This window comes from Stenotrophomonas sp. GL_101 (assembly GCF_057835675.1).
In genome coordinates, this window is record NZ_CM174432.1 from 4,551,437 (window position 1) to 4,608,263 (window position 56,827).

General features: G+C 67.8%; 49 protein-coding genes (2 of these 49 cut by a window edge). 14 read left to right on the forward strand and 35 right to left on the reverse strand.

The genetic code is table 11. The features are described from left to right. The 5 genes from AC3IR9_RS20030 to AC3IR9_RS20050 all read right to left on the reverse strand — a co-directional run. A protein-coding gene (locus tag AC3IR9_RS20030; protein ID WP_489292958.1) for a DUF4123 domain-containing protein crosses the window boundary here: on the reverse strand, positions 1 to 263 show its beginning. The gene continues 586 nt to the left of window position 1, outside the view; 263 of the gene's 849 nt are visible here — the first part of the coding sequence; the start codon lies at positions 261 to 263; its stop codon lies beyond the left edge, outside the window. Positions 264 to 501: 238 nt separating this feature from the next. Further along, positions 502 to 1,686, reverse strand: a complete 1,185-nt coding sequence (locus AC3IR9_RS20035) for an ABC transporter permease (RefSeq protein ID WP_489292960.1) — start codon at positions 1,684 to 1,686, stop codon at positions 502 to 504. Continuing rightward, the gene (locus AC3IR9_RS20040; RefSeq protein ID WP_489292961.1) at positions 1,683 to 2,429 is read right to left on the reverse strand and encodes an ABC transporter ATP-binding protein; all 747 of its coding nucleotides are present in this window, start codon (positions 2,427 to 2,429) and stop codon (positions 1,683 to 1,685) included. The genes AC3IR9_RS20035 and AC3IR9_RS20040 overlap by 4 nt, the downstream gene beginning before the upstream one ends. Beyond that, positions 2,426 to 3,937, reverse strand: coding sequence for an alpha/beta hydrolase (locus AC3IR9_RS20045; RefSeq protein ID WP_489292963.1), 1,512 nt, complete (start codon positions 3,935 to 3,937; stop codon positions 2,426 to 2,428). The genes AC3IR9_RS20040 and AC3IR9_RS20045 overlap by 4 nt, the downstream gene beginning before the upstream one ends. 132 nt (positions 3,938 to 4,069) lie before the next feature. Next, on the reverse strand, positions 4,070 to 5,239 hold the full coding sequence (locus tag AC3IR9_RS20050; RefSeq protein ID WP_489292964.1) for a GGDEF domain-containing protein: 1,170 nt from the start codon (positions 5,237 to 5,239) through the stop codon (positions 4,070 to 4,072). 267 nt (positions 5,240 to 5,506) lie between these two features. On the opposite strand from AC3IR9_RS20050, the gene AC3IR9_RS20055 reads away from it, so the two are divergent. The 5 genes from AC3IR9_RS20055 to AC3IR9_RS20075 all read left to right on the forward strand — a co-directional run bounded on the left by AC3IR9_RS20055 (position 5,507) and on the right by AC3IR9_RS20075 (position 12,562). Further along, on the forward strand, positions 5,507 to 6,667 hold the full coding sequence (locus AC3IR9_RS20055; RefSeq protein ID WP_489292966.1) for a lytic polysaccharide monooxygenase auxiliary activity family 9 protein: 1,161 nt from the start codon (positions 5,507 to 5,509) through the stop codon (positions 6,665 to 6,667). A 409-nt stretch (positions 6,668 to 7,076) separates the two neighbouring features. Continuing rightward, on the forward strand, positions 7,077 to 7,742 hold the full coding sequence (locus tag AC3IR9_RS20060) for a response regulator transcription factor (protein WP_489292968.1): 666 nt from the start codon (positions 7,077 to 7,079) through the stop codon (positions 7,740 to 7,742). Positions 7,743 to 7,782: 40 nt separating this feature from the next. Continuing rightward, positions 7,783 to 9,591, forward strand: a complete 1,809-nt coding sequence (locus AC3IR9_RS20065) for a sensor histidine kinase (RefSeq protein ID WP_489295923.1) — start codon at positions 7,783 to 7,785, stop codon at positions 9,589 to 9,591. Positions 9,592 to 9,771: 180 nt separating this feature from the next. Beyond that, complete coding sequence (locus AC3IR9_RS20070) at positions 9,772 to 11,316, forward strand: YadA-like family protein (protein WP_489292969.1); 1,545 nt, start codon at positions 9,772 to 9,774, stop codon at positions 11,314 to 11,316. 158 nt (positions 11,317 to 11,474) lie between these two features. Next, a protein-coding gene (locus tag AC3IR9_RS20075; protein WP_489290575.1) for an IS3 family transposase occupies positions 11,475 to 12,562 on the forward strand; the annotation gives its coding sequence in 2 pieces (ribosomal slippage) (positions 11,475 to 11,727 and positions 11,727 to 12,562; 1,089 coding nt in all). Positions 12,563 to 13,702: 1,140 nt separating this feature from the next. Here the strand turns inward: AC3IR9_RS20075 and AC3IR9_RS20080 are convergent. Continuing rightward, positions 13,703 to 14,452: a ferredoxin--NADP reductase gene (locus AC3IR9_RS20080; RefSeq protein WP_489292971.1), complete on the reverse strand. Its 750-nt coding sequence runs from the start codon at positions 14,450 to 14,452 to the stop codon at positions 13,703 to 13,705. Positions 14,453 to 14,556: 104 nt separating this feature from the next. Here AC3IR9_RS20080 and AC3IR9_RS20085 point away from each other — a divergent pair, with 104 nt between their 5' ends. The 4 genes from AC3IR9_RS20085 to AC3IR9_RS20100 are packed head-to-tail and all read left to right on the forward strand — an operon-like array spanning position 14,557 to position 18,144. Beyond that, positions 14,557 to 15,516: an ABC transporter ATP-binding protein gene (locus AC3IR9_RS20085; protein ID WP_489292972.1), complete on the forward strand. Its 960-nt coding sequence runs from the start codon at positions 14,557 to 14,559 to the stop codon at positions 15,514 to 15,516. Continuing rightward, on the forward strand, positions 15,513 to 16,313 hold the full coding sequence (locus AC3IR9_RS20090; protein ID WP_489292973.1) for an ABC transporter permease: 801 nt from the start codon (positions 15,513 to 15,515) through the stop codon (positions 16,311 to 16,313). Before AC3IR9_RS20085 ends, AC3IR9_RS20090 begins: the two co-directional genes overlap by 4 nt. Next, complete coding sequence (gene panE / locus AC3IR9_RS20095) at positions 16,313 to 17,251, forward strand: 2-dehydropantoate 2-reductase (protein WP_489292975.1); 939 nt, start codon at positions 16,313 to 16,315, stop codon at positions 17,249 to 17,251. Before AC3IR9_RS20090 ends, panE begins: the two co-directional genes overlap by 1 nt. A 2-nt stretch (positions 17,252 to 17,253) precedes the next feature. Further along, entirely contained in the window at positions 17,254 to 18,144 is an 891-nt protein-coding gene (locus tag AC3IR9_RS20100; RefSeq protein WP_489292976.1) for a Rossmann-fold NAD(P)-binding domain-containing protein, read from the forward strand. A gap of 81 nt (positions 18,145 to 18,225) precedes the next feature. Here the strand turns inward: AC3IR9_RS20100 and AC3IR9_RS20105 are convergent, their stop codons facing one another. Both AC3IR9_RS20105 and AC3IR9_RS20110 read right to left on the reverse strand, forming a co-directional pair. Continuing rightward, the gene (locus AC3IR9_RS20105) at positions 18,226 to 19,041 is read right to left on the reverse strand and encodes a TatD family hydrolase (protein ID WP_489292977.1); all 816 of its coding nucleotides are present in this window, start codon (positions 19,039 to 19,041) and stop codon (positions 18,226 to 18,228) included. A gap of 52 nt (positions 19,042 to 19,093) precedes the next feature. Beyond that, a complete protein-coding gene (locus AC3IR9_RS20110) occupies positions 19,094 to 20,131 on the reverse strand; it encodes a hypothetical protein (RefSeq protein WP_489292979.1) in 1,038 nt (345 codons plus the stop codon). 92 nt (positions 20,132 to 20,223) lie between these two features. Between AC3IR9_RS20110 and hrpB the strand changes: the two genes are divergently transcribed. Together hrpB and AC3IR9_RS20120 are read left to right on the forward strand one after the other, a co-directional pair. Beyond that, positions 20,224 to 22,728, forward strand: a complete 2,505-nt coding sequence (hrpB, locus tag AC3IR9_RS20115) for an ATP-dependent helicase HrpB (protein WP_489292980.1) — start codon at positions 20,224 to 20,226, stop codon at positions 22,726 to 22,728. Between the two features lie 162 nt (positions 22,729 to 22,890). After that, complete coding sequence (locus AC3IR9_RS20120; RefSeq protein ID WP_489292981.1) at positions 22,891 to 23,280, forward strand: hypothetical protein; 390 nt, start codon at positions 22,891 to 22,893, stop codon at positions 23,278 to 23,280. 359 nt (positions 23,281 to 23,639) lie between these two features. On the opposite strand, the gene AC3IR9_RS20125 is transcribed toward AC3IR9_RS20120, so the two are convergent. Both AC3IR9_RS20125 and AC3IR9_RS20130 read right to left on the reverse strand, forming a co-directional pair. Beyond that, on the reverse strand, positions 23,640 to 24,179 hold the full coding sequence (locus AC3IR9_RS20125; RefSeq protein WP_489295925.1) for a pseudouridine synthase: 540 nt from the start codon (positions 24,177 to 24,179) through the stop codon (positions 23,640 to 23,642). 112 nt (positions 24,180 to 24,291) lie between these two features. Then, the gene (locus AC3IR9_RS20130) at positions 24,292 to 25,152 is read right to left on the reverse strand and encodes a class I SAM-dependent methyltransferase (RefSeq protein WP_489292982.1); all 861 of its coding nucleotides are present in this window, start codon (positions 25,150 to 25,152) and stop codon (positions 24,292 to 24,294) included. A 174-nt stretch (positions 25,153 to 25,326) separates the two neighbouring features. On the opposite strand from AC3IR9_RS20130, the gene AC3IR9_RS20135 reads away from it, so the two are divergent. Continuing rightward, positions 25,327 to 26,286 carry an aldo/keto reductase gene (locus AC3IR9_RS20135; protein WP_489292983.1) on the forward strand — a complete coding sequence of 320 codons (960 nt, stop codon included), beginning with the start codon at positions 25,327 to 25,329 and terminating at the stop codon, positions 26,284 to 26,286. 63 nt (positions 26,287 to 26,349) lie between these two features. On the opposite strand, the gene AC3IR9_RS20140 is transcribed toward AC3IR9_RS20135, so the two are convergent. Genes AC3IR9_RS20140 through AC3IR9_RS20150 form a run of 3 tightly spaced genes read right to left on the reverse strand, consistent with a single transcriptional unit; the run spans position 26,350 to position 28,646 of the window. Beyond that, positions 26,350 to 27,255, reverse strand: coding sequence for an NAD(P)/FAD-dependent oxidoreductase (locus tag AC3IR9_RS20140; protein ID WP_489292984.1), 906 nt, complete (start codon positions 27,253 to 27,255; stop codon positions 26,350 to 26,352). Next, on the reverse strand, positions 27,245 to 27,697 hold the full coding sequence (locus AC3IR9_RS20145; protein WP_489292985.1) for an Rrf2 family transcriptional regulator: 453 nt from the start codon (positions 27,695 to 27,697) through the stop codon (positions 27,245 to 27,247). The genes AC3IR9_RS20140 and AC3IR9_RS20145 overlap by 11 nt, the downstream gene beginning before the upstream one ends. A 13-nt stretch (positions 27,698 to 27,710) precedes the next feature. Continuing rightward, entirely contained in the window at positions 27,711 to 28,646 is a 936-nt protein-coding gene (locus AC3IR9_RS20150; protein ID WP_489292986.1) for a LysR substrate-binding domain-containing protein, read from the reverse strand. A gap of 128 nt (positions 28,647 to 28,774) precedes the next feature. Here AC3IR9_RS20150 and AC3IR9_RS20155 point away from each other — a divergent pair, with 128 nt between their 5' ends. Beyond that, positions 28,775 to 29,989: an MFS transporter gene (locus AC3IR9_RS20155; protein ID WP_489292988.1), complete on the forward strand. Its 1,215-nt coding sequence runs from the start codon at positions 28,775 to 28,777 to the stop codon at positions 29,987 to 29,989. Between the two features lie 29 nt (positions 29,990 to 30,018). Here the strand turns inward: AC3IR9_RS20155 and AC3IR9_RS20160 are convergent, their stop codons facing one another. From AC3IR9_RS20160 to mgtE, 3 genes are all read right to left on the reverse strand, one after another. Beyond that, positions 30,019 to 30,720: an alpha/beta fold hydrolase gene (locus tag AC3IR9_RS20160; protein WP_489292990.1), complete on the reverse strand. Its 702-nt coding sequence runs from the start codon at positions 30,718 to 30,720 to the stop codon at positions 30,019 to 30,021. Between the two features lie 47 nt (positions 30,721 to 30,767). Continuing rightward, positions 30,768 to 33,497: a bifunctional acetate--CoA ligase family protein/GNAT family N-acetyltransferase gene (locus tag AC3IR9_RS20165; protein ID WP_489292992.1), complete on the reverse strand. Its 2,730-nt coding sequence runs from the start codon at positions 33,495 to 33,497 to the stop codon at positions 30,768 to 30,770. A 351-nt stretch (positions 33,498 to 33,848) separates the two neighbouring features. Continuing rightward, a complete protein-coding gene (gene mgtE, locus AC3IR9_RS20170) occupies positions 33,849 to 35,219 on the reverse strand; it encodes a magnesium transporter (protein WP_489292994.1) in 1,371 nt (456 codons plus the stop codon). A 328-nt stretch (positions 35,220 to 35,547) separates the two neighbouring features. Between mgtE and AC3IR9_RS20175 the strand changes: the two genes are divergently transcribed. Next, positions 35,548 to 37,347 carry a monovalent cation:proton antiporter-2 (CPA2) family protein gene (locus tag AC3IR9_RS20175; protein WP_489292996.1) on the forward strand — a complete coding sequence of 600 codons (1,800 nt, stop codon included), beginning with the start codon at positions 35,548 to 35,550 and terminating at the stop codon, positions 37,345 to 37,347. A gap of 27 nt (positions 37,348 to 37,374) precedes the next feature. Here AC3IR9_RS20175 and AC3IR9_RS20180 read toward each other — a convergent pair whose 3' ends face one another. The 19 genes from AC3IR9_RS20180 to AC3IR9_RS20270 form a co-directional block, all read right to left on the reverse strand. Further along, positions 37,375 to 40,707, reverse strand: coding sequence for an ankyrin repeat domain-containing protein (locus AC3IR9_RS20180; protein ID WP_489292998.1), 3,333 nt, complete (start codon positions 40,705 to 40,707; stop codon positions 37,375 to 37,377). After that, positions 40,700 to 40,966 carry a YcgL domain-containing protein gene (locus AC3IR9_RS20185; protein ID WP_489293000.1) on the reverse strand — a complete coding sequence of 89 codons (267 nt, stop codon included), beginning with the start codon at positions 40,964 to 40,966 and terminating at the stop codon, positions 40,700 to 40,702. The genes AC3IR9_RS20180 and AC3IR9_RS20185 overlap by 8 nt, the downstream gene beginning before the upstream one ends. Before the next feature lie 618 nt (positions 40,967 to 41,584). After that, a complete protein-coding gene (locus tag AC3IR9_RS20190) occupies positions 41,585 to 42,022 on the reverse strand; it encodes an excinuclease ATPase subunit (protein ID WP_489293002.1) in 438 nt (145 codons plus the stop codon). A gap of 64 nt (positions 42,023 to 42,086) precedes the next feature. Then, a complete protein-coding gene (locus AC3IR9_RS20195) occupies positions 42,087 to 43,328 on the reverse strand; it encodes a beta-ketoacyl-ACP synthase (RefSeq protein ID WP_489293004.1) in 1,242 nt (413 codons plus the stop codon). Next, on the reverse strand, positions 43,328 to 44,059 hold the full coding sequence (fabG, locus tag AC3IR9_RS20200) for a 3-oxoacyl-ACP reductase FabG (protein ID WP_489293006.1): 732 nt from the start codon (positions 44,057 to 44,059) through the stop codon (positions 43,328 to 43,330). Before fabG ends, AC3IR9_RS20195 begins: the two co-directional genes overlap by 1 nt. Next, the gene (locus AC3IR9_RS20205; RefSeq protein WP_489293008.1) at positions 44,056 to 44,517 is read right to left on the reverse strand and encodes a hotdog family protein; all 462 of its coding nucleotides are present in this window, start codon (positions 44,515 to 44,517) and stop codon (positions 44,056 to 44,058) included. The genes fabG and AC3IR9_RS20205 overlap by 4 nt, the downstream gene beginning before the upstream one ends. Further along, positions 44,514 to 45,704, reverse strand: coding sequence for a beta-ketoacyl-ACP synthase (locus tag AC3IR9_RS20210; protein ID WP_489293010.1), 1,191 nt, complete (start codon positions 45,702 to 45,704; stop codon positions 44,514 to 44,516). The genes AC3IR9_RS20205 and AC3IR9_RS20210 overlap by 4 nt, the downstream gene beginning before the upstream one ends. Continuing rightward, positions 45,701 to 46,252, reverse strand: a complete 552-nt coding sequence (locus AC3IR9_RS20215; RefSeq protein WP_489293012.1) for a DUF3261 domain-containing protein — start codon at positions 46,250 to 46,252, stop codon at positions 45,701 to 45,703. Before AC3IR9_RS20215 ends, AC3IR9_RS20210 begins: the two co-directional genes overlap by 4 nt. After that, a complete protein-coding gene (locus AC3IR9_RS20220; RefSeq protein ID WP_489293014.1) occupies positions 46,240 to 47,481 on the reverse strand; it encodes an NAD(P)/FAD-dependent oxidoreductase in 1,242 nt (413 codons plus the stop codon). The genes AC3IR9_RS20215 and AC3IR9_RS20220 overlap by 13 nt, the downstream gene beginning before the upstream one ends. Before the next feature lie 46 nt (positions 47,482 to 47,527). Further along, entirely contained in the window at positions 47,528 to 49,882 is a 2,355-nt protein-coding gene (locus tag AC3IR9_RS20225) for an MMPL family transporter (RefSeq protein ID WP_489293016.1), read from the reverse strand. A 28-nt stretch (positions 49,883 to 49,910) separates the two neighbouring features. Next, positions 49,911 to 50,537, reverse strand: coding sequence for an outer membrane lipoprotein carrier protein LolA (locus tag AC3IR9_RS20230; RefSeq protein WP_489293018.1), 627 nt, complete (start codon positions 50,535 to 50,537; stop codon positions 49,911 to 49,913). Then, positions 50,534 to 50,956, reverse strand: a complete 423-nt coding sequence (locus tag AC3IR9_RS20235; protein ID WP_489293020.1) for an acyl-CoA thioesterase — start codon at positions 50,954 to 50,956, stop codon at positions 50,534 to 50,536. Before AC3IR9_RS20235 ends, AC3IR9_RS20230 begins: the two co-directional genes overlap by 4 nt. Then, on the reverse strand, positions 50,943 to 52,508 hold the full coding sequence (locus tag AC3IR9_RS20240) for an HAL/PAL/TAL family ammonia-lyase (RefSeq protein WP_489293022.1): 1,566 nt from the start codon (positions 52,506 to 52,508) through the stop codon (positions 50,943 to 50,945). Before AC3IR9_RS20240 ends, AC3IR9_RS20235 begins: the two co-directional genes overlap by 14 nt. After that, complete coding sequence (locus AC3IR9_RS20245; RefSeq protein WP_489293024.1) at positions 52,498 to 53,445, reverse strand: lysophospholipid acyltransferase family protein; 948 nt, start codon at positions 53,443 to 53,445, stop codon at positions 52,498 to 52,500. The genes AC3IR9_RS20240 and AC3IR9_RS20245 overlap by 11 nt, the downstream gene beginning before the upstream one ends. Next, entirely contained in the window at positions 53,442 to 54,230 is a 789-nt protein-coding gene (locus tag AC3IR9_RS20250; RefSeq protein WP_489293027.1) for a glycosyltransferase family 2 protein, read from the reverse strand. Before AC3IR9_RS20250 ends, AC3IR9_RS20245 begins: the two co-directional genes overlap by 4 nt. Next, on the reverse strand, positions 54,223 to 55,905 hold the full coding sequence (locus AC3IR9_RS20255; RefSeq protein ID WP_489293029.1) for an ApeI family dehydratase: 1,683 nt from the start codon (positions 55,903 to 55,905) through the stop codon (positions 54,223 to 54,225). The genes AC3IR9_RS20250 and AC3IR9_RS20255 overlap by 8 nt, the downstream gene beginning before the upstream one ends. Next, complete coding sequence (locus AC3IR9_RS20260; RefSeq protein ID WP_489293031.1) at positions 55,898 to 56,449, reverse strand: COG4648 family protein; 552 nt, start codon at positions 56,447 to 56,449, stop codon at positions 55,898 to 55,900. The genes AC3IR9_RS20255 and AC3IR9_RS20260 overlap by 8 nt, the downstream gene beginning before the upstream one ends. A 22-nt stretch (positions 56,450 to 56,471) precedes the next feature. Then, positions 56,472 to 56,729 carry an acyl carrier protein gene (locus AC3IR9_RS20265; protein ID WP_489293033.1) on the reverse strand — a complete coding sequence of 86 codons (258 nt, stop codon included), beginning with the start codon at positions 56,727 to 56,729 and terminating at the stop codon, positions 56,472 to 56,474. A 19-nt stretch (positions 56,730 to 56,748) separates the two neighbouring features. After that, positions 56,749 to 56,827, reverse strand: partial view of a phosphopantetheine-binding protein gene (locus tag AC3IR9_RS20270; protein ID WP_489293035.1) — the 3' end only. 182 nt of this gene lie beyond the right edge of the window; the window shows 79 of its 261 coding nt (coding positions 183-261); its start codon lies beyond the right edge, outside the window; it ends in the stop codon at positions 56,749 to 56,751.

Consider the following 56,827-nt stretch of genomic DNA (forward strand, 5'->3'; position numbering starts at 1 on the left):
AGAGGGCGCCCGCGCTCGCGCAGGTGGGCGTCGGCGCGGTCCAGCAACGCCAGGCGCTGCTCCCACGACAATGCCTCCAGTGGCAACAGCAAGGGCGGCTGGCGCAGGCACCCCTTCAGCTCGGTGGGGTCGAGCACCTGGGTGGGCAGGTCGGCGAATTCCGCAGCTGCCACCTGGGTCGGGTCGATGATTGCGTGGGTCTGCGCGAGGAACGTGCGGTGGCCCATGTCGATGGGCGCGGTGACGGGCGAATCCAGGTCCATTGGATGTCTGCGGGGTGTAGTCACGTAAGGCTACGAGCGACACCACACGACGATGAAGAGGCAAAACCGACATCGCGCGGCATGAATCACACTTCGTCAATTGCAATTTATGGAGCCGTCTTCCAACTTCAATTGAAACTCGCTATTACGAGCACTGCTTTCTGGCATGGCGCTATCCATGCATGGCGTGGATCTACGCAGGGGGCGCGACGGCTTGGTTACCACCGCGCCTTCCGCTTCAGCCGGAAATCGCCAACCGCTCCTGATGATAACGACGCACCGCCGCATACCACAGCACCGCCGCCAACCCGAACCCGGCCACCAGGTACACGCCCCACATCTGCGCGCTGATGTGCTCGTGGCGGATGATCTTCAGCAGCATCTGGTTCTGCGCCAGGAACGGCACCGCGAACTGCCACAGCTCGCTCTTCAGCGGGTACACCATCAGCGCGTAACCGGGCAGCATCGGCAGCAGCATCAGCCAGGTCATGTGGCTCTGGGCTTCCTTCATGCTCTTGGCCGCGGCCGACAGGAAGGTCAGCAGCGAGGTGCCGATGAACAGCATCGGCAGCATGATCAGCAGCATCTGCAGCATCGGCAGGAAACCCATGTTGAGTTGCCGCGCCGCGCCGCTGCTGGAGAGCTGCGCACTGAGTTTGAACGCCAGTAACGTCAGCAGCAGCGAACCCATGCCGACCACGCAGGCGGCGGCGATCTTGCCACTGACGATCGCGCTGCGCGGTGCCGGGGTGGCCAGCAACGGCTCCAGCGACTGCCGCTCGCGCTCACCGGCGGTGGTGTCCATCACCAGGTAGGCGCCGCCGAGGAACGAGGTGATGGTCAGCAGCACCGGCAGCAACACCGACAACATCACGCCCCGTTTTGCCTCGGCGGTGGCCAGGTCCTGGGTCGCCAGGTCCAGCGGCCGTGCGACCTGGGCATCCACGCCACGGGCCAGCAGGCGAAGCGCGCCGACCTGCTGGTTGTAAGCGCCCAGCGCGGTCTTCAGGCGCAGGGTGGGAATGTCGGCGGCACGCCGGGTGCTGTCCTGCACGATCTCCACCAGCGCCGGACGACCGTCGGCCCAGTCCTTGCCGAAGTCCGGGCTGATCCGCAACGCGACGTCGATCTGCTGGTCGCGGATGGCAGCGGTGAGGTCGGTGGGCGCGTCCACCGCGTTGAGCCCCTGCGCGGCCAGGAAGCGCACCAGGTTGGGTGCGTTCTCGCGGCCGATGGTGGCGATGTCCAGTGGATTGTCGATCTGGGTCTTGACCCGGCTTTCGGCCAGCTTGCCCATGCCCAGGATCAGGATCGGGTACAGCAGCGGGCCCAGCAGCAGGGTCAGCGCCAGCGTGCGGCGATCGCGCGACAGGTCGCGCAGTTCCTTGCGCAGGACGGTAAGCAACGTAGCGAACGAACTCATGCGTGCAATCCTTCTTCCGAACCGATCACCTTGACGAAGGCATCTTCCAGGTTGTCTTCCCCGGTCTGTGCGCGCAGCTCATCGGCGCTGCCGGCGGCCATCACCGTGCCATGGGCGATGATCACGATGCGATCGCACAGCGCCGCCACCTCCTGCATGATGTGGCTGGAGAAGATCACGCAGCGACCTTCTTCGCGCAGGCCACGCAGGAAGCCACGCAGCGCGCGCGTGGTCATCACGTCCAGGCCGTTGGTGGGCTCGTCGAGGATCACGTTGCGCGGGTCGTGCACCAGCGCGCGGGCGATGGCGGTCTTGGTGCGCTGGCCCTGCGAGAAACCGTCGGCCTGGCGGTCCAGGATGTCTTCCATGTCCAGCGCCTGGGAAAGCACCTGGGTACGGTCGCGGATCTGCGCGGCGCTCATGCCGTGCAGCTGGCCGAAGTAGGCGATGTTCTCGCGGGCGGTCAGCCGCTTGTAGACGCCGCGCGCATCGGGCAGCACGCCGAGCCGGCGACGTACCGCCACCGCGTCGAGCGAGGCGTCGATGCCGTCGACCATCACCCGGCCCTGGTCGGGGGTCATCAGCGTGTACAGCATGCGCATGGTGGTGGTCTTGCCGGCACCGTTGGGACCAAGCAGGCCGGTGATCTGGCCATCCTCGGCGTGGAAGCCGACGTTCTCGACCGCCTTGATCAGCCCGGTCTTGGTCTTGAAGGCCTTGTGCAGGTTCTCAGCGAGGATCATGGTGCCCATCCGTTGAACGAGGTGAAGGCCGGCACCGGGCTCAGCGAGTCCAGGCAGCGGGCATCGAGCGATCTGGCATCGGCGCTGTCCATGAACTGGCCCAGCAGGCGCGGCATGCAGCCGGCGTTGAGGGTGCCGTGGCCCTGGCCCTTGGCGACGATGTGGCGGCCGTTGGGCAGGGTCTTGAGGACCTGTTCGGCATAGCGCGGCGGGGTGACCGGGTCGAACTGGCCAGACAGCAGCAGCACCGGCAGGTCGCTTTTCAGCGGCGCGGTGAAATCCTTCGGCCGGGTGCCGACCTTCCAGCCCGGGCATGCGGCGAAGAACATGCGCGCCACTTCCGGACCAAGCAGGCGGTCGCTGGCAGCCGGTTCCTGGTACCGGTCGGCATCTTCGGCGCAGATCACCGACCATTGCATGCCCCGGTTCATCTGCACGCCCAGCGAGCGCCCGGCCATCTTGCTCAGCGACATCAGCGAGGCGTAGCGCCCCTGGGCGGCTTCGTCGAGCACCACCGGCAGCAGCGAGGACAACTCGGGCATGTAGGAGAACATGAAGGCCAGCCCGGTCACCGAGTCGGCGGTGAGCGTGTCACGCTTGGTTTCGGCGGTGCCGGGGTCGCGGTACTCCACCTCGACCGGGGCCTTGGCCAGCGCGGTCATCACGTTCTTCAGCTGGGTGCGGGTATCCACCGGGAAGCGCTTGGCACAGACCGGGTCCTTGCTGCACTGCGCCGCCTGCAGGTCGATGGCCGCTTCGAAGGTATTGGCGAAATCGCCACCGACCACCACATCGTTGGGGGCCACGCCGTCGATCACCACCGCGCGGGTGTGCTGCGGGTAGTGCGCGGCGTATTGCTGGGCCACGCGGGTGCCGTAGGAACCGCCGATCAGGTTGATCGTGTCCACGCCGAGGGCCGCACGCACCGTGTCGATATCGGCGATGGCCTGGGTGGTGGTGTAGAAGCGCGTATCGGCGCGGCTGGCCAGCGACCTGGCGCATTGCGCGGCGAAATCGGTGATCAGCTGGGTGGACGGGGTGGCGGTGTCATCGAGCACCATCTCCTTGCCGTCCGCGCCCAGGCAACTGAGCGGATTGGATTTGCCGGTACCGCGCTGGTCGACCAGGATGATGTCGCGCTGCTTGCGCACTTCGCGCAGCGCCAGGTTGATCACCGCAGCGACTTCGGTAGCGGCCTGGCCCGGCCCGCCCGCCAGGAAGAACACCGGGTCGCCCTTGCCCTGGCCTTCGTTGCTGGTTTCCAGCCAGGCGATGTTCAAGCCGATCTGGCGGCCGTTGGGTGCAGCGGGGTTTTCGGCCACCTGCAGGGTGGTGCACTGCGCTTCGAGGTTGTCGCTGGCCTGGGTGCTGGTCAACGTGCACGGCTTGAAGGTCAGTTGCCCGAACTGGCGTTGCGCACTCTGCGGTGCGGCATCCGGGGTGGCCTGGCAGGCAGCCAGCAGCAGCACGGCTGCCCCGGTCGCCAGGGGACGGCAGGAAAATCGCATGGTCGATCGCATCCTGGAGTGAAGGGTCTCAGCATGCCATGACGCGCGGCGAATCCGGATGTGACCGATGCTGCAGTGCGGTGGCCGCAGGCGACCTGCGCGCGGTTTTGCGCGGGCAGGCGTGGTGTCCGCTCAGGGCAGCAGGACCGCCGCCGCCCCCACGGTGCGGTCGCGGCCATCGGCCTTGGCCTGGTACAGCGCGGTGTCGGCGGCAGCCAACAGCGCCGACAGATCGGCCTGCCCCGCATCCACGGCCAGGCCGATGCTGGTGGTGACCGGCACCGGGACGCCACCCGGCCGCGCCGGCGTCTGCCGCAGTGCCGCGCGCAGGGATTCGGCGATGCGGCGCGCGGCCGGCATATCGGCGCCGGGCAGCAGCAGCACGAATTCCTCACCGCCATAACGGCCAAGCAGGTGCGCCTGGGTGGCCACGTTGCGTGCCAGCACCGTGGCGAAATGCTGCAGCACGCTATCGCCGGTGAGGTGTCCCCAGCGGTCGTTGATCTGTTTGAAGTGATCCACATCCAGCAGCAGCAACGCCAGCGGTTGCTGCTGGCGGCGGCACAGCTGCAGGCAGTGTTCGCCATCGGCCAGTACCGCGCTGCGGTTGAGCAGGCCGGTCAAGCCATCGATACGTGCCGCGCGGCGAAGGTCCACCAGCATCCGTTCGACCAGCAGCAGCACCAGCGCGAAACAGCGCGCCAGTTCCAGTACGACCCCGCCCAGGTAGGTGGCGAACATCGGCGTGCCGGTGCGCATGATGTCCTGGCCGGCATCGGGATGCACCGGCAGCCAGATCCGCACCAGGTACAGCAGCGCCTCGGCGGCGAAGATCACGGCGGCCAGGCGGCAACTGATGTGCTGGGCAGCCGGTGCATGGCGCAGCAGCAGCCATGCCATCCAGCCATTGATCAGCACCGCGAACACGCTGAACACGTCCAGCCGGATCGCCAGGCTCGGATACGGCACCAGGAACACCACAATGCCGGCCAGGAACGCGGCGGCCAACGCCAGCGGTTGCCACAGGGGCAGGTGCACGCCGAGGTGGCGGGTCACGCCGATCAGCATCAGCACGCCCGAGGCGGCGATGGCCGCATTGCCGAGCACGATCGCCGGTACCTGCGGCAGCTGGTCGCGCAACGCCAGCAAGGTCACGCTGAGGGCCAGCAACCACAGGCTGGCCGTCCACAGACGCAATACCGGTTGCCCACGCAGGACCAGCAGCAGCAGCGAAAAGCCCAGCGCGACCCCCAGGCACAGCAGGTAACCGAGCACCGCAACGGTAGGAAAATCCAGGGACATCGCGGCCTCGCGCCAGGGCGGCGGGCGCAGTTTAGCGCGCACGGCGCCGGGTACCGCATGCGCGGGCGCGGGCGTTGGCCCTCGCTTCTGGGATCGCCGCCGCACACCGCACTTGATCGCCATCCCAAGCTGGCACATCTGCGCCCCGTCCCAATCAGAACTTCCCTACCCGTGGTGATACTCGCTGCGTCGCACTGGTGGCGCAGGGTCCTGCGCGACGCCCGATCCACCGGCCAGGCAGCGACCACCCACTTCCCGGAGGCTTCCATGTTCGATCGCCCACCTTCGCACCCGCTCATCCTGTTGCTGGCCCTTGGCGGCCTTGCCAGCGCCGGTGCCGTCCACGCCCACGGCACCATGACCAAGCCGGTCAGCCGCGTCTATGCCTGTTTCCAGGGCAACCCTGAAAACCCGACCAACCCGGCCTGTGCGGCGGCCAAGGCCGAAGGCGGTTCGCAGGCGTTCTACGACTGGATGGGCATCAACCAGGCCAGCGCCAATGGCAATCATCAGGCGGTGGTTCCGGACGGCAAGCTGTGCAGCGGCAACAATCCCACCTTCCGCGGCCTGGATCTGAACCGCAGCGACTGGGTCAGCACCCCGATCCAGGCCAACGCCAACGGCCGGTATCTGTTCGAGTTCAAGGCACCGGCACCGCATGCCACCCGCGATTGGCAGTTCTTCGTCACCCCGGAGGGTTGGCAGCCGGGCACGCCGCTGCGCTGGGCGGACATGGAAAAGTTCTGCACGCTGGGCAATACCGCCCTCTCGCCCGACGGCACTTACAAGCTGGACTGCCCGTTGCCCAAGCGCACCGGCCCCCACGTGATCTACAACACCTGGCAGCGCTCGGACTCCACCGAGGCGTTCTACACCTGCATGGACGTGAAATTCGACGGCAACGGCGGCGGAACACCGCCCGCATGGCAGGATGCCGGTGCGCTGACCGCCCGCACCGACCTGCCAGTAGCCACCGAAGTCACCCTGCGGGTGTTCAACGCCGGGGGCGGCGATGCCGAGCGTATCTCCACCACGTTGGCCGCCGGCCAGACCTCGGCCGCGCAGTGGCCCCTGCAGCTGGCACGCCAGGTCAACGCGACGGCACGGCAGGCACGCATCGGAGTGATGCGCGATGGCGTGATCACGCCCATCGCTTCGGCCACGGCCAACCGGGTGTACCTTCTGCACGGGCTGACCCACCAGATCGACACCCGCCTGCCCGAGGTGGACCCGCCGGGCGGTGATTTCGACTTCGTGTACCCGGCCGGGATCGGTACCTACGTCCCCGGCCAGACCGTGGTGAAATCCAGCGACGGCAAGCTGTATGCCTGCCGGCCGTTCCCGGAAGGGGGCTGGTGCAACATCAAGGCCCCGGCCTACGTGCCCGGGGTCGGCTCGGCCTGGCGCGATGCCTGGATTCCGTACTGAGCAACCCGCACCACCGGGACCGGGCAGTGCCAGGTTCCGGTGGTGGATATCGGGCAGTCGCCTACTTGCTGCTGACGTAGAGAAGCTCAACCATAGTGATATGCAAGGGCGAGATTGCCTGGCAAACACTGACGAATAGCTAGCTGAGCGATCCTTCGCCGCAGTTCAGGCTGCGAGGTGTCTACGGAACCCTGGGCGATTCAAACACTCCCGGCATCCGACCCAGATTGGGCTTGGGCCTGCACAAATTGTTAGGGTTGGCTCTGGATCCGCCTGAGCACGAAACGGCGCACGTAAGCCCGATCAGCAGAACTCATTACAATACGCAACAGTATTGCAATTCGTGCGATACCGAATAATAGCAATGCCGTAAACTATTACAGGACCGTGCTCACGAACAGGGAGATTAATGCAGCCTCAGCTGATCAAACTACTCTCTGTACTGATCGTCGAAGACGATCCAGGATCGCGAGCACGCTTGACCGGCCTGGTACGAGCAGCGGCGGAACCGGACGCCCGCATCGAGTGTGTCGCCGATCTGCAGACCGCGCGCGCACGACTGAGCGCGCAGTCGTTCGCGTTGGCGCTGGTCGACGTTCAGTTGCCCGACGGCAGCGGCATTGACTTGGTCGCCTGGATGACGCGGCATGTGCCGAACGTGCAGAGCGTCATCGTATCGGCGTGGGCCGAAGAGGAGACAATTCTCGCCGCCCTGTGCAGCGGCGCGATCGGCTACTTGCTCAAGAGCAGCGACGACGATGAACTTCGCATCTCGCTGCGGAGCCTGCAACGCGGCGGCGCACCGATTGACCCCATGATCGCGCGCCGCATCCTCGAGCTGTTGCCACCCGCGACCAAGCCGCCGCAGGCGGTTTCAGGCGCTCAATTGTCCGAACGCGAACTCGAAATCCTGCGCATGGTCGCGCAAGGCTTCAGCAACCGGGAGATCGCCGGCCTGGTGAACCTGTCGCCGCTGACGGTCGAGTGCCACACCAAAAATATCTATCGGAAGCTTGCCGTCCACTCGCGCACCGCGGCGGTGTTCGAGGCGCGCGCGATGGGGCTCATGGATTGAGCACGCCATGATGAGGTGGCTAAGCACCTTAACCTTGTCGATGGCGTTGTGGGGCTGCGTTTTGGCGGACGCCACTGCGGCGAACAACAAGCCGGCCGATCCCATCACGCAAACATTGGTCTCCGCCGAGGCCGTGCGTTCGGACTGGAATGCGACAGAGCCTCCGGCCGCGGGCTGGACGCCGGTGACGCTGATCGACTACTGGGATTCGCGCTGGCCCGACCACGACGGCGTGGTCTGGTACCGGCTGCACTGGCAACAAGACGATCCGACTCAACCGATCGGATTGCTCATGCGCTACATGAGCATGACCGGTGCGATCTACGTCAATGGCAGTCTGGTAGCGCGCGATCCGACCTTGGTGGAGCCTCTGTCCCGAGGCTGGATCAAGCCGCAGTATTTTCTGGTTTCATCGCCGCTCTTGCGCGCCGGCGAAAACACGTTGTTGGTGCGGGTTTCAGGCTTGTCGGCCTATCAGCCAGGGTTTGGAACCGTCAGCGTGGGCGATCCTTCCCAGGTATATGCGCAATACCGGAAAGAGCATTTCCGCCGCTACGACATCAAGCTGGTGAACTTGGCGATGAGCGCGGTGCTGGGCTGCGTGTTCTTGCTGATCTGGCTGCTGCGTCGTCAGGACACCGTCTACGGCTGGTTCGCTATATCCGAGCTGACCGGTTCCTTATATGGCGTCAACTTCATCGCCTCCAGCCCGTGGCCGTTCGCCAGCACCGATGCCTGGCAGGCGTTCATCGCCGCGATGTACGTGATAGCGGGCGCCAGCTACGCGCTCTTCCTGCTGCGTTATTGCGGTCGTCGCTATCCACGGATCGAGCGCGCCATCGCGATAATCTGCGCCTTGGCGTTGGCATCGGCGCTGCTCGCGCCGGGATGGATGGGGCCGCTGAGAACACCGTGGGTGTTCGCGGGCAGCTTGTTCTTTTATGTCAGCATCGGATACTTCCTGATGCAGGCTTGGCGCGAGCGACGGCCGGACCAGTTGGTGATGGCGGTGTGCGTGATCGCGCCGGTACTGGCCTCTTTCTACGATTTTGCCTTGTTCCTCGGCTGGGTCCGCGGCGACACGTATCTGATGAGCCTGACCTCTGTACTGACCTTGATCGGTATCAGCTTCGTGGTGGCGTACCGATTCGTGACCGCGATGCGCAGGGTGGAAAGCTTCAATGTCGAACTCAAGCGCGAGGTCGATGCCGCCACCCATGAGCTGGCCGGTACGCTGTCGCGGCAACACGCGCTGGAGCTGGCGCACAGCCGCGCCGCCGAGCGCCTACAGTTGGTGCGGGATCTGCACGACGGCTTTGGCGGCACCTTGGTCGGCACGATCGCCGAACTCGAGCGGGTCCATCACGCCACTCCGCAGGCCACGGTTATCGGCGTTCTGAAAGAGATGCGCGACGATCTTCGTCTGGTTATCGACAGTACCGCGCGTGAGCATGCCGATCTGGCCGAGCAACTGGCGCCCCTGCGGTACCGGCTCACTCGTCTGCTAGAGACAGCCGAGATCGAAACGCACTGGGAGGTCAAAGGCGTCGATGGCGTTGAACTTGGCGCGGCGCGCAGCCTGGACGTCCTGCGACTGCTGCAGGAGGCCTTGACCAACGTGTTCAAGCACAGCAGGGCGCGACGCGTGGAGGTGCGGGTCGAACGCATCGAAGGTTGCGTTCACGTCGATATTCACGACGACGGCCAGGGGTTCGTCGCGCAAGGGGGCGCGGGTGGAGCGGGCATGGCGAGCATGCGGCTGCGTGCCAAGCGGCTCGGTAGCGAACTCAGGCTCGACACCGGTCCCGGCGGCACCCGCCTGCGCTTCGACTTCCCGTTCGTCAGCTGATCCCCATCGGTTTCGCAAAGGTAGCGAGTGCATAACGCGGAACGGGGTGCGTACCGGCTACCTGTTTTCGGGGATGCGCCGCGGGTCCGGGCCGAGCACGCTGCGGGTTGTTCCGGGGGGGAGCGCTCGAGCTGTCGATGCCGTTCAACCCACGACTCGACCGCCCATTGGGAGCTTGCCATGTCCGTTTCTCATTCTTTCGCCCGTCCGACTCCCATCGTGCGTCTGGCATTGACTGCCGCCGTGGCGCTCGTTCTTGCTGGGGCCGCCATCGCGCCCGCCATCGCAGGTACAACCTGTCAGTTACTCGACGGCAACGGCAACGTGATCGGAAGTGGTGGGGCGGATGGCGGCCCCGACAACGGTAGCGGCAGCGACGATTCAGTTGCCTGCGGCCGGAACGCACAAGCGGCAGGCGCGCAAGGCACCATATTCGGGACACAGTCCAGTGCAATTACGGGCGGAGTGGCCATGGGCTACCGCGCTGTTGCATCCGGCAGCTTCAATACCGCGATGGGCCATAACGCCAATGCGGGAGGCCAGTTTCGCTCGACCGCCATCGGTTCGGGTGCGACGACCACGAACTACTATTCGACCGCGCTGGGAAGCAGCGCGCAGGCCAATGGTGCCTCGTCGGTCAGCGCCGGCAACCATGCGCGCGCCAGTGGCGACTTCAGCGCGGCCTACGGCAGCCTACGCGTAGGCCCGGGCGAAAATCAGACGCCGGCGACTCAGGCCACTCGGGCCACGGGGTTTGGCTCCAGCGCGTTCGGTTCGGCGGCACATGCCGACGCGATCGAAAGCGTGAGCTTTGGCAGCGGCAGTAGCACACTGGCGGGCGCAGACCGCGCGCTGGCGCTCGGCGCCCAATCGGTGGCGAACGAGGCCGACACGGTGTCGCTCGGTCACGCCGCGAGCGATCAGGACTATCGTGGCACCGTATTCGGCAGCGAGCTGAAACGGCGCATGACTCATCTTGCCGATGGCGTCGCCGATAGCGACGCAGTGGCCATTGGTCAGTTACATGGGTTCGCCAGTGCGCTCGGCGGCGGCGCGAGTTTTGCCGGAGGAACGAATGTGGCGCCGAGCTACAGCATACAAGGCAGCAGCTATGGCGACGTCGGTGCCGCGTTCGCTGCGGTGGACAATCGGCTGACCTTGCTCGGCCAGCAGACGGGAATGCCCGGGCCGCAGGGTCCGACAGGACCGCAAGGCCCGGCGGGGCCTGGCGGTACGGGCAATCCGCTGGCGGCCGGATACGACACCGCCGCCAAAGATACGCTGACGCTCGAAGGCGGCAACGGCACCCGGGTCGCCAACGTCGCCGACGCGATCGCCGCTACCGATGCCATCAATAAGCGACAGCTCGATACTCGCAGCGCTGCCACCGTGCAGTCGGCCAACGCCTACACCGATGGCCGCTTCAATCAGCTAAGTGACGATTTCGGCGCGATGCGCCGCGAAGTCGACGAGAGAATCGGCGAATTCGACCGCCGCCTCGATCGCGTCGGTGCGATGAGCGGCGCGATGTCGGCCGCGGCGATGAACACCGCGGGTTTATCCGGCGCCAACCGCATCGGCGTCGGCGTGGGCTCGCAGAGCGGCCAATCGGCCGTGGCGGTGGGTTATCAACGCTTGGTCAACTCGCAAACCAGCGTGTCACTTTCCGCGGGATTTTCGGGCGATGAGCGCACGGTATCCGCGGGCGCAGGATTCAGCTGGTAGTAGTCCCCCAGCTTTTAGTAAATGCGCCGCAGCCAGAATCTCGTTGTCTAACGTGGATCCAACACGGGTGGTTTAATAGCCAGACTGTCGGTAATCCCCCCGCAGGTTAGTAGCAGCCAGAAGTGGAATTTTCTCGTAACCTAACCCGAGGAGATCCCATGAAGAAATCACGATTCACCGACAGCCAGATCATCGCCGTACTCAAGCAGGCCGAGGCCGGCACGCCTGTCCCGGACCTTTGCCGACAGCATGGCATCAGCTCAGCGACGTTCTACAAGTGGCGCAGCAAGTTCGGCGGCATGGATGCGTCCATGGTGTCCCAGCTAAAAGAACTGCAGGACGAGAACCGGCGGCTGAAGAAGATGTACGCCGATGCCCAGCTCAGTGCCGAGCTGCTGAAGGAAGCGCTCTCAAAAAAATGGTGAGGCCATCTCAGCGTCGCGAGATGGCCAGACTGGCGGTCCAGGCAGGCATCACCAGCATCGTTCATGCGTGCAGGACGTTCGAGGTGAGTCAGACCTGCTACCGCTATCAGGCCAAGGCCTGCCAAGAAAATGCGATCATCGCTGACTGGTTGCTCAGGCTGACCAGCGCCTACCGCGATTGGGGCTTTGGGCTGTGCTTCCTGCACCTGCGCAACGTGAAGGGCTTCGCTTGGAACCACAAGCGCGTGTATCGGATCTATCGCGATTTGGAGCTGAACCTGCGCATCAAGCCGCGTAAGCGCATCGTCCGAGAAGTGCCGGCGCCGCTAGCGGTTCCGAAGGCGGCGAACCACACTTGGTCGATGGATTTCATGCACGACCAACTGGCTGATGGACGCAGCTTCCGGATGCTCAACGTACTGGATGATTTCAACCGGCAGGGTCTGGCGATGGAGGTCGACATCTCCTTGCCTGCGGCGCGCGTTATCCGCAGCTTGGAACAGATCATTCAATGGCGCGGAAAGCCTCGCGCCATACGCTGCGACAACGGGCCCGAGTACATCAGCGGAGCGCTGCAAGCATGGGCCGAGCAGCAAGGCATTGCGCTGCTCTACATCCAGCCAGGCAATCCTCAGCAGAACGCCTACATCGAACGCTACAACCGGACCGTGCGTTACGCTTGGCTTGCCAGCAATCTGTTCAATGACATCCAGCAGGTCCAGGACATCGCCACCCGTTGGCTATGGACTTACAACCACGAGCGCCCGAACATGGCGCTCGGCGGCATCACGCCAATGCAGAAGCTTGCACTGGCAGCGTAGTTCCACTTTTGGCGACCGCCAAAAGCGGGGGGATTACCAGGGTGCCAGCCCGCGGGACACAGTGGTGAGGTGGTCCAGGTCTTCCAGAGCATTTGATAGCTGACGGGAAGACCCTTGTGCTCGCCAAGCCAGAGTCGGTCGGTCGCGGGTGCTCGCCCGTGACTGCGACGGAAGCGGGCCATGAGGGTAGGCCTAGTGAACGTGAGGTAGTTCTCGATGCGCTCAGCGAGGTCAATCGGGACGTAAATTCGCCTAGTACGAACGCTCAACTTCTCGTGAGGCAGAACCTTTGGTCCCTTAACTCCGTATTGGAGCTGGACCGGCATTCGGCCTCCCGATGCACGCTCTCGGTCCATTCCGACTTTCTGGGAAAGCAGGTCACCCTTAGCTGATGAGCCTCGTCTACGCGACACCCTGTAGATACGATGAGCTCAAATACGAGTGCTTTTACCGGATGCCTCGCGGCAATGGCAGCGAGCCAATTGCGGACAGAATCCGCATTGGGAAGCCAGTCCAGTGATGCCTCGGGCAGGCTAAGTTTGTCGCGACGAACGGCCACCGCTCGCGAGAGATGACCACGGCTATGCGTCCCCTTGCTGTACCGGACGGACAGGCTTCGAGCAGGAATAGAAATAGGTCCGCGGTATCCACGCTCATGCGCCCACCTAAGGAAGGCGCATGCCTCGTCGATATATTGATTGACGGTACTGCGAGCCAAGGGCTTGGTGGCACCGCTCTTCCTACCAGCAAGAAGATCCAGCTGGTAACCGCCTCGGATTTCGTCGATGTAATCCAGCTGTCTCCAGTCGACACTGCAGTTTCGACACCATCGCAAGAAGGCGACCATGCGCTGCGCCATGTTCTTCCGTGAACTGAGCGTCAGAACAATGGGCTGGGCATCCTGTGCCGTGGCGGGAGACCACTCTCCGCATGATCGCTCGATCAGATAGCGGTTAGCTTCGGCGGGGTAGTTGCCGTCCTCCTCGAGAAGGATCGGAATGAACTGCAACTTTGGAACATTGGCATCGAGGAAGAAGCCAGCAGGGGGCAGGACCCAGCGCATAAGGTAGCTTTGAAGTCAGACACCCCAATGCTAAGGCATGTGACCCCAAAACCTACCGATGTCAACTAGCATTGCGGCTAGGTTGAGCTTACGTACTTCTCGCGCCGCACCTGCACGGTCGGCAATCCGGCCTCTTTCAGCACCTCGAAAGTGGCATCGACCATGTCCGGGTTGCCGCACAGGTAGGCGATATCGGTGGCCGGGTTCGGCGCGAACTCGGCCAGATGCTGCTGCACGTAGCCGTGGCGCACGTCCGGATGAGGATTGTCGGGCAGCTCGCGCGACAGGCACGGCACGTAGCGGAAGCCCGGGTGGGCCTCGGCGAAGGCGCTGAAATCATCGCTGTAGAGCAGCTCGGCGGGGGTGCGGGCGCCCTGCAGCAGTACCACTTCCACCCCGCGCCCGGCCATGGCGCTGGCCAGCAGCGGCAGCATCGAGCGGTACGGGGTGACCCCGGTGCCGGTGGCAATCAGCAGGTAACGGGCGTTGTGGTCGCCCGGCTGCAGGCAAAACCGGCCGAATGGGCCGCTGGCGGTGACATGGCCGCCGATGTCCAGGCCTTCGAACAGGGCCGTGGCCGCGCCGCCGGGGACGAAACTGACCGCGATATCGACCGCCTCGCCCGGGCCGAAGGCATGGTCATGGACGGTGGCAAGCGAGTAGCTGCGCTTGGTGGCGGTGCCGTCGGCGTACTCGAAATGGACCTGGATGAACTGGCCGGGCTGGAAATCCAGCGGCTGGCCGTCATCACGCAGGAACTGGTAGTGGCCGACGGTGGGGGCCAGCATGCGCCGGTCAACCAGTTTGAGGGGGAATTGAACAGGCACGATTTTGGGAAACAGTGTGTAGCCGGGGCAGGCCCTCGGGGTCTTCTATAATAGCCGCTCCCCGCCCCCATCCAGCGCCAGCCCACGGGCGCGAAGGCAAGAGCTTGGCTTCCCATACTACTCCCGCGCTCACCGCTGCCCCCGCCCTGCGGGTGCATGACCTGCGCAAGACCTACGACAACGGCACCGAGGCGCTCAAGGGCGTGTCGCTGGATGTCGCCCCGGGCGATTTCTTCGCCCTGCTTGGCCCCAACGGTGCCGGCAAATCGACCCTGATCGGGATCATCAGCTCGCTGGTGAACCTCAGCGAAGGCCGGGTGGAGGTGTTCGGCAGCGACCTGGTGCGTGCGCGCAGCGCGACCATGCGGCTGATCGGCCTGGTGCCGCAGGAAGTCAACTTCAACCTGTTCGAGAAGCCTTTCGACATCCTGGTCAACTATGCCGGCTTCTATGGCGTGGCCCGCGCCGAGGCCGAGCAGATGGCCGAGATGGAGCTCAAGCGTGCCCACCTGTGGGAGAAGGCGCAGGTGATGAGCCGCACCCTGTCCGGCGGCATGAAGCGCCGGCTGATGATCGCCCGCGCGATGATGACCCGCCCGCGCCTGCTGATCCTCGACGAGCCCACCGCCGGGGTGGACATCGAGATCCGCCGCGACATGTGGCGCGTGCTCAAGGAGATCAATGCCGCCGGCACCACGATCATCCTGACCACCCACTACCTGGAAGAAGCCGAGCACCTGTGCCGCAACCTGGCCATCATCAACCACGGCCAGATCGTCACCCAGGGTCCGATGCGCGAGCTGCTGGCCAAGCTGGACGTGGAAGGCTTCCTGTTCGACATCGACGGTGAACTGCCGAGCCCGCTCCCGGTCATCGAAGGCGCCACCCTGATCGCCACCGACGGCCACACGCTGGACGTGGACATGCCGCGCGCGATGGACCTCAACCGGGTCTTCGACGCCTTGAACGCCGCCGGCATCCGGGTGCGCTCGATGCGCACCAAGAGCAACCGCCTGGAGGAGCTGTTCGTACGACTCACCGGCAACCAGGAGAATGCGGCATGAGCACCACCCCCACCCCGGTCCTGACCGACGGCCAGCGCAACCGCATCGCCCTGATGACCATCGTGCGCCGCGAAGTGGCACGCATCCTGCGCATCTGGGGCCAGACCCTGGTGCCGCCGGCAATCACCATGACCCTGTACTTCCTGATCTTCGGCGGCCTGATCGGCTCGCGCGTGGGCAACATGGGCGGCTACAGCTACATGGAGTTCATCGTGCCGGGCCTGGTGATGATGAGCGTGATCCAGAACAGCTACGGCAACATCAGTTCCTCGTTCTTCGGCGCCAAGTTCGGCCGCCACGTGGAGGAGCTGCTGGTCAGCCCGATGCCCAACTGGGTGATCCTGTGGGGTTACGTCGCCGGCGCGGTGTTGCGCGGGGTGATGGTGGGCGTGATCGTGCTGATCATCGCCATGTTCTTCACCCCGGTGAGCATTCCGCACCCACTGGTGACGCTGACCACGGTGCTGCTGGGCGCGACGATCTTCTCGTTGGCCGGCTTCATCAATGCGGTGTACGCCAAGAAGTTCGATGACGTGGCGATCGTGCCGACCTTCATCCTAACCCCGTTGACCTACCTGGGCGGCGTGTTCTACTCGGTGAAGCTGCTGCCGACCTGGGCCGAAGCGGCTACCCACGCCAACCCGATCTTCTACATGGTCAACGCGTTCCGCTACGGCCTGCTGGGCAGCAGCGACGTGCCGCTGTGGGTGGCCTACGCGCTGATGATCGGCTTCGTGGTGGCACTCACCGCGCTGGCGCTGTGGCTGTTGAAGCGGGGCGTGGGGATGCGGAGCTGATGCGTATCCTGATCCTCGGCGCCGGCGGAACCGGCGGTTACTTCGGCGGACGCCTGGCCCAGGCCGGCGTGGACGTGACCTTCCTGGTGCGCCCGGCGCGTGCCGGGCAGCTCGACCATGAAGGCCTGGTACTGCGCAGCCCGCTCGGCGATGCCACCTTCCCGGTGGCGCATGTCACCGCTGAGGACCTGCCCGCGCTGGCCGCCGCCCAGCCGTTCGACCTGGTGATCCTGAGCTGCAAGGCCTACGACCTGGACAGCGCCATCGAGGCGATCGCCCCGGCGATGTCGCCGCGTACCACGGTGCTGCCGATCCTCAACGGGCTGCACCATTACACCGCACTGGATGCGCGCTTCGGCCGTGACGCGTTACTGGGCGGGCTGTGCTTCATCAGCGCGACCAAGGCTGCCGACGGCGCGGTGCTGCACTTGGCGCCTGCCGCCAAATTGACCTTCGGCGAACGCGACGGCACCGGCAACAGCGCGCGCGTGCTGGCGCTGGCAGCGGCCTGCGTGCAGGCCAACGTGGACCATGTGGCCAGCGATGCGATCGGCCAGGAGCAGTGGATCAAGTACACCTTCCTGACCACGCTGGCCGCGTCCACCTGCCTGCTGCGCGCCGATGTGGGCACGATCGTGGCCACCGATGACGGCGCGGCGATCGTGCGCGGACTGTATGACGAATGCCTGGCCGTGGCCGACGCAGCCGGCGAGCCGATCCCGGACAAGGCGCGCGACACCGCGCTGGCCGCGACCACCCAGGCCGGTTCGGCACTGAAAGCCTCGATGCTGCGCGACCTGGAAGCCGGCCAACAGGTGGAGGCCGAACAGATTGTCGGCGACATGCTGGCGCGCGCACGCGCCGCCGGTCAGGCCGCACCGCTGCTGGCGGTGGCTTACAGCCACCTGCAGGCCTACCAACGCCAACGCGGCGGCTGAGCATGCTGCTGCTTGCGCCACCGGCCCAGGTGGTGGTGCTGGGCCTGGGCTACAGCGGCCGGCACGTGGCTGCGCTGCTGCAGGCGCGTGGCATCGCCTGCAGCGGCACGGTGCGCGATCTGGCCGCCGTGCCCGGGGACGGCGTGCGGCGGCACCGGCTGGTCGACGGCGCGCCGATCGACCCAGGGCTGCGCACCGCGATCGACACCGCCGAGGCAATCGTGTGCTGCGTGCCGCCCGATGCCGACGGCGACCCCGCGCTGCGCCTGCTGGGCGATGCGCTGCAGGCGTCCCCTGCCCTGCGCTGGGTGGGTTATCTGTCGTCGACGGCGGTGTACGCCGACCGTGATGGCGGCTGGATCGATGAACACGCTGCGGCCGATGCAGACGATGACACCGCATTGAAGCGGCGGCGCGCCGAACAGCAATGGCAGGCGCTGGCACAGGCGCGCGGGATCGCATCGGCGGTTTTCCGCCTGCCCGGGCTGTACGGGCGTGGGCGCAACGCGCTGGTGCAACTGGCGCAGGGCAAGGCGCGGCATGTGGTGCGGCCGGGGCTGCTGTTCAATCGGCTGCATGTGCAGGATCTGGCTGCTGCCGTGCTGGCCGCGATGCAGCGCCCACAGCGCAACGCGCTGTACCTGCCCACCGATGACGAACCGGCGCCGCCGCAGGATGTGCTGGCGCACGCGGCGATGTTGAGTGCACTGCCGCTGCCGGCCGCGCAGGCGTGGGACGATCCGGCCGTGCCTGCCTCGTTGCGACGCTTCTACAGCAGCAACAAGCGCATCGACAGCACCGGCACGCGCAAGGCATTGCAGTGGCAGCCCCGCTTCGCCACGTACCGCGAAGGCCTGGCCGACGCGTGGGCACACGGCGACGGCCGCCGGTAGCCCACGACCGTTGGTCGTGGGGGCGCGCACCTGCAACGTTCATGGCGGCCACGTACCGACCAACGGTCGGTACCTACCGGATCAGGCTGCGTCAGGCAATCGGAAGAAGGCGCGCGTGGCCGCAGTCGCGTTGGCCGCCGTGGTGTCCACCGCTTCGCCGCGATCGCGTGCCAGCTCCTCGACGATGTGCGACAGGAACATCGGCTCGTTGCGACGGTCTTTCGGCATCGGCTTGAGCGAGCGCGGCAGCAGGTACGGTGCGTCGGTCTCGATCATCAGGCGGTTGGCCGGGATGTGCCTGACCAGCTCGCGCAGGTGGCCGCCACGACGTTCGTCGCAGAGCCAGCCGGTGATGCCGATGTACCAGTCCTGGTCCAGGTAATCGAACAGTTCCTGGCGCTCGCCGGTAAAGCAATGCACTACCGCTGCGCCCAGCTGGCCCTCGAAATTCTTCATCTGCGCCATGAAATCAGCATGTGCATCGCGCTGGTGCAGGAACAGCGGCTTGTGCGCCCCATCGGCGGCACGCACGTCGCTGGCCAGTTGCAGTTGGCGCTCGAAGGCGCGGTGCTGGGCCGGGCGCGGGGCGAAATCACGGAAGTAGTCCAACCCGCACTCGCCCACCGCCACCACCTCGGCGTGCGCATGCAGGGCGCGCATGTCCGCATCGCACTCGTCGGTGTATTCCACCGCATGGTGCGGGTGCACGCCGGCGGTGGCATACAGAAATCCCGGATGCTGGCGGGCCAGCGCCAGTGCCATCGGCGAGTGCTCGCGGCTGGCGCCGGTGATCACCATCTGCACCACGCCCGCGTCGCGCGCGCGTGCGAGCACGGCGTCGCGGTCGCGGTCAAAGGAATCGTGGGTGAGGTTGGCGCCGATATCGATCAATTGCATGGGGCTGCTGCAGGACGGGAAACCCGGTCATTGTAGCGGGCCCCGGACAGGCTCAGTCTTCGCCGGGGGGATCGAGCAGTGCCCGCGCCAGTTCGCGCGAGATGCCTGCCAGCACCACCCGGTCGCCCTCGCGCATGACGGTGATGAAGAGTGTGCCGTCGCGCACCAGGGTGTCGGCGGGCGCTGGCGTGCCTTCCGGCGCCCGGTGGCCGGGCAGGCGCAGGTACCAGACTTCCGCGCACAGGGCGGAGAAATCCGCTTCGGGCTCGGGATACAGACCACCACGCGCGCTGACCTCGGCCGTGTGCAGCAGCGCCAGCAGGGCCGGCAGCAGGTCGGTACGTTGCGGCACATCGTCCACACCGACCGACGCACCGAACCCGTCCGCCGCGACACTCATGCTGAACAACGTGGCAGTGGCCCGCGACCGCGGCACTACGCTGAACTGCAGGGACACCCCATTGGCCCGCCAGTACGCCTCGCTCGGCCCCTGCAGGAACGGCTGGATATCGCGGTCGAACCGTGTCAGCCAGGCAGCGTACTGCCGCCGTGCGCTGTCCAGGTTCCACGCGGGCAATGTGCACTGCGCACCGGGCGCCTGGAGCTGCCATCGTTCGGGAAGTCCCAGCGCCGCACACGCCCCGCAGCGCAGGTCGGCGCCGTTCTGGCGCTGGAAATGCAGGCTGGGCGCCTCGGCCACGCCGCAGTCATCGGTATCCAGCAGCAGGCGGAAGCCATCGCCGGTTTCACAACGCACCAGCGTGTTGCTGACGGGCCCCAACGTGCTGCGCGAGAACTGCGACAGCCACACGAAGGCGCGGTCGTCGGCCAACTGTAGGCTGGGATAGACCGGCTCGCGCAGGCAGCCCTCGGCCACAGCGGCGCGGATGGCCTGCGCGTTGCCCAGCCCGGCCGGCAGATAGCGGGCATCCAGCGTGGGGCGCAGCAGCATCGCCATCGGGTGCCCGTCATAGGGCATGTGCAGCCCCTCGGCGGGCATCTCCTCAGTGGCGGCGGCCGGCGTTGCAGCCTCAACCGACACGGTCCAGCAACACAGGGCCAACAACAACACGCGGGCAATATGCGACATGTACACGTCCAGGTACCACGGGGCGGCACAGGGAAGCATGGGCGCTGGCCACTGGCAATCGGCTCGCTGCCCCGACACCGTATCCTTGTGCGATGAATCCGCCGATTTTCCCCATCTCCACGCTGCTGCCGCAGATCCTGAACGCACTGGTGCGCCACCCGCGCCTGGTGCTGGAAGCGCCACCCGGTGCCGGCAAGACCACCCAGGTGCCGCTGGCGCTGCTGGACGCGCCGTGGCTGGAAGGTCGCAAGATCCTGATGTTGGAGCCGCGCCGGGTGGCCGCACGCAGCGCCGCGCAGTTCATGTCCCGTCAGCTGGGCGAAGACGTGGGCGGCACCGTGGGTTACCGCATCCGCTTCGAGAACAAGGTCTCCGCGCGCACCCGCGTGGAAGTGGTAACCGAAGGCATCCTGACCCGGATGCTGCAGGACGACCCGATGCTGGAAGGTATCGGCGCGCTGCTGTTCGATGAGTTCCACGAACGCCACCTGGCCGCCGATCTGGGGCTGGCGCTGGCCCTGGACGTGCAGTCGCAGCTGCGCGAGGACCTGCGCATCGTGGTGATGTCGGCCACGCTGGACGGCGAGCGTCTGGCACAGTTCCTGGACGCGCCGCGGCTGAGCAGCGAAGGCCGCAGCTACCCGGTGGCGATCAGCCATTTCCCGGCGCGGCGCGATGAGGCGCTGGAGGCGCAGGCGCGGCGGGCGGTGGAGCAGGCGCTGGCCGGGCATCCCGGCGATGTGCTGGTGTTCCTGCCCGGCCAACGCGAGATCGCGCGTACCCAGGCCGCATTGGAGCAGGTACTGCCCACCGCCGTGCAGGTGCTGCCGCTACATGGCGAGCTGCCGGTGGAGCAGCAGTCGCGCGTGCTGCAACCGGACCCGAACGGCCAGCGCCGGGTGGTGCTGGCCACCAACGTGGCCGAATCCTCGGTGACCCTGCCGGGCGTGCGCGTGGTGATCGATGCCGGACTGGCGCGCGAGCCACGCTACGACCCCAACAGCGGCTTTGCGCGGTTGGATGTGGTGAGCATCGCGCAGGCCTCGGCCGACCAGCGCGCCGGCCGTGCCGGGCGTGTTGCCGAGGGCTGGGCATGGCGGCTGTGGCCGCAGTCGCAGCGGTTGGAAGCGCAGCGCCGGCCGGAGATCGCGCAGGTGGAACTGGCCGCGCTGGCGCTGGAGCTTGCCGCGTGGGGCAGCGCTGACCTGCGCTTCGTCGACCCGCCGCCGGTGGGCGCCATGGCGGCCGCGCGCGAACTGCTGCAGCGGCTGGGTGCGATCAGCGATAGCGGCGCGCTCACCGCACTGGGCCGGCGCATGCTCGGGCTGGGCACGCATCCGCGGCTGGCGGCGATGCTGCTGGCCGCGGCCGGTGGTAGCGAACAGGCACTGGCCTGCGACCTGGCCGCACTGGTGGAAGCGCGTGACCCGCTGCGCCACGGCGGCGACGCGCTGGCCGCACGCTGGCGGGCCCTGGCCGCGTTCCGCCAGGGGCGCACGCCGCACGACGCCAATCGCGGCGGCCTGGCCACCATCGATGCCGCCAGCAAGCAATGGCGACGCCGCCTGCGCTGCGACGCACTGCCACCAACCTCGGTGGAAGCGCATCGGCTGGGCGACCTGCTTGCCCATGCGTTCCCCGACCGGATCGCCGCGCGCCATCCCACCGATCCGCTGCGCTACCTGCTGGCCAACGGGCGTAGTGCCCGCCTGTTCGACCCCAGCGACCTGCGCGGCGAACCGTGGCTGGTGGCGGTGGAGCTGCGTTACGAAGCCCGTGATGCGCTGCTGTTGCGCGCCGCACCGGTCGATGAGGACCGCCTGCGCCGCGATTTTCCCGCGCGTTTCCGTCAGGAAGACGTGGTGCGTTGGGATGCGGACAAGCGCGCCCTGGTGGCACGGCGCGAAACCCGTTTCGACCGCATCGTGCTCGACAGCCGCTCGGCCGGGCGGGTAGATCCGGCGCACGCCGCACAGGCGTTGACCGAGGCGGTGGCCGAGCTGGGCATCGTCGCGTTGCCGTGGACCGACGGCCTGCGCCAGTGGCAGGCACGCATGCTGTCGCTGCGCGCGTGGATGCCGGAACTGGCGTTGCCGGATGTATCTGACGCGGCCCTGATGGCCAGCCTGTCCACGTGGCTCACTCCGGCCTTCAACGGCAAGACCCGGCTGGATGCGTTGGATGAAGCCAGCCTGGGCGAAGCGCTGAAGTCGCCGCTGCCGTGGGCACAGCGCCAGCTGATCGATCGCCATGCCCCGGTGCGCATGGCGGTGCCTTCGGGCATGGAGCGACCGATCCACTACGCGGTGGACGCCGATGGGCTCACCCCGCAGGGACCGGTGTTGGCGGTGAAGCTGCAGGAACTGTTCGGCCTGGCCGACACCCCGCGTGTCGCCGACGGCCGCATCCCGCTCACGCTGCACCTGCTCTCGCCCGGGGGGCGCCCGTTGCAGGTCACCCAGGACCTGCGCAGCTTCTGGGCCAGTACCTATGCCGACGTCAAAAAGGAAATGAAGGGCCGCTACCCCCGGCATCCGTGGCCGGACGATCCGTGGACGGCAACCGCCACGCACCGGGCCAAGCCACGCGGTACGTGACGCGGCTGTCGCATTCATGGCTGCCGGCTGACCGCGTCATCGGGTCCCACTGCAGCGCGCACTGCAAGCCGCTACAGTCGTCATTCGGTCGTTGCCGGCGGATAACACGCCCTACACGGCCCACGCGCGACACTGGACAAGAACCGAGGCAAAGGACCCCCCATGAGCAGACTGACCGTGATTACCGACCGCGCCCTTGAGCGTGCCCTGGATCTGGCAAGCAGCGCCGGCGATGGCCTCAAGCACGCTGGCAGCAACCTGCGCCACTTCGGCCCGCAGGCCTCCGAATGGATCAAGACCGGCGCCGCGCTGGGTGCGGTGAAGACCGGTGGCAAGGTTGCCGCCAAGGTCGTGCGCCGCAATCCGGCGGTGACCATCGCCGCGGCAGCGGTGGGCGTGGGCCTGCTGGGGTATGCGCTGTACCGCAAGCAGCAGAAGAAAAAACTCGCCAACGGCGAGGTGGTCAACGGCCAGGCCAAGCGCATCAATGCGCGCAACCGCCGCACCAGCACCGTGGTGGACGAACACAGCGACATCGGCAGCGACGCCTGATCAGGGCTTGATGCTGTTGCAGGATCCAGACCGCCGGCATGCCCGGCGGTTTTTTTTGGTTCTTTGCCTGGGTGCGAGTGTCGGTCTGAAGGCAAGCAGGGCTGTGCGTGGCGCGCGCGTTGGGGCCCCTTTGCGGCCGGCAGGCCCTTGTGCAAATGTCCCCCGGCCGACGCCTGCGGCGACGGCCTCCTCCTTTATTTTGCCAAGGGCCTGCCGGCCGCAAAGGGGCTCGGCTTGCGGTACGTAAGGCACCCCGCTGCCTGCCGCGCGGTATCCACGCATGGCGTGGATCTACGGGTTTGCCGTGGGTAGGTCACCACCGTTGGTGGTGACGTTGATTGCCGCAGGCCGGCAGGGCCTCAGCCGACCTGGCGCCAGTGGCCGGGTTGCAGGCCATCCAACGCATGGGCACCCATCGCCACCCGTACCAGGCGCAGCGTGGGCAGGCCTACGGCGGCGGTCATGCGCCGCACCTGGCGGTTGCGGCCTTCGCGGAGCGTGACCGCCAGCCAGCTGTCGGGCACGGTCTTGCGGAAGCGTACCGGCGGTTCGCGCGCCCATAACGCGGGCGCTGGATCGAGTTGCTCGATCCTGGCCGGCAATGTCGGTCCGTCATTGAGCACCACGCCGCTGCGCAGCGCCTGCAGCTGGTCGTCGCTGACCGTGCCTTCCACCTGCACCCAGTAGAGCTTGTCGGCCTTGTGGCGCGGATCGGTCAGCTGGTGGGCCAGCCCGCCGTCATCGGTGAGCAGCAGCAGGCCTTCGCTGTCGTAGTCCAGCCGCCCGGCCGCATACACCGCCGGGGGCAGACCGAACCCGGCCAGCGTGGCGCGCGGTGGCTGGCTGCGGTCGGTGAACTGGCACAGCACGTTGAACGGTTTGTTGAAGGCGATCAGCATGGGAGGAGACGACGACAGGGGACGGTGCATTGTCCCACCCCATGCCGTCATCCGGTCTACGCCGAAACCACGGTCGTGGTGTGCGTCGGGGACGCGCACCGGCCGCGGGGGCTTACTTCGCCGGCTTCACGAAGCGCAGGGTCATGCGGTCGCTCTCGCCGATGGCCTGGTACTTGGCATCATCGGCTGCGTCGTGGCTGTTGGACGGCGGCAGGGTCCACACGCCGTTGGGGTGGTCCTTGGTATCGCGCGGGTTGGCGTTGATCTCGCTGCTGCCGGCCAGTTGGAACCCAGCCGCCTCGGCCATCGCGATCACCTGCTTCTGGCCGACATACCCGCTCTTGTCGTCGGCCGGCACATCGGTACTGGCACGGTGTTCAACCACGCCGAGCACGCCACCGGGCTTGAGCACGTTGTAGAAGCCCTTGAACATGCCGTCGGCCTGGTTGGCGCTGCGCCAGTTGTGCACGTTGCGGAAGGTCAGCACCACGTCGGCCGAGTTGGCCGCCCCGAACTCCGGTGCGGTCGGGGTGTAGGCCACCACGCGGGTCTTGCCGTACAGCGCGGGTTTGGCGGCGTAGAACGTCTCCAGGCTGTCGCGGCTGCGCTGCTGGTAATCGCGGCCACGGCCTTCGGGTACGGCGGCCGGATCGACCACCGCTGCCACGTACTCTCCCTTGTCGCGCAGCAGCGGCGCGAGGATCTCCGAGTACCAGCCGCCACCGGGGGTGATCTCGACCACGGTCTGGCCCGGCTGCACGCCGAAGAACGACAGCGTCTGCGCCGGGTGGCGCCAGACATCGCGCTTGGTGTTGGCCGGATCGCGCCACTGGCCCTGCACCGCCGCCTGCACGGCCGGCGTAATGGTCACCTGTGCATTGGGGCCGGCGGGCTTGACCGCCATGGCCGGCGCGGACAGCAGCAGCGTGGACAACGTGAACAGGCAGGCAGTGGTCAGCGAACGGGATTTCATCGGCGATCTCCAAGGGCAGGTTGCGGCGAGACTAGCAGCCGCGAGGGTCAAGGTGTTCACAAAACGTTAGTGCGTTGCAGCACAACGGAACACTGTTTTGTGGCGACGGCCGCAACGCTGTCATGGCCACCGAACTATGCTGGAACATTGGATTTCAACAGGAGCATCCCGCCCATGACTGCATCGCGAGAACTTGGCCGTTCCGGCCTGAAAGTGCACCCCATCGCGTTCGGCGGCAATGTGTTCGGCTGGAGCGCCGATGAGAAGACCTCCTTTGCGCTGCTGGATGCCTTCGTCGATGCCGGTTTCAACCTGGTCGATACCGCCGATGCGTATTCGGCCTGGGTCCCCGGCAATGCCGGCGGCGAATCGGAGACGATCCTGGGCCGTTGGTTCCAGCGCAGCGGCAAGCGCGACAAGGTGGTGCTGGCGACCAAGGTGGGCAAGTGGGCCGAGCACCCGGGGCTGTCGGCCGACAACATCGCCGCGGCCGTGGAATACTCGCTGCGCCGCCTGCAGACCGATGTGATCGACCTGTACCAGGCGCACGAAGACGACGAATCCACGCCGCTGGAAACCACGCTGGCCGCGTTCGGTCGATTGATCGAACAAGGCAAGGTGCGTGCCATCGGGGCGTCCAACTACAGCGCCAGCCGGCTGCGTGATGCACTCAAGGTCTCGGCCGATTACTCGCTGCCGCGTTATGAAACCCTGCAGCCGGAGTACAACCTGTACGACCGTGCCGGCTACGAAGCCGAACTGGAACCGCTGGTGCGCGAGCAGGAGATCGGCGTGATCAGCTATTACTCGCTGGCCAGCGGCTTCCTCAGCGGCAAGTACCGCCGCCGGGAAGACGCGGCCAGGAGCAGCGCGCGCGGCCAGAAGGTGGTGGACACCTACCTCAATCCGCGCGGCCTGCGCATCCTCACCGCTCTGGATGACATCGCCAGCACGCACGGCGCCAGTGCATCGCAGGTCGCACTGGCCTGGTTGATCGCGCGCCCGGGCATCACCGCGCCGATCGTCAGCGCGACCAGCGTGGAGCAGCTTCAGGAGGTAGTGGCGGCGGCGCAGGTGGTATTGACTGCCGATGACGTGCGCCAGCTGGATGGGGCCAGCGCCGAACAAAGCTGAACGTTGCCGGGTGCCGCGGCCGCGCGGCGGTTGCGACACGGCCCCGCCGGGGCCGTTGTCGATTCAGGCCGCCACGCTGTCTTCGGCCACCAGCGCGTGATGCAGGCTGATGCCGGCACGCACGCCTTCGGCACTGGCCAGGGTGATGTTGCCGACCACGCTGGCATCGCCGGCAGCGTAGACACCGGGCACACTGGTCTGTTTCTGCGCGTCCACCTGCACCAGCACGCCGATCGGGCTCTCGTCCAAGGCGCAGCCGAGCTGTTCCACCAGCGCCGAGCCCATGTGCTGGCGCGCGGTCACGAACAACGCGCGCAGGTCGACGTGGCGGCCATCGGCAAGCCGTGCGCCGCTGAGCTGCGGCGCCTCGCCTTCCAGTCCCACCACCTGTGTCGTTTCGATGCGGACGCCTCGATGCTGCAGCATCGCCAGCGCGTCATCGTCCGGCGGCACGCCCTGCGTGAACAGCGTGACCTGGCCCCAGTCGGCCAGCAGCCCGGCCATCTTCGCAGACAGCGCGTGGCCGCCGAGCAGGCCGATGGAACCCCCGCCGACTTCGTAGCCATGGCAGTACGGGCAGTGCAGCACGCTGTGGCCCCACCGCTCGGCCAGGCCCGGCAGCTCCGGTAGTGCATCACCGATGCCGGTGGCCAGCAGCAGCTTGCGGGTGGCCCAGGTCTCTCCGCCCGCCGTGCGCACGGCGAACCCATCGACGGTGGCCTGCGCGTCGGTGGCGACATCGCTGATCCAGCGCACGCTGGGGTAATCCAGCAGCTGCGCCTTGGCCTGCCGGAGCAGCTCGCTGCCGGCGATGCCATCCATGCCGAGGACCCCGTGTGAGTGCGCGGAGAAACGGTTGCGCGGCAGGCCGCTGTCGATCACCAGCACCTGGCGGCGCGCACGCGCGAGGATCAGGGCAGCGGACAGGCCGGCGAAACTGCCGCCGACGATCACGGCATCAAAGGTCATGGGGAACTCCTGCAGCGTGGTGGGCCAGGTGGCGGGCGAAGTCCGCGCCGAGCGTGGCCAGGGTGGTGGCGCGCAGGCGCTGTTCGAGCAGCGCCTGGGCCTGGCGATAGCTGTCATCCAGGGCGGCATTGACCACCTGCTGCACCGGGCAACCGCGCCCGGTTTCGCGCGCACCGGTATGCAGCAGCGGCGGTGCGCCGATCGCCAGGTAGACGTCGTGCAGGGTGATCGTGGCCGGATCGCGGGCCAACTGGCTGCCGCCGCCGTGGCCGCGTACCGAATGCACCAGCCCACCCTTGTGCAGGGCCGCGAGCAGGCGGCGGATCACCACCGGGTGCGTGGGCAGGCAGGTGGCCAGCTGCTCGGAGGTGCGGGGGCCGTCCTGGCCCACCAGGTGGGCCATCACGTGCAGGGCATCGGAGAACTGGTTGCTGGATTTCATGTAACAACAATAGTTACAAATCGACTGCGTGTCCATCCTTCGTTGCAGGGCGAGCGTAGGGGTCGCCGACCATCGCCTCGGCCAGGTGGTCCAGGAACGAGCTGATCCGGGCCGAGACGGCGGTGTTGCGGTAGTACACGGCATGGATCGGCTGGCGTACCTCGACGGTGAGATCGGGCAGCAGCTGCACCAGCGCGCCGGCCTCGCGGTCGCGCTGGGTCATGAAGTCGGACAGGCAGACGATGCCGGCCCCCTCCAGTGCCAGCCGGCGCAGGGTTTCGCCGCTGGATACCGCCAGCGCGGGGCGTACGTGCAGCAGTGCATCGGTGTCGCCGGGCAGCGGCCAGTGGTTGAGCGAATCCGGCTCGTTGAAGCCGAGCAGCGCGTGGGTGCGCAGGTCGGCGACGCTGGCCGGGGTGCCGTACTGCTGCAGGTAGGCCGGGCTGGCCAGCACCCGCAGCCGGCTGTGTGCCAGCGGGCGTGCATGCAGGGTGGAATCGGCCAGCGGGCCGATCCGGATCGCCACGTCGGTACGCCGTTCGAGCAGGTCGATGTAGCGCTCGCTGCTGTTGAGCTCCAGCGCCACGTCCGGGTAGCGTGCACGGTAGCTGGCCACCAGCGGGGCGATCACATGCAGCACGAACGGCATCGCCGCATCCACCCGCAGGCGCCCGGCCGGGCGTTGGCGGCGCGCGGCGATCTGCTCCTCGGCATCCTCCACCGAAGCCACGATCGCCCGCGCCTGCTGCAGGAACGCCTGGCCCTCTTCGGTGAGCTGCAGGCGCCGGGTGGTGCGGGTCAACAGGGTGGTGCCCAGCTTCTCCTCCAGCCGCCCCAGCGCGCGGCTGACCCCGGAGGTGGTCTGGCCCAGCGTCTCGGCGGCAGCGGTGATCGAGCCGCTGTCGATCACGGCGATGAAAGCCTGCATTTCGTCGAGGGTGGTTTTCATGGCCAGGCCTGGCGGGGGGTCGGGGTCATTATTGACCATCAGGCAAGAGTGATTGGCGTGAAGACCGGTTTTTCCGCAACAGTGCGGCGCGCAGACTGCGCAGCCTCGCTTCCCACCGGTAAATCCCCATGTCCCGTGGCATCCCCCTGGCCCTGCTGGCGCTCACCCTTGGTGCGTACGCCATCGGCACCACCGAATTCGTCATCGTCGGGTTGATCCCGACCATCGCCGCCGACCTCGGCGTCTCCCTGCCCTCGGCCGGCCTGCTGGTGTCGCTGTACGCGCTGGGCGTGGCGGTCGGCGCGCCGGTGCTGACCGCGCTCACCGGCCGGGTGCCGCGCAAGACCCTGCTGGTCGCGCTGATGGTGCTGTTCACCCTGGGCAACGTGATCGCGTGGATGGCGCCGGGCTATGGCTCGCTGATCGTGGCGCGCGTGCTGACCGGCCTGGCGCACGGCGTGTTCTTCTCGATCGGCTCGATCATCGCCACTTCGGTGGTGCCCAAGGAGAAGGCGGCCAGCGCGATCGCGATCATGTTCACCGGCTTGACCGTTGCCCTGGTCACCGGCGTGCCGCTGGGCACCTTCATCGGCCAGCACCTGGGCTGGCGCGCGACCTTCCTGGCGGTGGCCGCGCTGGGTGTGATCGCATTGATCGGCAGCCTGCTGTTCGTGCCGCGCAACCTGCAGCGCAGTGAACCGGCCACCTTCGGCCAGCAGCTGTCGGTACTGGCGCAGCCACGGCTGCTGCTGGTGTATGCCATCACCGCACTGGGCTACGGCGGCACCTTCCTGTCGTTCACCTACCTGGCCTCGATCCTGCAGGACGTCAGCGGCTTCTCGGCCAACGCGGTCAGCGGCGTGCTGCTGGTGTATGGCGTGTCGGTGGCGATCGGCAATCTGTGGGGTGGCCGCCTGGCCGACCGTCGCGGCCCGATCCCGGCGTTGAAGCTGATCTTCGGCCTGCTCGCGCTGGTGCTGTTGGTGCTCACCTTCACCGCCTACAACAGCTGGCTGGTGCTGCTCACGGTACTGGCGCTGGGGGCGGTGGCCTTCGGCAACGTGCCGGGCCTGCAGGTGTACGTGGTCAAGCAGGCGCAGCGTTTCGCGCCGCAGGCCACCGATGTCGCCTCGGGCCTGAACATCGCCGCGTTCAACGTCGGCATCGCCTTCGGTGCCTCGCTGGGCGGGCTGGTGGTAGACCACCTGGGCCTGATGCACACCCCGTGGCTGGGGGCGCTGGTGGTGCTGGGCGCACTGGGGCTGACCGCGCTGAGTGGGCGCCTGGATCGGCGTGATGGCGTGGAAGACCGCGCTGAAGGCATTGCCGTCGCCGCGCACTGAACGCAACGGTGCCGGCCCACGGTCGGCACCTACCGTTGCTGCAACCATCGCCGCATCGCGGCACTGACTTCGTCGGGCTTCTCCATCGGCGCCAGGTGCCCGCAGTCGGGCAGGATCACCAGCGTTGAGCCGGGCACCAACGCATGCATCGCCTCGCTGATCGGCAGCGGGGTGATGCGGTCGTTTTCACCGCAGACAATCAGCAGCGGATCGCGATACCCGGCCAGCACATCATGGCCGTCCACGCGGTCCAGTGCACTCTGGCGCAGGAACACCGCCGCGCCCAGCCGCGTGGTCATGTCGCGCACGCGCTGCACCAGGGTGTAGTCGTCCAGCCGCGAGGCGTCGATGTAACTGCGTATCAGCGTGTCGCCGAACCCGTGGAAGGTGCCGGGCAGTCGCACGTTGGCGCGTTGCGCGTGGCGTTGGGCCGCACGTTCGGGCGAGTCGGCATGGATCGAGGTATCGATCAGCGCCAGCTGCAGTACCCGCTCCGGCGCGCTGCGCAGGATCTGCTGGGCCACGAAGCCACCGAGCGAGAATCCGGCCAGCGCAAAGCGCTCGGGGGCCTGGGCCAGCACGTCATCGACCACCGCCTGCAGGGTCTCGCCACGGGTCTGGTCGCCGACGCTGCAGTCGGCGATGTCGGACAGGTCGGCAACCTGCGCACGCCAGAGTTCGGCGTCGTTGAGCAGGCCGGGGAGCAGCAGCAGGGGGATACGGTCGGTCATGCGCCATTGTCGCGCGCTGGACGTGCAGGCACCGTCTCCCGCGCGGCTCAGTGCGTTGCAGTATCCGGTGCCTGCGGCACGGTCACGTTCTGCACCGGCAGGGTCACCACCATCACCGTGGAGTCGTCCGGGTCCAGCCGGGTCTTGAAGCCCAGGCTCTGGCACATCGCCAGCATGGTGCTGTTCTCGCGCAGCACCTGGCCTTCCACGATGTTCAGGCCCAGCCACTGCGCGTACTCGATCATGATCGCCATCAGCTTCCAGCCGATGCCGTGGCCCTTGAGGTCCGAGCGGATCAGGATGCCGTACTCGCCCCGGTCGTAGTCGGCATCGGCGTGCAGGCGCACCGCGCCGAGCATGTCGCCCGTGCGCGGGTCGATGGCCACCAGCGCGATGGAGCGGGCGTAGTCGAGCTGGGTCAGGCGCGCGATGAACTCGTGGCTGAAGTGCTTGACCGACTGGAAGAAGCGCAGGCGCAGGTCGTCATCGGTGACACGGGCGAAGAACGCGCGGAACAGCGCGTCGTCTTCCGGGCGCACCGGGCGTACGAACGCGGGCGCGCCGTCGGACAGGGTGATGGTGCGCTCCCATTCCTTGGGATACGGGAACACCGCGAAGCGCGGGTGGCCACGGCCTTTGTGCAGCTTGCGCGAAGGAGCGATGGCCACGCGCGCGTCCAGGGCGATGACGCCGTCGCGGTCGGCCAGCAGCGGGTTGATGTCCAGCGAGCGGATTTCCGGGATGTCGGCGGCCAGCTGGGCCAGCTTGACCAACACCAGTGCAACGGCGCGCTCATCGGCGGCGGGTACGTCGCGGTACGCCTTGAGGATGCGCGAGACGCGGGTGCGGCCGATCAGCTCGTGCGACAGGCGCAGGTCCAGGGGTGGCAACGCGAGCGCCTTGTCGTCGATCACTTCCACCGCCGTGCCGCCGCGGCCGAACACGATGACCGGGCCGAAGGTGGGGTCATCGGCGATACCGGCGATCAGTTCGCGCGCCTTGGGGCGGACGATGGTGGGCTGCACGAGTACGCCGTCGATGCGCGCATCGGGGCGCTTGTCGTGGGCCCGGGCGATGATCGAGGTGGCGGCGGCATGCACCGATTGCAGGCTGCCCAGGTTGAGGCGCACGCCGTCGACATCGGACTTGTGCGGGATGTCGGCGGAGAACACTTTCACCGCGACGGTGGCGCCCTGTTCGAGCAGTGGCTGGGCCAGCTCCATTGCTTCATGCGCATCACGTGCCTGCATCACCGGGGCCGACGGAATGCCGTACGCGGTAAGCAGCTGGTGGGTGGCGATCGGGTCCAGCCACTGCTGCCCGGCGGCAAGTGCGGTCTCGACCAGGGCGCGTGCGGCGGCGGTGTCGACGACGAAATCTTCGGGCAGGCTGGGTGGGGTTTCCATCAACGCGGCCTGCGCGTCGCGGTAGCGCACCAGGTGCTGGAAGCCGCGCACGGCCTCCGCTTCGGTCGGATAGGTGGGCACGCGCGCGGCGTTGAGGGTGGCGGTGGCACGGTCGTCGTTGCCCAGCCAGACCGCGAATACGGGCTTGTCGCGGTGGTGGCGCGGACGCAGGCCGAGGGTGCGGGTGAGCGCTTGGGCGGCATCGGCCGAGGAGGTGAACGCGGTGGGGACGTTGACCACCAGCACGGCGTCGTTCTCGCTGTCGGACATGAGCGCATCGATGGCGGCGGCGTAGCGCTCACCGTCGGCGTCGACCACGATGTCGACCGGGTTGCTGCGCGACCAGCCTTCGGGCAGCACGCTGTCGAGCTGGGCGACGGTGGCCGGCGAAAGCTCGGCGAGGCTGCCGCGCAGGGCCAGCAGCTGGTCGACGGCCAGGCGGCCGACGCCGCCGCCGTTGCTGAGGATGGCCAGGCGGCGGCCGGGGAAGGTGCCGAGCCGGCCGAGGGTTTCGGCGGCGGTGAACAGTTCGTCCAGCGCGCCCACCCGCAACAGGCCGGCGCGATTGAAGGCGGCGCCGTACACGGCATCGCTGCTGGCCAGGGCCTGTACGTGGGTGTCGCCCTCCGGATCGATGCGGAGGTGGCGACCGGATTTGACCACCACCACCGGTTTGGCACGGGCGGCCGCGCGGGCGGCCGACATGAACTTGCGCGCATCGCCGATGTGTTCGACGTAGAGCAGGATGGCGCGGGTGCGGTAGTCGGTGGCGAAATAATCGAGCAGGTCGCCGAAGTCGACGTCGAGGGTGTCGCCCAGCGAAACGACGGCGGAGAAGCCGACCGAGCGCGCCACGCCCCATTCGACCAGGGCGGCGGCAATCGCGCTGGATTCGGAGATCAGCGCGAGGTCGCCGGCCTGCGGGAAGTGCGCGGCGATGCTGGCGTTGAGGCGGGCATGCGGGGCGATGACGCCCAGGCAGTGCGGGCCTAGGATGCGCAGGCCTTTGGCGCGGGCGGCGGTTTGGACCTGGTCGGCCAGCGAGCCGGGGCCGTGGCCGAGGTTGGCGGTGAGGATGATGGCGGCGGCGACGCCGCGTTCGGCGGCGGTGGCCACTACCTGGGGGACGATGCTGGCGGGGGCGGTGATGATGACCAGTTCAGGGACCCAGTCGAGGTCTTTGAGTCGTTTGACGGTGCGGATGCCGTCGATGTCGCTGTAACGGGGGTTGATCCAGGCGACTTTGCCGGGGAAGCCGGTGGTGCGCAGGTTGCGCATTACGGCGCGGCCGGCGGAGCGTTCTCTGGGGCTGCCGCCGATGACGGCGACCGATTGCGGACGGAAGACCGATTGCAGGTGGTAGGTGCTCATGGGGTCGAACAGTCGCCGGGACACGTGGGGCTACGGTACACGGGTGGGGCCGGGGTGGGCATGATCTGGCGCAGGAACAACGTCAACGTCAACGTCAACGTCAACTTCAACGTCAACGGCGTCGGCTGTTCGGGCGTGGCGCGTGGCAAGGGTGGGTATGCCCTGCCGGGACACGCCGTGAACCCATCCATGGGGGCTCGTCCACAACATCCATGTTGTGGACGGTCCCGGCAGGGCATACCCACCCTTGCCCCCGTTGAGTCCGGGTGATCGGCCGGATTCAACGCGGGGCAGCCTGGTGGGGCAGCCTGGTAGTGCCACGCCAAGCGTGGTGGGATCTGGCGAGGCCGGTTACAGCAATGTGCCGCGCAGGATCATCGCGGCGATGCTGAAGTAGATGACCAGGCCGGTGACGTCCACCAGGGTGGCCACGAACGGGGCCGAGGCGCTGGCCGGATCGAAGCCGAGGCGCTTGAGGATGAAGGGCAGCATCGAGCCGGACAGCGAGCCGAAGGTGACGATGCCGACCAGGGCAGCGCCGATGGTGAGGGCGAGCAGCTGCCAGTGGGTGCCGTAGTCGTGCAGGCCCAGCAGCTGCCAGGAGACGATGCGGAGGATGGCGAGCACGCCCAGGATGGTGCCGAGGGTGAGGCCGGTGGGGACTTCGCGCAGTGCCACCCTCCACCAGTCGCGCAGGCGCAGTTCGCGCAGGGCCAGGCTGCGGATCAGCAGCGAGGTGGCCTGGGAGCCGGAGTTGCCGCCGGAGCTCATGATCAGCGGGATGAACAGGGTGAGCACGACGGCGCGGGCCAGCTCGTCCTCGTAATGCTGCATGGCGCTGGCGGTGAGCATTTCGCCGAGGAACAACACGCTGAGCCAGCCGGCACGCTTGCGGATCATTTCAAAGAAGCCGATCTGCATATAGGGCTTTTCGAGCGCTTCCATGCCGCCGAACTTGTGCGCGTCTTCGGTGGATTCTTCGATGAGGGCATCGAGGATGTCATCCACGGTGACGATCCCGAGCACGTGCTGCGCCGGGTCCACCACGGGGATGGCGAGCAGGTCGTGGCGACGGATCAGCTGGGCGACTTCTTCCTGGTCGAGCATCGCATCGACGGTGACCGGGGGGTTGACCTGGGCGACGTCGAGGATGGGTTCGTCGGGCAGGCCGGTGATCAGGCGGCGCATGGTCACCACCTGCACCAGCACGCTGCTGGCCGGGTCGAGCACGTAAATGGCGTAGACGGTTTCGCGGGTGCGTTCGACTTCACGGATGTGCTGCAGGGTGCGGCCCACGGTCCAGTCGGCGGGGACGCTGACGAACTCGGTGGTCATCAGCGCGCCGGCGGTATGGGCGGGGTAGCTGAGCAGCTGCTGGATCGACTGGCGCGCTTCGGGAGCCAGCAGCGGAATCAGGCGGGCACGCTCGGCCTGGTCGAGCTGGTGGACGATGTCGGTGGCGCGGTCGTCGGCCATCAGCCCGAGCAACGCGGCAGCGCGAACGCCCGGGAGCGTGGCCACCAGTGCGCCACTGCGGTTGAGTTCGGGCTGCTCGAGCATCTTCACCGCGCGCGGCAACGGCAGCGCGGCCAAGGTGTCGGCGGCGCGCGACAGCTCCAGGGTGTTGAGGTATTCCACCGCGTCGGCGGTGTTGTAGTTTTCCAGGGGTGCGCTCAGGGCGGCGGCATCGGCCACCGGGCGCAGCAGGTCTTTCTGGTTCATCGGGTTCGCCTGTGGGGATCGCCATGCGCGACGCCAGCATTGGCAAACCGTCCCTCGTCAGGCGGTGGCCATCACTGGCGTCGAGCAAGGTCGACTTCTACTGTCGCTGGACATGGGGGGTGAGGACTCCGCAAAGGTGTACTGCCGGGCGCGCCGGCAGCGGCGGGCAGTCTGGACCCGGGCGCCGGGCGGGTCAACCCGGGCCGTCCTGCCGCATTGGGCCGGCGTTCGCCTTGGCTGGCCGTGGCAGTCGCATACTGTGGCAGCGGCCAACGGTCGCAGCGCCCTCCCCTGTCTTCCGGCGACGATTCCATGAGCGGTTCCTCCCATGCATAGCGGCGCGCTCGAGCTGGCCCTGGTGCTGCTGTTGGCGGCGGTGATCGCGGTGCCGGTGTTCAAGAAGCTGGGGCTGGGTGCGGTGCTGGGCTACCTGGCCGCTGGCGTGGTGCTGGGGCCGGACGGGCTGGGTTTCGTGCAGGATGCCGACCGCATCCTCAGCGCCGCCGAGATCGGCGTGGTGATGCTGCTGTTCGTGATCGGGCTGGAATTGTCGCCGGCGCGCCTGAAGGTGATGCGGCGCTCGGTGTTTGGTGCCGGTGCGCTGCAGGTGGCGCTGAGCGCGCTGGTGCTGGGCAGCCTGTTGCTGCTCGATCATTTCCAGTGGAAGAGTGCGCTGATCGTGGGCATTGCGCTGGCGTTGTCGTCCACGGCAGTGGGCCTGCAGCTGTTGTCCGAACACAAGGCGATCAACAGCGACTACGGGCGGCTGGGGTTTGCCATCCTGCTGTTCCAGGACCTGATCGCCATTCCGCTGCTGGCGGCGATTCCGCTGCTGGGCGGGGCCCGCAACGAAACCCTGCAATGGGACGACGTGGCGGTGGCGCTGGGCGCGCTGGCGGTGGTGATCCTGTGCGGGCGGCCGGTGCTGCGCCGGTTGTTCAACATCATCGCGCGCACGCGCAGCCCGGAGGTATTCACCGCCATGGCGCTGCTGGTGGTGCTGGGCACGGCGTGGTTCATGCAGGAGGCCGGGCTGAGCCCCAGCCTGGGCGCGTTCCTGGCCGGGGTGCTGTTGTCCGATTCGGAATTCCGGCACGAGCTGGAATCGCAGATCGAGCCGTTCAAGGGCCTGCTGCTGGGGTTGTTCTTCATCGCAGTGGGCATGGGCATCGACCTGGACCGCGTGGTGGCTGAGCCGGCGATGATCGCCGCAGGCGTGGCGATCCTGCTGGTGGTGAAGTTCGGGCTGTTGTTCGGGATCGGCAAGCTGGCCAAGCTGAGCACGCGCCATGCGGTCATGCTGGGCAGCGTGCTGTGGCTGGGGGGCGAGTTTGCGTTCGTGGTGTTCAACGAAGCGCAGCGCGCGCAGTTGCTGGGCAATGCCAACCACGACCGGCTGGTGGCGATCGTCGGTCTGTCGATGGCGATCACCCCGCTGCTGATGATCGCGCTGCTGCGCCTGCTGGGCCGCGATGACGTTGCCAGGAAGGCCGCGCCACCGGCCGACAAAGTGGATACCGGGGGCACCCAGCCGCAGGTGATGATTGCCGGCATGGGGCGCTTCGGGCAGGTGGTGGCGCGGCTGCTGACCGCGCAGAAGATTCCGTTCGTGGCACTGGAATCCAATCCGGACACGGTGTCGGACCTGCGCCGGTTCGGCAACAAGCTGTTCTACGGCGACCCGACCCGGCCGGAGATGCTGCGCGCCGCCGGCGGCGAGCAGATCCGCGTGTACGTGGTGACCCTGGATGACCCCGATGCCAACATGCGCGCCACCCGCCTGATCCGGCGCATGTACCCCGATGCGGTCGTGCTGGTGCGCGCGCGCAACCGCCAGCACGCGTGGCGGCTGATGGACATGTCGGCCGAGCCGTTCCGCGAGGTGTTCGGCACCAGCCTGGAACTGAGCGAACGCATGCTGATCGCGTTGGGCATGTCCGCGCAGACCGCGCGCAGCCATGTGCAGCGCTTCCGCGACCACGACGAAAAGCTGCTGCGCGACCAGTACCTGGTGTATGACGATGAAGCGGCGGTGATCCAGACCTCGCGCGACGCCCGTGCGGACCTGATGCACCTGTTCGAAGCCGATGCGGACAGCGAGGGTAAACCGGAGGAGCGTCGCGAGTAGCGCCGGGTCTTTGCCCGGCGATGTTCGTCAACCGTTGTCGCGCAGGAACCGGGCCATCGAAGACACGCCGGGGACGCGCGGTTCGAACTCACCGGCGACGTCGATGAAACCGCGCATCACCGCGATCTCGCGCGGACTGCGGTTGAGCGCGTCGCGCACGTCCAGGTCGGCACCGGCACGCAGCAGGCGCTGCACCAGCAGCGGCAGGCCATGCAGGGCGGCCAGGTGCAACGGGCCGAAGCCGCGCGGGTCGCGCACCTCCAGCGACACTTCTTCATCCAGCAGGCGTTCGACCGCCGCCAGCACCACTTGTTCGTCGCAGGCGGTGCCGGGCTCGGCGCGGGCCCCCAGCAGCAGCAGCAACGGGGTCACCGAGCCGGCCGCGGCCAGGTCGGGTTCGGCACCGGCCAGCAACAGGGTGTCCAGCAGGGCCAGCAGGCGCGAACGGTCGCGGGCACTGAAGCCGTACAGCGCGGCGCAGTGCAGCGGACCCAGCTGCTGCGCGTCGCCGGCGTGCACGTTGGCGCCGGCGGTGAGCAGGCGCGCGACGATGTCGGGCAGGCCCAGCGCAGAGGCCAGCATCAGCACGGTGACCCCACCGGGCAGGCGGTATTCGAGTTCGGCACCGGCATCGAGCAGCGCCGAGACGATGTCGATCTGGCGCATGCTGACCGCCGCCGACAACGGCGTGGCACCACTGGCGGCGGCGTGCTGCGGGTTGGCGCCACGCGCCAGCAGCAGGTCGACCACGGCAAGGTGGCCACCACCGGCGGCGCGCAGCAGCGCCGTGCAGCCCTGGGCGTCGACCACGTCGACGGCAAAGCCCAGGTCGATCAGGCGGCGCACCGCGTCGGCATCGCCGGACATCGCGGCCGCCGGCAGGTCGCCGTCGCGCAGCGCGCGGCGCGGTAACGGCCATACCCGCCAGTCGAGCCAGTCGGCCAGGTCACGGCGGCCGATCGACAGCGCCACGCCGAGCGGAGTCTGGCCATCGGCGGCGCGCGCTTCCGGCGAGGCGCCCTGCTGCACCAGCAGCTTCAGCGAGCCTTCGCGGGCCAACGCGGTGGCCAGGTGCAGGGCGGTCATGCCGTGGCTGTCGCGCGCTTCGCGATCCACGCCGAGGCTGAGCAGTGCCTGTTGCAGGCGCAGCCAACCCAGCCGCACCGCCAGCGACAGCGGCGGATCACCGGCCGGCGACGGTGCGAACGGATCGGCACCGCGTTCGAGCAGTTCCAGCGCCAGCTGTTCCAGCCCGCGCGAGGCGTGGTCATGCTGGGCACAGGCACTGAGCAGGCGCGCCAGGCCACCGCGACCGGCCGGGGACAGGCCACGCCGCAACAGGGCCTGCAATGCCGGCACGGCATCGATGCCGCGCGCCAACAGCGCGAACATGGGGGTGTCGCCGCAGGCGTCGAGGACGTCCGGTGCCGCGCCCTGCGCGAGCAGCCAATCCACCGCCTGGGGATCCAGCGCCAGGCCGGCGTCGTGCAGCAGGCCGCCCAGTTCTTCCGGTGCGCACAGCCGCGCCAGCCCGGCCATGCCGTCGAAGTTGCCAAAGCCGAGCGCTTCGCGCAGCAGGTCCAGCGGCGGACGGTCGGGCAGCGTTGGCGTGGCCGGATCGGCGTCGGTCGACACCAGGCCATCGGTGACCGAGGCCGGCAGCGGGTAGCTGCGGTCCAGCAGCGAGACGATGGTCCAGCGCCCGGCGCTGGCGGCGATGTCCACCGCGCGGCGGCCCTGCGGATCGGGAACGTCGGCGGCGATGCCCAGTTCCAGCAGGCGGCGCACCAGCAGCGGGGAGACGCTGTCGGCCAGGCAGGCCAGCAGCACCGCGTTGCGTCCTTCGCCGTCGACGGCGTTGAGGTCGGGTTTGTGCGGCAGCAGGTGTTCAATCACCGCCGCGCGGCCGCCCCGGGCCGCCTCCAGCCAGGGTGTGCGCGAGAGTGCATCGCGCGATTCCAGGTTGGCACCGGCGGCCAGCAGCACGTCGATGATCTCGACATGGCCGGCCAGCGCGGCCTCGTGCAGGGCGCTGCGGCGCTGGCGGTCGCGCGCATCGGCGCGGGCCTTGTGCTTGAGCAGCAACTGCACGCCGGCGGGGTCGTCTTCTTCGGTGCCGGCGGCCGCCAGCAACACGGGGGTGCCTTCGGCAGGCTCGGTCTTGGCACCGCGTTCCAGCAGGAAACGCGCCAAGCGCCAGTTGCCGACCTGGCAGGCCACCGCCAGCGGCGACCAGCCTTCCTGGTTGAGTGCGTCCACTTCGGCGGCGGCATCGCGCAGCAGTGCGGCCACGCCCGGGTCGGAGCTGCGTGCGGCGTGATGCAGGGGGGTGTTGCCTTCGCTGTCGACGGCGCGCGAGTCGGCGCCATTGGCGAGCAGGGTCATCACCGCTTCGGGACGGCCGTGCCAGCTGTCGCGGGTGGCCGCCAGCAGGGGGGTCATGCCGCGATGGGGGGCGTTGACGTTGACGCCGCGGGCGATCAGTTCGCGCAGCAGGCGCAGGTCGGGCAGCACGGCGGCCAGCACCGGCAGGCTGCGCTGGTCGCGCCAGGCCGGGTCGGGCAGGCCAAAGGGGTCGGCACCGGCGGTGAGCAGTTGCAGGGCTCGGTCGACGCGGCCACTGCGTGCGGCCTCATACAGCGCGGGAAGGCGTTCGTGCTGGCCGAGCGGTTCCAGCGCCTGCGGTTCGGCGGCAGCAATGGCGAAGGGGTCGCTGTCGTCGTCGCTGGCCTGGAACAGGCTGCGCGGGGCAAGCGTGGCGGCCGGGGCGATGGTCTGCAGCAGCAGATGGGCAAGCGGGGACAGCACCACGACGGCGGCCGCCAGCGGCCAGCGCAGGGGGTCGGGCACCAGGCCAGGCCAGGCCGGCAGCACCACCAGCGCGCAGACGGCCACCACGATGGCGGCGACGGCGAGGCCACGCCAGGCGCTCAGGTCGCGGCCGGACAGGGCTTGCCAGTGGGCGCTGAGGCTGCCGTCGCTGCGTTCGATTTCATTCCACAGCGGCCAGGTGCGCCAGACGCCGAGCAGCGCGGCGCTGACGGCCACGCTGAGGCCGAGCACGGCGGCCAGGCTGCCGCTGTCATGCAGGGCCCCCAGCGGCCAGGCGACGAGGGCGGCCAACAGCAGGGGGCCGGCCAGCCACGGCACCAGCAGGGCGGGCAGGTCCTGCCGCAGCAGCTGTGCGGGGACCTGCACCGGGCGCGTGCGGCGCCACCAGGAGATGCCGAGGGCGAACGCCGGTTGGGCCAGGGCAGCGCCGAGGGCGGCGGGGACGCCGCCAAGCACGGCGGCCAGGGCAAGCAGTGTGCCGGAGGCGAGTGCGATGGCGGTGGCGCGGCTGCGCAGGGATTCAGTCATCGCGACGCGGCACCCGCACGGGGGCGACCGGTGGTGGTGGCATCTGCAGGTGGAAGCCGCGCTCGGCCAGGTTGGCGCGCACTTGCGCGGCGTCGGCCAGGGCGAGGCGACGGTCGGGGGTGAGGGCCACTTCGAGCACGAATGCGAACGGCGCCAGCGTGGCTTTCAGCGCGTCGGGGACGGCGTTGAAGTCATCGCGGACGGCGAGGTAGACGAAAGTGTCCTGCTTGCGTTGGCTTTTGTAGACGTAGGCTTGCATTGCCCGCGGGGCTTTGCTCTGGGAGTAATGACGATGATTGTGTCGGAAACCACGCAAGGGGGAAAGCTGTTGTCGGCGCTGTCCGCCGGTTTTACGGCGCGCGGCAGATTCAGGTTCATCAATGTCGCGGGGTCGTTCAGGTGGGTTTTTGGGTTTGGGCCGATTTTTTGGAGCCGTAGAGCGGCACTGTCGTTCTGCGGGGAGCGCTGGGGTGGGTGGAGAGACGGGGCACGCCGCAAGTACGTCCTTGTAAGCTCCGTCGCCGCATCCATGCGGCTCAGGGCCCCGCCTCTCCACCCACCCCAGCGCTTTCACCATTGGCTGGTGCCTTTTTGGAAGGCAGGCAAAGACAAGAGCCGGAGCAGGAGCATCGGCCTTCTGTAAGGTGTGGGAGGTGCCGAGCACAGCTCGGCACTACCGAGCGGATTGCGGGTGTAGATGCATCGCGAGCATCCGCAGGTGCAGCGCCCTTGGTCCAGCTGGTGCCTTTGCATGCGCACCGAGAAAGTGCCAAGAGGCAGGTGCCGACCCGCTGTTGCCTTGCGTTGCTGTTGCTTTCGCGCTGCTGTTATCAGCAAGCAGCCACCGCCCCAGCGGAACGGTGGCCGTCAGCGGCCGTTACTTGACCTTGGCGTAGGTGCCCTTCAAGGCAACACCGGCCATGATCGCGCCGGCATGGCACTCATAGTGGGTCGCGCTCTTGAACTCGTTCTTCTTGTAATAGCTGACGATATCCACCACCGCATTGGCCCCGCGCGATCTGGCGCCGTCCTGCAGCGCGAGCAGCGCCGACAGCGCGACCCAGCGGCAGGCGTCTTGGTCGCTCTTGTTGGCCGCGTTGGTCTTCTTGTTGGTCACATCCTCGCCCAGGCGCTGCTGGACGTTGACCTTCTCGCCGGCCAGGTAGAAGCGCACGCTGCCGTCGATGCCGGCATCACGGGCAGCCTGCGAGCTGACCAGCTCGCGCAGCGATTGTTCAACGCGGGTGTCACGGGCCTGGGCGGTGCTGGCGACAGCGAGCAGGGCAGTGGCGGCCATCAGGGCAAAACGACGCATTCAAACTTCTCCTTGTTGGTAGGTCGCGGGGTAGTGCAGGGAAAACCGGGCCGGGTCGGGTGGATCAGTCCTGCCAGCGGCGGAAGATCAACGAGGTGTTGATGCCGCCGAAGGCGAAGTTGTTGCTCATGACGTACTCGGGCTGCAGCGCGCGGCCTTCGCCCTGGATGTAATCCAGCGCGCCGCAGCGCGGGTCCACCTCATGCAGGTTCAGAGTGGGGGCGAACCAGCCTTCGCGCATCATTTCGATGGTCATCCAGGCCTCGAACGCGCCACACGCACCAAGCATGTGGCCGACGTAACTCTTCAGGGAACTGATCGGCATGCCGGGCCCGAACACCTGCGCGGTAGCCTGGGTTTCGGCGATGTCGCCGTGGTCGGTGGCGGTGCCGTGCGCGTTGACGTAGCCGATCTGCGCGGCCTGCAGGCCCGCGTCGTCCAACGCCAGCCGCATCGCCTGGGCCATGGTATCGGCGCTGGGCTGGGTCACGTGCTGGCCATCGCTGTTGGTGCCATAGCCCACCACTTCGGCCAGGATGGTGGCGCCACGCGCCTGGGCATGCGCCAGGTCTTCCAGGATCAACGTGCCGGCACCCTCGCCCAGCACCAGGCCATCGCGACGGGCATCGAACGGGCTGGGGGTGGTCTGCGGCGCATCGTTGCGCACGCTGGTGGCGAACAACGTATCGAACACCGCCGCGGCCGTGGCATCGAGCTGCTCGGCACCGCCGGTGACCATCACCCGCTGCTTGCCGCTGCGGATCGCCTCGTAGCCCGCGCCCACTCCCTGGCTGCCCGAGGTGCAGGCGCTGGAGGTGGTGTAGACGCGGCCGGACAAACCGAAGAACACGCCGATGTTGACCGGCGAGGTGTGGCTCATCATCTTCAGGTAGGTGGTGGCGCTGATGCCTTCGGTGGTGTGCTCGTGGAGCATCCGGCCGAATTCGGCGGTGGCCTCGTGGCTGCCCGAGGACGAGCCATAGGCTACCCCGGCCAGGCCACTGCGCAGTACCGGGTGGCCTAGCAGGCCCGCCGCTTCCAGTGCCAGTTCGGTGGCGCGTACCGACATCACCGCCACCTTGCCCATGCTGCGGGTGGTCTTGCGGTTGTAGTGGGCCGGCAGGCTGTAGTCCTGCACCGGCGCGGCCAGGCGCGTGTTGAGGCCGTCGAATATTTCCCACTCGGGGATGTAGCGCACGGCATTGACCCGCGCGTGCAGGCGCTCGCGGATGCTGGGCCAGTCATGCCCCAGCGGGCTCAACGCGGCGGCGCCGGTGACCACGACGCGATGTTCGGTGCGGCTCATCAGACCATGCCTCCGTTGACCGAGATCACCTGGCGGGTGATGTAGCCGGCCGCTTCGGACAGCAGGAAGGAGACCGCATGGGCGACCTCGTCCGGCTGGCCCATGCGCCCGGCGGGAATGAGCTTCAGCGCGTGCTCGAGCACCTCAGGGTTGACCATCTCGGTGTCGATCAGGCCCGGGGCCACGCAGTTGACGGTGATCGCACGGCTGGCCAGTTCCAGCGCCAACGCCTTGGTGGCCCCGATGATCCCGGCCTTGGCCGCACTGTAGTTGGTCTGCCCACGGTTGCCGACCAGTCCGGACACCGAGGACAAGGTGACGATGCGGCCGGGCTTGCGCCGGCGCACCATCGGCATCACCAGCGGGTGCAACACGTTGTAGAAGCTGTCCAGGTTGGTGTGCACCACCGCGTCCCAGTCCTCGGCCGGCATCGCCGGGAACGCGCCATCACGGGCGATGCCCGCGTTGCAGACCACGCCGTAGTAGGCACCATGCGCCTCCACGTCGGCCTCCAGCGCGGTCCGCGCGGCGTCGCGATCGGACACGTCGAACATCAGCACGCGAGCCTGCCGGCCCAATGCCTGGACCTGCGCCACCACCGCCTGCGCTTCGTCGATGCGGCTGCGGCAATGCACCACCACGTCGAAGCCGTCGCGCGCGATCCGCAGCGCCACGGCGCGGCCGATGCCCCGGCTTGCACCGGTCACCAGCACCGTCAGATTCCCTGTCATGCCTGTCCACTCTCCAGATAAGCCATCGCATCGCGGGGTTCGAACACCGATACGTTGGCGACCGCCAATTCGGTAACCCCTGCCAGGATCCGGCAGGCAAACATGCCCAGCCCATTTTCGCCCATCAGCTCGCACTGCGCCTCTACCCGCAGGCAGCTGCCGGCGGCGAAATAGGGTTGGTGGGCGGTATAACGCCGGGTACCGAGCAGGAACCCGATCGAGGGCTCTCGCCCGGCCTGGCGCGCCTTGCAGCCGGCCCAGGCGGCGATCGCCTGGGCCATGTATTCCACGCCCACCCAGGCCGGGACGCCCTGGGCGGTGGTGAACAGGCCGTGCGCAGGCACGTCCACTTCGACCACGATCGACTCGGGCTGCCAGTCCAGCAGCCGGTCGATCAGGCGCATGCTGTCGCGGTGCGGCAGCACCTCATCGATGTGTGGCAGCAGCGGGATGCTCATGCCTTGGCCAGTGCCAGCACGGCATTGCTGCCGCCAAAGGCGAAGGAATGGCTGAGCACGTGCTGCAGCGGCCGGGCCGCATGGGTGCCGGGTGCGACCAGGGCCAGCGCCGGCAGCGCGGCATCGGCCTGCCCGTCCCACCAGTGGGTGGGCAGCTGCCCGGCCGGGTTGTCGGCCAGTACGATCCAGCACAGGGCCGCTTCAATCGCGCCGGACGCGCCCAGGGTGTGCCCGGTCAACGGCTTGGTGGAACTGGCCGGTACCGCGGTGCCAAGCACGGCGGCCACGGCCTGGCTTTCCATGGCGTCGTTGTGGCCGGTGGCGGTGCCATGCAGGTTCACGTAGTCCACCTGGTCCGGACGCAGCCCGGCACGGCCGAGGGCCTGCTGCATCGCATCGATCGCACCGCGTGCCTGCGGGTCCGGTGCCGACATGTGGTGCGCGTCGGAGGACTCGCCCCAACCGGACAGGCACACCGGACCCGGTTCGCCGGTCATCAGGAACAGGGCGGCGCCTTCCCCGATGTTGATGCCGTTGCGATTGGCCGAAAACGGGTTGCACCGCGCCGCCGACACCGACTCCAGCGCGCTGAAACCGGCCACGGTGAAGCGGCACATCGCGTCGGCACCGCCGGCCACGACCGCGTCCACCAGCCCGGCGCGCAGCAGCCGTGCGGCCGACATCAACGCCTTGGCGCTGGACGAGCAGGCGGTGGAAAGCGTCCACGCCGGGCCGGTGCTGCCAATGCGTTCGCGCACGAAGCGCGCCGCGGTGCCCATTTCCTGTTGCGCGTAATCGAAACCCGCCGGCCAGCTACCGTCTTCCCGATGCTGGCGCAGTGCGTTCTCCGATTCGCCGATGCCCGAGGTGCTGGTGCCGATGATCACCGCCACGCGGTCGGCACCGTAGCGGGCGATCGCCGCGTCGACTGCCGGGCGGATCTGTTCCAGGGCCGCGTCGAGCAGGGCGTTGTTGCGCCCGTGCAGGGCGACCGGCAACGCCGACAGGTCCGGCAGTGGCGTGGTCACTTCGCCTAGCGCGAGGGTGCGCCCGGCAATCAGCTGGTCGTTGTCGCGCAGCCCCCCCGGGGAGTCGGCAAAGACTCCGTCGCGCACCTGCGCGCGGCCGCTGCCGAGCGCGCACACCACGCCCAGTTCATTCAGGTAGATCGCACGGCGCTCGCTCACGGTTGGGCCTGCTCGATGTCCGTGGATTCAATCATCAGCGCATAGCCTTCGGCCAGGTTGCGCAGGTGCTGGCGGCCCTGGGCATCGGTGTCCAGCGTCAGCCAGGCCTTGCCGCCCTGCTCCAGGCGCCGCGTGCCGGCCGCGTCGACCAGCTGCCAGCCCGGCGGCAAGGCCGCGCGGATCGCATCGGCAGGCCACAGCGCGAACTGCAGGTCATCGAGCACACGTTCGCCGCGCACCTGCGGTGGCAGCCACGGCGCGCGGGTCTGTTGCAGCGTGGTGCCGTCCCAGACCATGCGCACGCCGGTCTGGCCCATGGCCTGCACCGCCAGCCGCACCTGTTGGGCATCGGCCTCAAGCAGCGCATCCAGTTCGCGCTCGTGGCTGCCGAAGCGGAATACCAGGCGCTGCTGCAGCTGCAACGGCGCGGGCAACGCCGACGGGGGCAGCTGCAGGGTTGGCAGCTGCACCAGGGGCGCGGGCAGGCGGGTGCTGGCGCAGGCGGCCAGCAGCACGCACAGCAGCAGGGTAGCGATCAGGCGCTGCACAATTCCTCCAATACCCGCAGGCGGCGACCACTGTCGTCGTCCACGTACGGGTTGTGGGTATCCCACGCATAGCCGGCCAGGATCGAGGAGATCATGCGGCGCACGTCCGGCTGCGAGTCGGGATGGTAGATGATTTTCTGGAAGCCACCGGCATACCAGGCTTCGACGAAGCGGCGGAAGGTCTTCACCCCGGCACGCAGCGGCACGGAGAACTGCTGCTCCCAGTCCACCGTCTCACCGGCCTGCTCGCGCGCCAGGCACTGGCTGGCCAGCTGCGCGGATTTGAAGGCGATGGTCACGCCGGAGGAAAACACCGGGTCGAGGAACTCGCCGGCATTGCCCAGCAGCGCGTAGCCCTCGCCCCACAACGTGCTGACATTGGCCGAGTAGCCGGTGATGGTGCGCACCGGCAGCACCGCCCATTCGGCGTTGACGAGCAGGCGCGTCAGGTTGGGATCTTCACCGACGATGGCGCGCAGCCTGTCTTCGTCGCTGCCCGGGTACTTCTCGAAGAAGCTCGGCTCGGCCACCACGCCCAGCGAGCAGCAGCCGTTGGAGAACGGGATGGTCCAGTACCACACGTCCACGTGTTCGGGATGGGTGGTGATCAGGATCTTGTTGCGGTCGAAGCCGGCGTCGGCCGGGATGTGGTCGCGCACGTGGCAGAAGATCGCCCCGCGCACTGGGAAGTTCGAGGGTGATTCGAGCTTGAGCAGGCGCGGCAGCAGCCGGGCGAAGCCGCTGGCATCGAGGATGAATCCGGCCTCGAGGGTGTACTCGCTGCCATCGGGGCGGCGTACCTGCACCCGTGCCGGGCGGCCCGGTTCCACCGACAGCACTTCATCGCCGAAGCGCAGCGTGGTGCCCATGCGCTCGGCACCGCGCGCCAGCACGTTGTCGAAATCTGCGCGCTGTACCTGGTAGGTGGTACCCCAACCGGGCGAGAACTTGTCGCGGAAGTCGAACTCGGTGGTCGCCTCACCGCGCACGAAGGCCGCGCCGTTCTTGTACTGGAATCCCGCTTCGACCACGTCCTGCAGCAGTCCGGCCGCTTCGATGTATTCCATGCTCTGCGGCAGCAGGCTCTCACCGATGGAGAACCGCGGGAACTGCTGGCGCTCCAGCATCAGGACCTGGCGACCCTGCTGGCGCAGCATCGCGGCGGCCACCGAGCCGGCGGGGCCGGCGCCGATGATCAGGATATCGGTCGTTTCCAGTTGCGGGTTCATCGATGCATCCTTGATCAAGAAGTGAGAGGGCAAACAGCCACGTCGCTCAGTGCGGTGCGTCGTGCGGCGGTGGAAGGAACAGGGGCGAGATCAGCCAGACCAGGCCGATGCCGAACAGCAGGGTGAGCCCGAACGCGCGCAATGCCGGGGTTGCCGACAAGCCGAGCAGGCCGAAGGACAACCAGGTGCTGGCTGCGCCCACGCATACCGCCAGCCACGCGCTGGCATCGCCGCGGTGCTCGATCAGGAAGATGCCGTAATCGATGCCCATGCCCAGCAGCAGCATCAGCGCCAGGATATTGAACAACTGCAACGGCTGGCCGAACAGGCCGAGCAATGCCAGGGTCAGCGCCCCGGCCACCAGGGTCGGGGCGAACACGCGCCAGGCCTGCGCGCGGTAGCGCCAATACAGCACCGCGAACACCAGCGCGATACCCACCAGCAGCAGCCCGCTCATCAGCTTGCGGTAGTGCTTGAGCAGCGCGGAAAAATCAGCGGTGCGGTCGACCCAGCGCACGCCATCGATGCCCTTGGCCTGTGCCTGGAGCAGCGGCAGCGCGTCGGCGCGCGAGAGGTCGTCAACCATCACCACCGAGGCCAGTCCCCCGCCTACCTTGCCCAGCCAGAGATGGCGGAACGGCAGCGCTGCCGGCGAGGCCAGGAAGGCATCGGCCTGCAGGTCCTGCGCGGCAAACACAGGCCGCTGCAGTGCTTCGCCAACCGTCTGCCCTACCCTGTCCAGCACCTGCGGTTCGAGCCGGGCGGTCAGTGCGGCATCGGCGTGCTGGCGCTGCACCGAGGGCAGCCACTCGCTGATCGCGCGGTAGCCGCCGATCTGCTTGCCGGCGGCCAGCCCGCGCAGGCGCTCGATCAGCGCTTCTTCGCGCTGCAGCACCTGCTCGGCGCTGTCGCCCTGCACCAGATAGAACTGCGCCGGGCTGGGCATGCCCAGCATCTGACTGATGCGGATCTGCTGGTCGATCAGCGATTTGGGCGAGGACTGCAGGCTGCGCAGGTCATCGTTGCTGTCCAGCCGGGAGATCCCGACCGCCGCGAACAGGGCGGCCACGACCAGGAAGATCGCCGCCTTGCGTCCATGCAGGCGCGGCCAGCGCTCCAGCGTGCCGCCCAGCCAACGCGAGAAGCCGGTGGTGCGGATATCGCCGCCATCCAGCCACGGGAACCAGAAAATCACCGTCAGGAAAGCCGCGGTCAGCCCGACCACCGAGAACAGCGCCATCTGCCGCAACCCGGGGAACGGTGCCAGGCCCAGCGCCAGGTAGGCCAGTGCACTGGTCAGCAGCGCCAGCCACAGTCCGGGCAGCAGATGCCTGAGCAGACGCCAGCGGCGGTCGGCCGGCTCGGCCTGGCGCGAGGCGAACCAGTGGATGCCGTAATCCTCGGCTACACCCACCAGCGACGCGCCAAACACCAGGGTGAGCACGTGCACCTTGCCGAACACCAGCACCGTCACCGCCAGTGCCACGCCGCAGCCGACCAGCAGCGAGGCGGCCACCAGCAGGATCGGGCGCAGCGAACGGAACGCCAGCCACACCAGCAGCAGCACCGCGGCCAGCGAGCCCCAGCCGATCGTGTTGATCTCCCGGTTGGCCTGCACCGCCGCTGCTTCGGCATGCAACGGCACCCCGGCGCGCAGCACTTCCAGCCCCGGCGCCTGCTTGCTCGCCGCGGCGGTGGCCGCGTCCAGCAACACATCGATATGGCGTTCGCCGTCGAGCTGGAACGCCGAGCCCACCGTGTCGTACTGCACCACCGACCAATGCTTGCCGTCGGCTTCCAGCAGGCCGTCATCGCCCACCTGCAGGCCCGAGCCCAGTGCGCGCTGTTGCCACCACTGCGGCCACAACGACAGCGGGTCCTGCCGCCATTCGGTCAGGCGCGGTGCGCCCATCGGCCCATACAGCGCGGCCAGGGCAGCATCGGCCAGCCCATCGACCGGTTCACTTTGCAGGCGCTGGCGTTGCTCGGCGGTCAGCAGGCGGTCGCGGTACGGCGCGTAGAACGCGCGCGCCTGCTCGAACCAGCCTTCGATCGAACCACTCTCCCGTAGCGCGGGGCTCTGCCCCGCTGCCTTGAGGGCAGCACCCTGCGCTACATGCACTGTTTCGCGGAACGCCGCTTCAGCCGCCTGGGTCTGCGCCGCGTCGCTACTGCCCAGCAGCACCACGATCTGACGCGCGTTGGCATCGGCAATGCGCCGGGTCACATCAGACAACAGGCGGTCGTGCGCATCCTGCGGGAGCAGCGCCAGGATGTCGGTATCGATCCGCGAGGCGCCCTTCCACAGCTGCCACTGCTGCACCCCCAGGCCTACCAGCACCAGCAGCCAGAGCACGGCCAACCAGCGCCAGATGCGCTGCAGGCGGCCATGGGGATTCATCGACGCATCCGCCGACGTTCGCATCGGATCATTCAAACGCCGCGCCCTCTTCGGCCGTCAGTTGCGGATGCAGCGCGCTGAGGCTGCTGAAATGGATACGGGTGACATCCTGGTTGGCTTCGGTGATCTGCACCTCGCGCACATAGCGGTCGCCGCTCAGCGACAACCCGGTGAAGACCTTGGCCAGCATTGCCGAACGCGGGCTGAGCTGCATCGTCCAGCCGTTGTTGGGCAGCATTTGCAGCGTCACCGTGAACTGCGCCGACAGCGCCTGCGCGTCGCCACTGATCAGTGCGAACATGATCGCGTTGACCGAGCGCATCGCCGGCTGCTGGCGGCCGTCCAGTTCAACCCGGCTGCTGCCATCGCGCTGGCGGCTGAGGATGCGGTCGCGGGTAACCACCACCTGCGACGGGAACGGCTTGAGCGTGGACCAGATCACCCCATGGTCCTTGGCCAGCACGAACCCGCCCTGCGACCGCAGCGGGTTCTTGAAGCCGGCGACCTGCTTTTCCTGGGTGAACTCACCGCGCAGCACCTCGACCTGGGCCACGCGCTGCTTGACCAGATCCAGGTCGGCGGCCGGTTGCGCACGGACCGGGGCCACCACGCACAGCAGCAACAGCAACAGGCAGGCACTCGACAGACGATTCATGGCACTTCCACTCCCAGCCGGTCCCACAGCACACGCGGGCACAGGTACAGCATTTCATTGGTTGCCGCATCGACCGCCACCTGGATGGTGTGGGCGCGGGTCAGCACCGTGCCGCTGTCGGCGTCGGTGATGTCGTAGGCGATCTTCAAGCGGTTCTCCCACTCGGTGATGGTGGCGCGTACCCGCAGTGCCTGCCCGTACAGCAGTGGGCGGATGTACTTCACGCGGGCATCGACCACCGGCCACAGGTAGCCGGAATCGCGCATCTGCGGGTAGTCGTAGTCGTGGCGCTGCAGCAATGCGCAGCGCGCGATCTCGAAGTACTTGAAGTAGTTGCCGTGCCACACCACGTGCATGGGATCGCAATCGTGGAAGGTAGGCGATAGCGCCACTTCCAGGCTCAGGTCAGGGCTGGTCATACAGCTCCCAGCGCTGCGCGCGGATATCGGTGAGCAGGCCCCGCAGTTCGCCATCCAGCGCACGGTCTTCCTCGACCAGCGCAATCCGCGCGCACAGATCGTCGTACATGCTCGACAACGCGCCGTGCAACGTCGCCTTCATGCCCACCCGCTGGCGCAGCGCCACGCCCTGGCGGGCGGTGATCAGCAGCGCGGCCACGACCTGTTCGGTCAGTTCGATCACGCGCAGGCAGTCGCGCGCGGCGATGGTGCCCATGCTCACCTTGTCCTGGTTGTGGCATTCGGTGGAGCGCGAGAACACCGACGCCGGCATGGTCTGCTTGAGCGCTTCGGCGGTCCACGCCGACACGCTGATCTGCAGTGCCTTGAGGCCGTGGTTGATCGCTGCGCGCTCGCCGCTGGCGGCCGACAGATTGGCCGGCAGGCCATGGTTGTAGCGCGCGTCCACCACCAGCGCCATCTGCCGGTCGAGCAGGTCGGCCAGGTTGGCGATGGTGTTCTTCAGCGCGTCCATCGCGAAGGCGATGTGGCCCCCGTAGAAATGGCCGCCATGCAGGATGCGCTCGCCCTCGACATCGATCAGCGGGTTGTCGTTGGCGCTGTTGAGCTCGGTTTCGATCAGTTGGCGCATGAACGGCAATGCGTCCTGCACCACGCCGATCACGTGCGGGGCGCAGCGCAGCGAGTAGCGGTCCTGCAGGCGCTGTTCATTGCGCGGCGGGCGGTCACTGTGCAGGTCCTGGCGCAGGCGCGCGGCGATCTGCATCTGGCCCGGGTGCGGTTTGGCGGCGAACAGCATTTCATCGAAATGATGCGCGTTGCCGTCGCTGGCCAGCACGTTGAACGCGGTCAGGCGGGTGGCCAGCTTGGTCAGGTAGTCGGCGCGGTCATAAGCTAGGCAGGCCAGCGCGGTCATCACCGCGGTGCCGTTCATGATCGCCAGGCCTTCCTTGGGCCGCAGCCGCAGCGGCGCCATGCCGATCTCGGCCAGCACGTCGGCGGCCGGGCGGCGCACGCCCTGGTACATCACCTCGCGCTCGCCACACAGCACCGCCGCCACGTAGGACAGCGGGGTGAGGTCGCCACTGGCACCCACCGAGCCTTCGGCCGGGATCAGCGGCAGCACGTCATGGCGCAGCAGCGTGGCCAGTCCCTGCAGCAGCGGGTGGCTCACCCCGGACATGCCGCGTACCAGCGATGCCAGCCGCGCGACGATCACCGCACGCGTCTCGGTCTCCTCCAGGAAACGCCCCAACCCGCAGCCATGGTAGGTGTACAGGTGGTGCGGCAGCTCGGCCACCAGCGCCGGCGGGATGTTCACCGTGCACGAGTCGCCATAGCCGGTGGTCACCCCGTAGATGACCCCGTCTTCGCGCAGCAGGCGGTCCAGGAAATCCGCGCCGCGCTGGATGCGTGCGGTGAACGCCGGATCATCGCTGACCACCGCCTGCGCCTGGCGCTGCGACAGCGCCACCACGTCTTCGATGGTCAGCGGCGCGTCGCCGAAGCGAACCGTGGGGGATGCCGCAGTGGGGCGGGCGTTACTTGCCATGAGATGCCTGATCCCAGAAGGGGAAGAAATTGAACCAGTCCAAGGGTGCCTGGGTGACCTGAACTTCCAGCCACCGGGCGAATTGTTCAGCCTGGGCGGTCAGCGCGGCGTCGCGCGATCCGCGCGGCAATACGATCCGGTCGCTGAAATGCTCGAAGCGCACGCGGTAGCCGTTGCCTTCGTGCAGGCAGGCCATGGTATAGACCGGGCAGGCCAGTGCGGAAGCCAGGACATAGGCGCCAATCGGGAACTGCGCGGTATGCCCCAGGAAAGGGGCCGGCACGGTGCGCCCACCGCGCAGCGGCACCCGGTCGCCGACGATGGCCACAAAGCCGCCCGCGTTGACCCGGCGCTGCAGCTCGACCGCGGTTGCCGGGCCCATGTCGGTGACCTGCATCAGCTCCACCTGGGCCAGCGGATCCAGGCGCTGCATCAACCGGTTGAAGCGCTGCGCATGCGCGGTATGCACCAGTATGGTGACGCGGAAGCCGGGCACCTGTTCGGCCAGCACCTGGCACAGTTCCAGGCAACCGATGTGTGCGGTGAGGATCAGCCCGCCTTCCTGGCGTGCGATCTTTTCCAGCATCAGGTCGCGCTGCAGGTGGATCTGCTCGGGGGGATAGCGCCCGCCCAGGCCCAGCAGTTTGTCCAGCAGGGTGTCGGCAAAGGTGGCGAAGTGTTTCAGGCTGGCCCAGCGCCCCGGCGCGCGCCGAAACACGCCGGTGTGCGCCTGCAGCCGCTGCAGGTACTGCAACGAGGACTGCCGCGCCACGCGGTTGCCCAGCCAATGGCACAGCACCACCGGGTACACGCACGCACGGAATGGCCAGCGCCCGAACCAGCGATGCACCCCGCACAGGAACAGCACGCCGGCTACCGAGGTGCTCTCGCCCAGGTCAGCCCAATGCGGTGCATCGGTGGGGGTGGGGGCGCTCACGCCTGCCCTGCCTCGCGCACCCGCCGCCACAACAGCCGCGGTGCGCGCCGGAGCATGCCGAAGAACAGGCGGGCATGCATGCCGCTGATGCGCACATTGTCATGCCACACATCGAAGTGCGAGACCCCATCGCTGGGATAGGTGACCTTGGTGGACACACTGATCACCGGCACGTCGCGCCAGAACAGCCGCACCAGGATCTCGCTGTCGAAATCCATGCGCCGGCCGATGGTTTCCTCGCCCACCAGCGGCGTCACCGGCGCCAGCGGATACAGCCGGAAACCGCACATCGAATCGCGGATCCGCAGCGACAGCGTATTGATCCACACCCAGATATGCGTGGCATAGCGTCCATACAGGCGCGCCTTGGGCACGCTCTCGTCGTAGGCCGGGATGCCGCAGATCACCGCGTCCGGATGCTGCTTCGCCAACGCGACGAACCGCGGGATATCGCCAGTGTCGTGCTGGCCGTCGGCATCGATCTGCAGGACGTGGCTGTAACCGCCGCGTAGCGCCTCGGCAAACCCGGCCAGCATCGCACCGCCCTTGCCCTGGTTGACCGGCAGCCGCAGCAGGGCGAGCTGCGGCGCATGCGCGGCCACCAATGCGTCCAGCACCGCCGCGCAGGATGCGCGCGAGCCGTCATCGACCAGCAGGCAGGGCAGTCCGCTTGCCAGCACGCCACCCACCACCGCGCCGATGGCGTGTTCGTGGTCGTAGACCGGAATCACCACCAACGGCGCGAACGAAGCGGCCGGCAAGGGGCGCTGGGCGGTGTCATGCATCACCGAATACCACCCGGCCACTGGCATGCACGCCGTGGTCGGAGACGTAGCGGAAGCTCAGCACCGACTTGGCCGCGTCCCAGCCCAGGGTGAGCTGCAGGCAATCGCCCGGGCGCGCGACATGCTGGAACTTCACCGCGTCCATGCGCTCGAAGTGCGGCGGCATCGCGAACACCTCGCGTGCGTAGTGGATCGCCCAGTCCAGCTGGACCACGCCAGGCAGGATCCGGGCCTGCGGGAAATGGCCATCGAAGGCCATCAGGTCTGCGTCCAACGGCAGCAGCAGCAATGCGGCATCGGCGCCGCGCTGTTGCCACTGCGCCAGCGGCAACAGGGGCCGAAACAGCGCGGCCAGCGCGGCGGCGCTGAGCTTGCCCTGCGCGTTGTACGGCAAGGCATCGACGAAGCGCCAGCGCCGCGGGCGGGTAACCGCATCATGGCTGCTGGCCAGGTGCACCGCCAACGCCTGCGCCTGGCGGCGGCGTTGCGCGTCATCCCATTGCGCGACATCGGCCTGCTGCGGCACGACCACCGCGGCAAGGTGTTCGCGCGGTCCAGGCAGCACCAGCACGCGCACGTCCTGCACCATCGGGTGGGCGCGCAGCTGCTGCTCCAGCGCGTCCAGCGACACCCGTCGTTCTTCGATCTTGACGATGCGATCGGCGCGCCCGAGCAGGCGGAAACTGTGCCCGGCGTCGGCCTCCGCGCGGTCCTGGGTCTGCCACCAATCGCTGTTTTCCAGGTGCGGGGAGGACACGGCCAGGCAGCCCTGCTGGATCCGCCAGGCAACCCCGGGCAGCGGATGCCACTGCGGGTGTCCGGCACTCCAGCGGCGCCAGGCGATGCCGCCGGTCTCGCTGCTGCCGAACACCTCGGTGGGCGCTACGCCAAGCACGGCGCGCGCCTGCACGGCGGCCTCTTCCGGCAGCGGGCCACCCGAGGAGAACACCGCACGCAGGCGCCCCTGCAGCGCCGACCACTGCAACTGCTCGGGCAGCCGCTTGAGGTGCGCCGGGGTCGCCACCAGCACCGAGGGTTGCTGCGCCAGCGCGCTGACCAGGTCTTCGTGGAAGAACCGCCGGGGCTGGATCGCCCGGCCGGCCGCCAGCGGCCACAGCACGCGGAACAACAGCCCGTAGATGTGCTGGTGCGACACCGTGCCATGCACCTGTGTACCTTCCAGCTGTTGGCCGAACGCGGCCTGCAGCGTATCCACCTCGCAGGTCAACTGGCGCATGCGCTTGACGATCGCGCTCGGCGCGCCGGTGCTGCCGGAGGTGAACACCACCAGTTCCCGCGCGTCCTCATCCAGCGGCTGCAAGGCCACATCGGCAGCATCGGGATCGGCCCGTAGCGGCGCGTAGTGCGCCGGCACATCACCGGCAAACCCGGCCACGCGGGGCGTCAGTCCATCCAGGGTGGCCGGCAGGTTGTCGCCGCCGAGAAACACCCGCTTGCCCGCGTGCCACGCCCCGAACAGCGCGGCGGCAAAGGCCAGGGCATCATCGAAGTAGAGCGCCCAGTCACTGCCCGGCGCCCGCGCGAACGCCTGCTGCCACGCCAGTACCTGGCGACGGAACTGCGGATGGTCCAGCGTGCCGTGCGCACCCTCACCGACCACCCGACCGGGCCGGGGCAGCACGGCCAGCTGCTTCAGCGCGACCCAGTCAGCCATGCGCGTGCGCCGCCTTGACCCGTCGCCGCACCAGCCACTCGCCTCCAAACAGCGCCCCCATCATCACGTAGGCCACCACTCCGTTGTACAGCGCCCAGACCTGGTTGGACGCCCACAGCGCCGTGATCAGGGCCAGGCCCCCGTTGAAGACAAAAAAGCCGCACCACACCCAGGTGACACGGCGGGTATAAGCCACGGCGAAGGGCGGCAGGTCCGGCTCGCTCAACCGTGCCAGGCGTTCCACCGCGCTGGGCGGGAAGCGCAGGCTGGTGGCGAAGATCACCAGCATCACCGCATTGACCAGTGCCGGATACAGCTTCAACGGCAGGGCCTGGTTGAACGCGGTGGCCACCAGCGCCAGCAGCCCGGTGCCCAGTGCCGCCACCCACCAAACCGCTTGGCGGGTAGTCAGCGCGCGCAGCGCCGCCAGGCTGAACAGCAGCAACGACAGCCAGCGCGGCTCGAAGCGTCCCAGCGACAGGTACACCACCAGCGGGTACGCCAGCGACAGCAACGCAAACGCCGCAACGCGCACCCGGACCATGGTCAGTGTCCTGCGCCAGCCGTCAGGCGGCTGCTTGACCGGGCAGCAGCCCGTGCACCACATCGACGATGTCCTGCACGGTACGCACCGACTTGAATGCTTCCGGCTGCAGGTTACGGCCGAGCAGCGGCTTGAGCTGCACGATCAGGTCGACCGCATCGATGCTGTCGATGTCCAGGTCGTCGTACAGGCGCGCCTGGGGGGTGATGCGGGCCGGCTCGATCTCAAAGCTCTCCTTGAGGATCTTGACGATACGCTCGAAAAGTTCGTTCTTGGTCATGACAAATCCTGACGCGCCGTTATGACGTCTGGCGTGCGGCGACAAACTCGCCCAGGGCACGCACGCTGGAAAAATGGCGACGGGTCTCTTCCGAGTCC

Bases quoted from the DNA above. Each gene is read 5' to 3' on its own strand.
- AC3IR9_RS20035 (WP_489292960.1), bottom strand. From the start codon at position 1,686: ATGAGTTCGTTCGCTACGTTGCTTACCGTCCTGCGCAAGGAACTGCGC.
- AC3IR9_RS20040 (WP_489292961.1), bottom strand. From the start codon at position 2,429: ATGATCCTCGCTGAGAACCTGCACAAGGCCTTCAAGACCAAGACCGGG.
- AC3IR9_RS20045 (WP_489292963.1), bottom strand. From the start codon at position 3,937: ATGCGATTTTCCTGCCGTCCCCTGGCGACCGGGGCAGCCGTGCTGCTG.
- AC3IR9_RS20050 (WP_489292964.1), bottom strand. From the start codon at position 5,239: ATGTCCCTGGATTTTCCTACCGTTGCGGTGCTCGGTTACCTGCTGTGC.
- AC3IR9_RS20055 (WP_489292966.1), top strand. From the start codon at position 5,507: ATGTTCGATCGCCCACCTTCGCACCCGCTCATCCTGTTGCTGGCCCTT.
- AC3IR9_RS20060 (WP_489292968.1), top strand. From the start codon at position 7,077: ATGCAGCCTCAGCTGATCAAACTACTCTCTGTACTGATCGTCGAAGAC.
- AC3IR9_RS20065 (WP_489295923.1), top strand. From the start codon at position 7,783: ATGGCGTTGTGGGGCTGCGTTTTGGCGGACGCCACTGCGGCGAACAAC.
- AC3IR9_RS20070 (WP_489292969.1), top strand. From the start codon at position 9,772: ATGTCCGTTTCTCATTCTTTCGCCCGTCCGACTCCCATCGTGCGTCTG.
- AC3IR9_RS20090 (WP_489292973.1), top strand. From the start codon at position 15,513: ATGAGCACCACCCCCACCCCGGTCCTGACCGACGGCCAGCGCAACCGC.
- panE (WP_489292975.1), top strand. From the start codon at position 16,313: ATGCGTATCCTGATCCTCGGCGCCGGCGGAACCGGCGGTTACTTCGGC.
- AC3IR9_RS20100 (WP_489292976.1), top strand. From the start codon at position 17,254: ATGCTGCTGCTTGCGCCACCGGCCCAGGTGGTGGTGCTGGGCCTGGGC.
- AC3IR9_RS20105 (WP_489292977.1), bottom strand. From the start codon at position 19,041: ATGCAATTGATCGATATCGGCGCCAACCTCACCCACGATTCCTTTGAC.
- AC3IR9_RS20110 (WP_489292979.1), bottom strand. From the start codon at position 20,131: ATGTCGCATATTGCCCGCGTGTTGTTGTTGGCCCTGTGTTGCTGGACC.
- hrpB (WP_489292980.1), top strand. From the start codon at position 20,224: ATGAATCCGCCGATTTTCCCCATCTCCACGCTGCTGCCGCAGATCCTG.
- AC3IR9_RS20120 (WP_489292981.1), top strand. From the start codon at position 22,891: ATGAGCAGACTGACCGTGATTACCGACCGCGCCCTTGAGCGTGCCCTG.
- AC3IR9_RS20125 (WP_489295925.1), bottom strand. From the start codon at position 24,179: ATGCTGATCGCCTTCAACAAACCGTTCAACGTGCTGTGCCAGTTCACC.
- AC3IR9_RS20130 (WP_489292982.1), bottom strand. From the start codon at position 25,152: ATGAAATCCCGTTCGCTGACCACTGCCTGCCTGTTCACGTTGTCCACG.
- AC3IR9_RS20135 (WP_489292983.1), top strand. From the start codon at position 25,327: ATGACTGCATCGCGAGAACTTGGCCGTTCCGGCCTGAAAGTGCACCCC.
- AC3IR9_RS20140 (WP_489292984.1), bottom strand. From the start codon at position 27,255: ATGACCTTTGATGCCGTGATCGTCGGCGGCAGTTTCGCCGGCCTGTCC.
- AC3IR9_RS20145 (WP_489292985.1), bottom strand. From the start codon at position 27,697: ATGAAATCCAGCAACCAGTTCTCCGATGCCCTGCACGTGATGGCCCAC.
- AC3IR9_RS20150 (WP_489292986.1), bottom strand. From the start codon at position 28,646: ATGAAAACCACCCTCGACGAAATGCAGGCTTTCATCGCCGTGATCGAC.
- AC3IR9_RS20155 (WP_489292988.1), top strand. From the start codon at position 28,775: ATGTCCCGTGGCATCCCCCTGGCCCTGCTGGCGCTCACCCTTGGTGCG.
- AC3IR9_RS20160 (WP_489292990.1), bottom strand. From the start codon at position 30,720: ATGACCGACCGTATCCCCCTGCTGCTGCTCCCCGGCCTGCTCAACGAC.
- AC3IR9_RS20165 (WP_489292992.1), bottom strand. From the start codon at position 33,497: ATGAGCACCTACCACCTGCAATCGGTCTTCCGTCCGCAATCGGTCGCC.
- mgtE (WP_489292994.1), bottom strand. From the start codon at position 35,219: ATGAACCAGAAAGACCTGCTGCGCCCGGTGGCCGATGCCGCCGCCCTG.
- AC3IR9_RS20175 (WP_489292996.1), top strand. From the start codon at position 35,548: ATGCATAGCGGCGCGCTCGAGCTGGCCCTGGTGCTGCTGTTGGCGGCG.
- AC3IR9_RS20180 (WP_489292998.1), bottom strand. From the start codon at position 40,707: ATGACTGAATCCCTGCGCAGCCGCGCCACCGCCATCGCACTCGCCTCC.
- AC3IR9_RS20185 (WP_489293000.1), bottom strand. From the start codon at position 40,966: ATGCAAGCCTACGTCTACAAAAGCCAACGCAAGCAGGACACTTTCGTC.
- AC3IR9_RS20190 (WP_489293002.1), bottom strand. From the start codon at position 42,022: ATGCGTCGTTTTGCCCTGATGGCCGCCACTGCCCTGCTCGCTGTCGCC.
- AC3IR9_RS20195 (WP_489293004.1), bottom strand. From the start codon at position 43,328: ATGAGCCGCACCGAACATCGCGTCGTGGTCACCGGCGCCGCCGCGTTG.
- fabG (WP_489293006.1), bottom strand. From the start codon at position 44,059: ATGACAGGGAATCTGACGGTGCTGGTGACCGGTGCAAGCCGGGGCATC.
- AC3IR9_RS20205 (WP_489293008.1), bottom strand. From the start codon at position 44,517: ATGAGCATCCCGCTGCTGCCACACATCGATGAGGTGCTGCCGCACCGC.
- AC3IR9_RS20220 (WP_489293014.1), bottom strand. From the start codon at position 47,481: ATGAACCCGCAACTGGAAACGACCGATATCCTGATCATCGGCGCCGGC.
- AC3IR9_RS20225 (WP_489293016.1), bottom strand. From the start codon at position 49,882: ATGAATCCCCATGGCCGCCTGCAGCGCATCTGGCGCTGGTTGGCCGTG.
- AC3IR9_RS20230 (WP_489293018.1), bottom strand. From the start codon at position 50,537: ATGAATCGTCTGTCGAGTGCCTGCCTGTTGCTGTTGCTGCTGTGCGTG.
- AC3IR9_RS20235 (WP_489293020.1), bottom strand. From the start codon at position 50,956: ATGACCAGCCCTGACCTGAGCCTGGAAGTGGCGCTATCGCCTACCTTC.
- AC3IR9_RS20240 (WP_489293022.1), bottom strand. From the start codon at position 52,508: ATGGCAAGTAACGCCCGCCCCACTGCGGCATCCCCCACGGTTCGCTTC.
- AC3IR9_RS20250 (WP_489293027.1), bottom strand. From the start codon at position 54,230: ATGCATGACACCGCCCAGCGCCCCTTGCCGGCCGCTTCGTTCGCGCCG.
- AC3IR9_RS20255 (WP_489293029.1), bottom strand. From the start codon at position 55,905: ATGGCTGACTGGGTCGCGCTGAAGCAGCTGGCCGTGCTGCCCCGGCCC.
- AC3IR9_RS20260 (WP_489293031.1), bottom strand. From the start codon at position 56,449: ATGGTCCGGGTGCGCGTTGCGGCGTTTGCGTTGCTGTCGCTGGCGTAC.
- AC3IR9_RS20265 (WP_489293033.1), bottom strand. From the start codon at position 56,729: ATGACCAAGAACGAACTTTTCGAGCGTATCGTCAAGATCCTCAAGGAG.